This is a genomic window from Methylocystis iwaonis, from assembly GCF_027925385.1.
Taxonomy (GTDB): Bacteria; Pseudomonadota; Alphaproteobacteria; order Rhizobiales; family Beijerinckiaceae; genus Methylocystis; species Methylocystis iwaonis.
This window is the reverse complement of sequence record NZ_AP027142.1, coordinates 283805-340590: the sequence shown is the minus strand read 5'-3', so window position 1 is coordinate 340590 and position 56786 is coordinate 283805. Positions and strand designations below refer to the sequence as shown.

Annotated in this window: 52 protein-coding genes (2 of these 52 running past the window's edge); 20 read left to right on the top strand and 32 right to left on the bottom strand. The window is 64.2% G+C overall.

Going from position 1 to position 56786, the window contains the following annotated elements; genetic code table 11:
• The 4 genes from QMG84_RS01620 to QMG84_RS01605 all read left to right on the top strand — a co-directional run.
• A protein-coding gene (locus QMG84_RS01620; RefSeq protein ID WP_281930003.1) for a GFA family protein crosses the window boundary here: on the top strand, nucleotides 1–253 show its 3' portion. It extends 251 nt beyond the left edge of the window; the window shows 253 of its 504 coding nt (coding positions 252–504); its start codon lies off the left edge, out of view; the stop codon is at nucleotides 251–253.
• 124 nt (nucleotides 254–377) lie between these two features.
• A complete protein-coding gene (locus QMG84_RS01615; protein ID WP_281930001.1) occupies nucleotides 378–2051 on the top strand; it encodes an acyl-CoA dehydrogenase family protein in 1674 nt (557 codons plus the stop codon).
• A 430-nt stretch (nucleotides 2052–2481) separates the two neighbouring features.
• Nucleotides 2482–2766 carry a hypothetical protein gene (locus tag QMG84_RS01610; protein WP_281929999.1) on the top strand — a complete coding sequence of 95 codons (285 nt, stop codon included), beginning with the start codon at nucleotides 2482–2484 and terminating at the stop codon, nucleotides 2764–2766.
• A gap of 111 nt (nucleotides 2767–2877) precedes the next feature.
• Entirely contained in the window at nucleotides 2878–3339 is a 462-nt protein-coding gene (locus tag QMG84_RS01605; RefSeq protein WP_202070806.1) for a baeRF12 domain-containing protein, read from the top strand.
• Between the two features lie 231 nt (nucleotides 3340–3570).
• Here QMG84_RS01605 and ccrA read toward each other — a convergent pair whose 3' ends face one another.
• The gene (gene ccrA / locus QMG84_RS01600) at nucleotides 3571–4827 is read right to left on the bottom strand and encodes a crotonyl-CoA carboxylase/reductase (RefSeq protein ID WP_281929997.1); all 1257 of its coding nucleotides are present in this window, start codon (nucleotides 4825–4827) and stop codon (nucleotides 3571–3573) included.
• Nucleotides 4828–5204: 377 nt separating this feature from the next.
• On the opposite strand from ccrA, the gene QMG84_RS01595 reads away from it, so the two are divergent.
• Both QMG84_RS01595 and QMG84_RS01590 read left to right on the top strand, forming a co-directional pair.
• Nucleotides 5205–5669, top strand: coding sequence for a DUF2267 domain-containing protein (locus tag QMG84_RS01595; protein ID WP_281929995.1), 465 nt, complete (start codon nucleotides 5205–5207; stop codon nucleotides 5667–5669).
• A gap of 80 nt (nucleotides 5670–5749) precedes the next feature.
• Nucleotides 5750–7738, top strand: a complete 1989-nt coding sequence (locus tag QMG84_RS01590) for a protein meaA (protein WP_281929993.1) — start codon at nucleotides 5750–5752, stop codon at nucleotides 7736–7738.
• 65 nt (nucleotides 7739–7803) lie between these two features.
• On the opposite strand, the gene QMG84_RS01585 is transcribed toward QMG84_RS01590, so the two are convergent.
• Nucleotides 7804–8646: a uracil-DNA glycosylase gene (locus QMG84_RS01585; RefSeq protein WP_281929992.1), complete on the bottom strand. Its 843-nt coding sequence runs from the start codon at nucleotides 8644–8646 to the stop codon at nucleotides 7804–7806.
• Between the two features lie 118 nt (nucleotides 8647–8764).
• Here QMG84_RS01585 and QMG84_RS01580 point away from each other — a divergent pair, with 118 nt between their 5' ends.
• Together QMG84_RS01580 and QMG84_RS01575 are read left to right on the top strand one after the other, a co-directional pair.
• Nucleotides 8765–9706, top strand: coding sequence for a response regulator (locus QMG84_RS01580; protein ID WP_281929991.1), 942 nt, complete (start codon nucleotides 8765–8767; stop codon nucleotides 9704–9706).
• Nucleotides 9703–11676: a hybrid sensor histidine kinase/response regulator gene (locus QMG84_RS01575; protein WP_281929989.1), complete on the top strand. Its 1974-nt coding sequence runs from the start codon at nucleotides 9703–9705 to the stop codon at nucleotides 11674–11676. The genes QMG84_RS01580 and QMG84_RS01575 overlap by 4 nt, the downstream gene beginning before the upstream one ends.
• 221 nt (nucleotides 11677–11897) lie before the next feature.
• Here the strand turns inward: QMG84_RS01575 and QMG84_RS01570 are convergent, their stop codons facing one another.
• The 9 genes from QMG84_RS01570 to QMG84_RS01530 form a co-directional block, all read right to left on the bottom strand.
• Nucleotides 11898–12116, bottom strand: coding sequence for a YbdD/YjiX family protein (locus tag QMG84_RS01570; RefSeq protein WP_281929988.1), 219 nt, complete (start codon nucleotides 12114–12116; stop codon nucleotides 11898–11900).
• On the bottom strand, nucleotides 12091–14172 hold the full coding sequence (locus QMG84_RS01565) for a carbon starvation CstA family protein (RefSeq protein ID WP_281929986.1): 2082 nt from the start codon (nucleotides 14170–14172) through the stop codon (nucleotides 12091–12093). The genes QMG84_RS01570 and QMG84_RS01565 overlap by 26 nt, the downstream gene beginning before the upstream one ends.
• A gap of 156 nt (nucleotides 14173–14328) precedes the next feature.
• Nucleotides 14329–15624, bottom strand: coding sequence for a TadE/TadG family type IV pilus assembly protein (locus tag QMG84_RS01560; RefSeq protein WP_202070814.1), 1296 nt, complete (start codon nucleotides 15622–15624; stop codon nucleotides 14329–14331).
• Nucleotides 15625–15869: 245 nt separating this feature from the next.
• A complete protein-coding gene (gene metH, locus QMG84_RS01555; protein WP_281929983.1) occupies nucleotides 15870–19592 on the bottom strand; it encodes a methionine synthase in 3723 nt (1240 codons plus the stop codon).
• The gene (gene metF, locus QMG84_RS01550) at nucleotides 19589–20488 is read right to left on the bottom strand and encodes a methylenetetrahydrofolate reductase [NAD(P)H] (protein ID WP_281929981.1); all 900 of its coding nucleotides are present in this window, start codon (nucleotides 20486–20488) and stop codon (nucleotides 19589–19591) included. Before metF ends, metH begins: the two co-directional genes overlap by 4 nt.
• Entirely contained in the window at nucleotides 20488–21498 is a 1011-nt protein-coding gene (locus QMG84_RS01545) for an ArsR/SmtB family transcription factor (RefSeq protein WP_281929980.1), read from the bottom strand. The genes metF and QMG84_RS01545 overlap by 1 nt, the downstream gene beginning before the upstream one ends.
• A gap of 494 nt (nucleotides 21499–21992) precedes the next feature.
• Entirely contained in the window at nucleotides 21993–22880 is an 888-nt protein-coding gene (locus tag QMG84_RS01540; RefSeq protein ID WP_281929978.1) for a hypothetical protein, read from the bottom strand.
• Nucleotides 22881–22911: 31 nt separating this feature from the next.
• Entirely contained in the window at nucleotides 22912–24873 is a 1962-nt protein-coding gene (locus QMG84_RS01535; RefSeq protein ID WP_281929976.1) for an acyl CoA:acetate/3-ketoacid CoA transferase, read from the bottom strand.
• A gap of 228 nt (nucleotides 24874–25101) precedes the next feature.
• Nucleotides 25102–26130 carry a zinc-dependent alcohol dehydrogenase family protein gene (locus QMG84_RS01530; protein WP_281929975.1) on the bottom strand — a complete coding sequence of 343 codons (1029 nt, stop codon included), beginning with the start codon at nucleotides 26128–26130 and terminating at the stop codon, nucleotides 25102–25104.
• A gap of 277 nt (nucleotides 26131–26407) precedes the next feature.
• Here QMG84_RS01530 and QMG84_RS01525 point away from each other — a divergent pair, with 277 nt between their 5' ends.
• Nucleotides 26408–27307 carry a LysR family transcriptional regulator gene (locus QMG84_RS01525; protein ID WP_281929974.1) on the top strand — a complete coding sequence of 300 codons (900 nt, stop codon included), beginning with the start codon at nucleotides 26408–26410 and terminating at the stop codon, nucleotides 27305–27307.
• A gap of 2 nt (nucleotides 27308–27309) precedes the next feature.
• Here QMG84_RS01525 and QMG84_RS01520 read toward each other — a convergent pair whose 3' ends face one another.
• Genes QMG84_RS01520 through QMG84_RS01510 form a run of 3 tightly spaced genes read right to left on the bottom strand, consistent with a single transcriptional unit; the run spans nucleotide 27310 to nucleotide 28713 of the window.
• Nucleotides 27310–27690 carry a 6-pyruvoyl trahydropterin synthase family protein gene (locus QMG84_RS01520; protein ID WP_281929973.1) on the bottom strand — a complete coding sequence of 127 codons (381 nt, stop codon included), beginning with the start codon at nucleotides 27688–27690 and terminating at the stop codon, nucleotides 27310–27312.
• Complete coding sequence (queE, locus tag QMG84_RS01515; RefSeq protein ID WP_281929972.1) at nucleotides 27687–28319, bottom strand: 7-carboxy-7-deazaguanine synthase; 633 nt, start codon at nucleotides 28317–28319, stop codon at nucleotides 27687–27689. Before queE ends, QMG84_RS01520 begins: the two co-directional genes overlap by 4 nt.
• 16 nt (nucleotides 28320–28335) lie before the next feature.
• Nucleotides 28336–28713 (bottom strand): c-type cytochrome, encoded by a 378-nt coding sequence (locus tag QMG84_RS01510; RefSeq protein WP_281929970.1) that lies wholly within the window; start codon nucleotides 28711–28713, stop codon nucleotides 28336–28338.
• Nucleotides 28714–29142: 429 nt separating this feature from the next.
• Between QMG84_RS01510 and QMG84_RS01505 the strand changes: the two genes are divergently transcribed.
• Nucleotides 29143–30033: a tetratricopeptide repeat protein gene (locus QMG84_RS01505; protein ID WP_202070822.1), complete on the top strand. Its 891-nt coding sequence runs from the start codon at nucleotides 29143–29145 to the stop codon at nucleotides 30031–30033.
• 113 nt (nucleotides 30034–30146) lie between these two features.
• Here QMG84_RS01505 and QMG84_RS01500 read toward each other — a convergent pair whose 3' ends face one another.
• Nucleotides 30147–31028 carry an MBL fold metallo-hydrolase gene (locus QMG84_RS01500; RefSeq protein ID WP_281929968.1) on the bottom strand — a complete coding sequence of 294 codons (882 nt, stop codon included), beginning with the start codon at nucleotides 31026–31028 and terminating at the stop codon, nucleotides 30147–30149.
• A gap of 92 nt (nucleotides 31029–31120) precedes the next feature.
• On the opposite strand from QMG84_RS01500, the gene QMG84_RS01495 reads away from it, so the two are divergent.
• Entirely contained in the window at nucleotides 31121–31909 is a 789-nt protein-coding gene (locus tag QMG84_RS01495; RefSeq protein ID WP_281929966.1) for a sulfite exporter TauE/SafE family protein, read from the top strand.
• Here QMG84_RS01495 and xth read toward each other — a convergent pair whose 3' ends face one another.
• From xth to QMG84_RS01435, 12 genes are all read right to left on the bottom strand, one after another.
• Nucleotides 31910–32689 carry an exodeoxyribonuclease III gene (gene xth, locus QMG84_RS01490; protein ID WP_281929965.1) on the bottom strand — a complete coding sequence of 260 codons (780 nt, stop codon included), beginning with the start codon at nucleotides 32687–32689 and terminating at the stop codon, nucleotides 31910–31912.
• Nucleotides 32690–32729: 40 nt separating this feature from the next.
• The gene (locus QMG84_RS01485; protein ID WP_281929963.1) at nucleotides 32730–33248 is read right to left on the bottom strand and encodes a hypothetical protein; all 519 of its coding nucleotides are present in this window, start codon (nucleotides 33246–33248) and stop codon (nucleotides 32730–32732) included.
• 64 nt (nucleotides 33249–33312) lie between these two features.
• On the bottom strand, nucleotides 33313–34893 hold the full coding sequence (locus QMG84_RS01480; RefSeq protein ID WP_281929962.1) for an urease accessory protein UreH domain-containing protein: 1581 nt from the start codon (nucleotides 34891–34893) through the stop codon (nucleotides 33313–33315).
• A gap of 42 nt (nucleotides 34894–34935) precedes the next feature.
• Nucleotides 34936–35121, bottom strand: a complete 186-nt coding sequence (locus QMG84_RS01475; RefSeq protein ID WP_281929960.1) for a YgaP family membrane protein — start codon at nucleotides 35119–35121, stop codon at nucleotides 34936–34938.
• A gap of 100 nt (nucleotides 35122–35221) precedes the next feature.
• Nucleotides 35222–35326 (bottom strand): cytochrome bd-I oxidase subunit CydX, encoded by a 105-nt coding sequence (gene cydX / locus QMG84_RS01470; protein WP_165049298.1) that lies wholly within the window; start codon nucleotides 35324–35326, stop codon nucleotides 35222–35224.
• A gap of 13 nt (nucleotides 35327–35339) precedes the next feature.
• Nucleotides 35340–36476: a cytochrome d ubiquinol oxidase subunit II gene (gene cydB / locus QMG84_RS01465; RefSeq protein WP_202070828.1), complete on the bottom strand. Its 1137-nt coding sequence runs from the start codon at nucleotides 36474–36476 to the stop codon at nucleotides 35340–35342.
• Between the two features lie 12 nt (nucleotides 36477–36488).
• Nucleotides 36489–38063 carry a cytochrome ubiquinol oxidase subunit I gene (locus tag QMG84_RS01460; protein ID WP_281929956.1) on the bottom strand — a complete coding sequence of 525 codons (1575 nt, stop codon included), beginning with the start codon at nucleotides 38061–38063 and terminating at the stop codon, nucleotides 36489–36491.
• A 126-nt stretch (nucleotides 38064–38189) separates the two neighbouring features.
• Nucleotides 38190–38351, bottom strand: a complete 162-nt coding sequence (gene cydP, locus QMG84_RS01455; protein WP_281929955.1) for a cytochrome oxidase putative small subunit CydP — start codon at nucleotides 38349–38351, stop codon at nucleotides 38190–38192.
• Nucleotides 38352–38416: 65 nt separating this feature from the next.
• On the bottom strand, nucleotides 38417–39697 hold the full coding sequence (locus tag QMG84_RS01450) for an NAD(P)/FAD-dependent oxidoreductase (protein ID WP_281929953.1): 1281 nt from the start codon (nucleotides 39695–39697) through the stop codon (nucleotides 38417–38419).
• 82 nt (nucleotides 39698–39779) lie between these two features.
• Nucleotides 39780–40448 carry a Crp/Fnr family transcriptional regulator gene (locus QMG84_RS01445; protein WP_202070832.1) on the bottom strand — a complete coding sequence of 223 codons (669 nt, stop codon included), beginning with the start codon at nucleotides 40446–40448 and terminating at the stop codon, nucleotides 39780–39782.
• A 64-nt stretch (nucleotides 40449–40512) separates the two neighbouring features.
• Entirely contained in the window at nucleotides 40513–40713 is a 201-nt protein-coding gene (locus QMG84_RS01440; protein ID WP_202070833.1) for a YgaP family membrane protein, read from the bottom strand.
• Between the two features lie 11 nt (nucleotides 40714–40724).
• Nucleotides 40725–41021 carry an ArsR/SmtB family transcription factor gene (locus tag QMG84_RS01435; protein ID WP_281929950.1) on the bottom strand — a complete coding sequence of 99 codons (297 nt, stop codon included), beginning with the start codon at nucleotides 41019–41021 and terminating at the stop codon, nucleotides 40725–40727.
• A 457-nt stretch (nucleotides 41022–41478) separates the two neighbouring features.
• On the opposite strand from QMG84_RS01435, the gene QMG84_RS01430 reads away from it, so the two are divergent.
• The 4 genes from QMG84_RS01430 to QMG84_RS01415 are packed head-to-tail and all read left to right on the top strand — an operon-like array spanning nucleotide 41479 to nucleotide 46466.
• On the top strand, nucleotides 41479–42447 hold the full coding sequence (locus QMG84_RS01430) for an efflux RND transporter periplasmic adaptor subunit (RefSeq protein WP_281929948.1): 969 nt from the start codon (nucleotides 41479–41481) through the stop codon (nucleotides 42445–42447).
• Nucleotides 42444–45719, top strand: coding sequence for an efflux RND transporter permease subunit (locus tag QMG84_RS01425; protein WP_281929947.1), 3276 nt, complete (start codon nucleotides 42444–42446; stop codon nucleotides 45717–45719). Before QMG84_RS01430 ends, QMG84_RS01425 begins: the two co-directional genes overlap by 4 nt.
• A complete protein-coding gene (locus QMG84_RS01420) occupies nucleotides 45716–46099 on the top strand; it encodes a carboxymuconolactone decarboxylase family protein (RefSeq protein WP_281929945.1) in 384 nt (127 codons plus the stop codon). Before QMG84_RS01425 ends, QMG84_RS01420 begins: the two co-directional genes overlap by 4 nt.
• Nucleotides 46100–46121: 22 nt before the next feature.
• On the top strand, nucleotides 46122–46466 hold the full coding sequence (locus tag QMG84_RS01415) for a rhodanese-like domain-containing protein (RefSeq protein ID WP_281929944.1): 345 nt from the start codon (nucleotides 46122–46124) through the stop codon (nucleotides 46464–46466).
• Nucleotides 46467–46513: 47 nt separating this feature from the next.
• Here the strand turns inward: QMG84_RS01415 and QMG84_RS01410 are convergent, their stop codons facing one another.
• From QMG84_RS01410 to QMG84_RS01400, 3 genes are all read right to left on the bottom strand, one after another.
• Nucleotides 46514–47824 (bottom strand): IS4 family transposase, encoded by a 1311-nt coding sequence (locus QMG84_RS01410; RefSeq protein ID WP_281928760.1) that lies wholly within the window; start codon nucleotides 47822–47824, stop codon nucleotides 46514–46516.
• Nucleotides 47825–48053: 229 nt separating this feature from the next.
• Nucleotides 48054–49364 (bottom strand): IS4 family transposase, encoded by a 1311-nt coding sequence (locus QMG84_RS01405; RefSeq protein WP_281928760.1) that lies wholly within the window; start codon nucleotides 49362–49364, stop codon nucleotides 48054–48056.
• 221 nt (nucleotides 49365–49585) lie between these two features.
• Nucleotides 49586–50176 (bottom strand): beta-class carbonic anhydrase, encoded by a 591-nt coding sequence (locus tag QMG84_RS01400; RefSeq protein ID WP_281929942.1) that lies wholly within the window; start codon nucleotides 50174–50176, stop codon nucleotides 49586–49588.
• A gap of 221 nt (nucleotides 50177–50397) precedes the next feature.
• Between QMG84_RS01400 and QMG84_RS01395 the strand changes: the two genes are divergently transcribed.
• On the top strand, nucleotides 50398–51282 hold the full coding sequence (locus tag QMG84_RS01395) for an alpha/beta fold hydrolase (protein WP_281929940.1): 885 nt from the start codon (nucleotides 50398–50400) through the stop codon (nucleotides 51280–51282).
• A complete protein-coding gene (locus tag QMG84_RS01390) occupies nucleotides 51279–52151 on the top strand; it encodes a patatin-like phospholipase family protein (RefSeq protein WP_281929938.1) in 873 nt (290 codons plus the stop codon). The genes QMG84_RS01395 and QMG84_RS01390 overlap by 4 nt, the downstream gene beginning before the upstream one ends.
• On the opposite strand, the gene QMG84_RS01385 is transcribed toward QMG84_RS01390, so the two are convergent.
• Nucleotides 52136–52579, bottom strand: a complete 444-nt coding sequence (locus QMG84_RS01385; protein WP_281929936.1) for a nucleoside deaminase — start codon at nucleotides 52577–52579, stop codon at nucleotides 52136–52138. The genes QMG84_RS01390 and QMG84_RS01385 overlap by 16 nt on opposite strands.
• Nucleotides 52580–52858: 279 nt before the next feature.
• Between QMG84_RS01385 and QMG84_RS01380 the strand changes: the two genes are divergently transcribed.
• The 3 genes from QMG84_RS01380 (at nucleotide 52859) to QMG84_RS01370 (ending at nucleotide 56058) form a co-directional block, all read left to right on the top strand.
• Complete coding sequence (locus tag QMG84_RS01380; protein WP_281929934.1) at nucleotides 52859–54886, top strand: pseudouridine synthase; 2028 nt, start codon at nucleotides 52859–52861, stop codon at nucleotides 54884–54886.
• Between the two features lie 3 nt (nucleotides 54887–54889).
• Nucleotides 54890–55447: a 16S rRNA (guanine(966)-N(2))-methyltransferase RsmD gene (gene rsmD / locus QMG84_RS01375; protein ID WP_281929933.1), complete on the top strand. Its 558-nt coding sequence runs from the start codon at nucleotides 54890–54892 to the stop codon at nucleotides 55445–55447.
• A 302-nt stretch (nucleotides 55448–55749) separates the two neighbouring features.
• Nucleotides 55750–56058 (top strand): hypothetical protein, encoded by a 309-nt coding sequence (locus QMG84_RS01370; RefSeq protein WP_281929931.1) that lies wholly within the window; start codon nucleotides 55750–55752, stop codon nucleotides 56056–56058.
• A gap of 260 nt (nucleotides 56059–56318) precedes the next feature.
• Here QMG84_RS01370 and mutS read toward each other — a convergent pair whose 3' ends face one another.
• Nucleotides 56319–56786: the 3' portion of a DNA mismatch repair protein MutS gene (gene mutS, locus QMG84_RS01365; RefSeq protein WP_281929929.1), read on the bottom strand. It continues 2193 nt past the right edge of the window; 468 of the gene's 2661 nt are visible here — the last part of the coding sequence; the start codon falls outside the window, past its right edge — the gene reads right to left on this strand; it ends in the stop codon at nucleotides 56319–56321.

Genomic DNA, 56786 nt, shown 5'->3' with positions numbered 1-56786 from the left:
TTCGCCGACGCGAAGGATGGTCGCTTCCTGCTGCAACTCCGGCATGTTCGTGAAATTCGACCCGGGGTTCTGGGTCTCGACCTATCGGCTCCGTTATGACGGCAACCCGCCGCCGATCGAAATGAGAACCCAAACGCGCCGCCGAAAGTCGGAAATGGAATTGCCATCCGACGCGCCGAGCTATCGGGGATTTCCCTTGAGGCTCTTTTTGAAATTGGGCGCGGCGAGAATCGCGATGCTGACCGGACATTAGGGCGGCGAAGCCGAGATTTGCGGATACCCCTTCCAGTTGCGTCCCGGGCGAAATGGCGGCATGTAGGGCGCAAATTTTTCCACAGGCCGCGCCCTCAACGGGCCCTATTCCAGACAGGAAAGAAATGACCGCAGCCGTCGCGACGAAACTCGATCCCCAAAGCTGGCTCGCCAACGCCAAGGAGGCGCTCGTCGCCGTCGAGACGCTCTATAATGACGCGCTCGCCAGCGTGCGCGCCCGCGTGACGAAGGACGGCAAGCTTTCCAACGAGCTGATCGAAGCCGACCAGCACGCCGCCCACGGCCTCTCCTGGTTCGCGACCTATGTGCAGGGCCTCAAGGAACTCATCGACTACGCCGAGCGCCTCTCGGCCGAGGGCGCCTATGGCGAGACGGAAGAGCTACTGAACCAGATCGGCTACGCCGAGCTGCTCGCCCAGGTCTATGGCGGCATTCCGATGAGCCAGGGCGAATTCGTCCGCCTCTCGGATTTCGGCCTTTCCTCGGCCAAGGTCGCCGCCGCGCGCCCGGCCTGCGTCGACGCGCTCATCCTCTCCGGCAACACGCCGGCGAACCGCGCCCGCCTCGCCGAGCTGATCGACCATCATTCGGCGGCCGAAACTGTCGGCGCCTCCGGTCTCGACGAGACTCTGGAAGCCATCCGCAGCGAGATGCGCAAATTCGCCGCCGACAATGTCGTGCCCTTCGCCCATGAGTGGCATTCCAAGAACGCCTATATTCCGCTGGAGGTGATCGGCGGCCTTGCGGAGCTGGGCGTCTTCGGCCTCACCATCCCTGAGGAATATGGCGGCTCGGGCATGGGCAAGATCGCCATGTGCGTCGTCTCCGAGGAGCTGTCACGCGCTTATATCGGCGTCGGCTCGCTCGGCACCCGCTCCGAGATCGCAGGCGAACTTATTCTCGTGGGCGGCACGGAAGCGCAGAAGCAGAAATATCTGCCGGGCATCGCGGCCGGCGAAATCCTGCCGACGGCGGTCTTCACCGAGCCGAACAACGGCTCCGACCTTGCGAACCTGCGCACCCGCGCCGTGCGCGAGGGCGACGTCTATAAGGTCACCGGCAACAAGACCTGGATCACCCATCCGGTCCGCGCCGACATCATGATGCTGCTGACGCGCACCAATCCGAACGAGAAGGGCTACAGGGGCCTCTCCATGTTCGTTGCCGAAAAGCCGCGCGGCACGGATGAAAATCCCTTCCCCGCGAACGGCATGACCGGCGGCGAGATCGAGGTGCTCGGCTATCGCGGCATGAAGGAGTTCGAGATCGGCTTCGATAATTTCGAGGTGCCGGCCGAAAACCTGCTCGGCGGCGAGGAGGGCAAGGGCTTCAAGCATCTCATGGAGACCTTCGAATCCGCCCGCATCCAGACCGCCGCCCGCGCCCTAGGCGTCGCTCAATGCGCCCTCGACCTCGGCCTGAAATACGCCAAGGAGCGCATCCAGTTCGGCAAGCCCTTGTTCGCCTTCCCGCGCGTCTTCAACAAGATCGTGTCGATGGCGGTGGAGGTTCACATCGCCCGCCAGATCACCTATTTCGCCGCGCGCGAGAAGGACGAGGGCAAGCGCTGCGACCTCGAAGCCGGCATGGCGAAGCTGCTCGGCGCCCGCGTGGCCTGGGCGGCGGCGGACAACGCCCTGCAGATTCACGGCGGCAACGGCTTCGCGCTGGAATATCCGGTCTCCCGCGTCCTCTGCGACGCGCGCATCCTCAACATCTTCGAGGGCGCGGCGGAGATTCAGGCGCAGGTCATCGCGCGGCGCCTGCTGGAGGGCTGACGCCCTCTCCTTTGGGTCTTTGTCATTCCCGGCGGGCTGAAAGCCCGACTGGGAATCCAGAGCCACAGAGCGCTGGTTTTGCCCTGGATTCCCGATCGCCCGCAGTGCGGGCGTCGGGAATGACAACGAATGGAACGCTATTTGCGGGGTCCCTTACGGGGCCCCGTTTTTTGTTGGCTTGCCGACAGCTTTGTCGGCTCGCTGTCGCACGCTCTGCTCAATGTTTTTGCAGTGCGACAACATGGCGCGGAGCCTTGTTATCCTTCGGGATAGCTTTTCGAGGCAGGTTGGAATTTACTCTGGCGAAAGCTTCTCGGCGCAATATATGTTGCAACGCACAAGCACGGCGACATACATGAGCTAGAGGTCGGCGCGTCCACGAGCGGGAAAGGTTTTTCCGGCACGATGATGACGGGCCAAGGAGGTTACGATGTTGGAAGCAGTCAAAACATATCTCCAGGATTGGTCGGACGCCTGCGAATACGCGAATGAATGCGCCCCGGACCTCTCCTTCCTGGGCAATGGCGAGCCCTTCACGGCGCTGCTGTTCGTCGCGGCCGTCTGCTATCTCGCCTGGGCGGTAAATGAGGCCGGCATCAAGCGCCGCGTGGCCGCGCTTGCGGGCGTCGCGCCCCAGGCCGCTGGCGATCTGAAGGCGGTTGTCGAAAAGCTGACGCCGGCCCCGGCGGCGGCCCCTGAGAAGCTCGCCGCCTGATATACTTGAGACGTGGGTGGGCGCGTCCTTTCGACGCGCCACGGCCACGCTTGCTCTCCCCTCCTCCAGCCGCCACATCCAAGGCGTGAGCTTTTGTGAGCGAGGGACGCTATGAGCGCAGTTGCTGTCCATAATGGCGCGTGGGTTCTGATCGGCGATGGCCGACGCGCGCTATTCTTCTCCAACCACGGCGACGCCGAGATTCTCGATCTGCGCGTGATCGAAACGCGCGTCGAAGAGAATCCGCCGACCCGCGAGCAGGGATCGGACGCCCCGGGTCGCGCCTTCGCCGCCGCCGGCTCTCATGCGCGCAGCGGCATGGGGAATGTGGACTGGCATGAGCTCGAAGAAGAGCGCTTCGCCCGCGCCATGGCCGACCGCATCAACGCCGCCGCCGAAAGCGGCGAGCTGAAAGAAATCGTCATCGTCGCCCCGCCCCGCACACTGGGCGAAATCCGCAAGGATCTGAGCGCCAAGGCGCAGAGCAAGGTTGCGGGCGAGCTGGACAAGGATTTGACCAAGCACCCGCTCCCGGAAATCGAGAAGGCCCTGGCGCTGAAGCCGCAGGCTTGAGCCGACGTCTTCACGCATTGCAGAACCGTCATGGCCAGGACAAGCCCGGCCATGACGAGGTAGGTTGCCCCTTACGGCAAGGGCGGCCCCGGAAACGGGGTCGTGGGCGGGTTGCAGCCCCACCACTACGTTGCGGCGCGAACCCACCCGGCGGCCTTCGACCACCGACCTCCCCGTAAAGGGGAGGTCTTTGGCGCCCACCGCCGAAGGCTTGCTATTCCCGAGAGCAGCTTACTTCTTCTTGTTGTAAGCCTCGACCACGTCCTCGACCGTATGCAGGCCGGGCTCGGGGGCGTTCACCAGCACCGCCATGTTGCCGGGGGCGTGCTCGTTCTTCCACATCTTCATATGCGCCAGCGGGATCTTGTCCCAGGCGAAGACCTCCGACATGCAGGGGTCGACGCGGCGGTCGATCACGAACTGGTTGGCGGCGGCCGCCTGTTTCAGATGCGCGAAATGCGAGCCCTGGATGCGCTTCTGGCGCATCCACACATAGCGGGCGTCGAAGGTGATGTTGAAGCCCGAGGTGCCGGCGCAGAACACCACCATGCCGCCGCGCTTGGCGACGAGGCAGGAGACCGGGAAGGTCGCTTCGCCGGGATGCTCGAAGACGATGTCGACGTCCTTCTTGCCGGTGATGTCCCAGATCGCCTTGCCGAACTTACGCGCTTCCTTGGTCCACTCGACATATTCGGGCGAGTTGACCTTGGGCATCTGGCCCCAGCACTTGAAATCCTTGCGGTTGATCACGCCCTTCGCGCCGAGCGACATAACGTAATCGCGCTTGGATTCGTCCGAGATCACGCCGATGGCGTTGGCGCCCGACGCCGCGCAGATCTGCACGGCGAAGACGCCGAGGCCGCCCGAGGCGCCCCACACCAGCACATTGTGGCCGGGCTTCAGCTCATGCGGCTCATGGCCGAAGAGCATGCGATAAGCGGTGGCGAGCGTCAGCGTGTAGCAGGCCGATTCTTCCCAGGTGAGATGCTTGGGGCGCTGCATGAGCTGGCGGTCCTGCACGCGGCAGAACTGGGCGAAGGAGCCGTCCGGCGTCTCATAGCCCCAGATGCGCTGCGAGGCGGAGAACATCGGATCGCCGCCGTTGCACTCCTCATCGTCGCCGTCGTCCTGATTGCAGTGGACGATGACCTCGTCGCCGACCTTCCAGCGCTTCACCTTGGAGCCGACGGCCCAGACGATGCCCGCCGCGTCGGAACCGGCGATGTGATAGGGGTGCTTGTGCGCGTCGAGGACCGAGATCGGCTCGCCGAGCGCCGCCCAGACGCCGTTGTAATTGACGCCGGCCGCCATCACGAGAACGAGCACGTCATGGCTGTCGAGCTCCCAGGTCGGCACGACCTCGAGCTGCATCGCCTGATCCGGCGGGCCGTGACGCTCCTTGCGCACCACCCAGGCGTACATGTTCTTGGGAACATGGCCGAGCGGCGGAATTTCACCCAACTCGTAGAGATCTTTTTTATCGGTCAACGTCGCGTCTCCTCGGGCGCTTCTTTCATCTCGGCGGCCCGTCGGTCGAATTTCCTCAGAGCGAATTCCGAAAAAGTTGCAGACTTTTTCGATCGGAATTCGCTCCAAAACGCCTATTGGCGCGAATTCTAATCGCTCGAACGGTCGTTCGAGCGGAAAGCGCGCCAAGGATGACGGCCTCTTCGCGGTCGCCGTCCCGCCGGGCGCATTCATATACGGGGAATTCTTTGGGGTGAAGCTCCCCTTAAAGCGCCGTTCAGAGACTTAACTAAGGCGATCCGACGCCCGCCCCAGCTTGCGGGCGCGCGGCCGACGCATAATTCTGGACATCGGGGCAGATTGGGCGCGGGGCGAAGGCTTTTCGAAAGGCGTGCGTCATGAGCGACACCCAGGTATCCGCGCTCGATCACACGGTCCAGCTCACCAATGTCTGGCTCAAGAGCCTCGCCGAGGACCACAAGCTGGGCGACCGGCCGCACGCCTATAGCGCGCTGCGCGCCGTGCTCCATGCGCTGCGCGATCGGCTGACGCCAGAGCAGGCGATGCATCTTGGCGCGCAGCTCCCCATGCTGGTGCGCGGGCTTTACTTCGAAGGCTATCGGCTCGCCGACAAGCCGGACGTCCAACGCCGGATCGAGCAATTCGAGGAGCGGATCGCCATCGAGCTGCCACCGGGCTTCCCCGTCGACGTGGCCACGGCGGCGCGGGGGGTCTTCGAGGTCTTGTGGCGGGAGCTGGATTTCAACGAAACCGCGAAGGTCGTGTCTGACCTGCCGATGCCGCTGCGGGAGCTATGGCCGGAGGAGGCCCAGAAGCAGGCGAAGGCGCGGTCGGAGGAGTGAAAGGCGTTCACGGCGCTGCGTCTAAGGCGTGACTTGTCAAAACGCCCCTCTGTGCTATCGCAGCGGCGAGGAGGAGCCAAATGAACGACAAGTCTGCCGAGAAGACCCGGAACGCTGGCCGCGATAAGCCCTGGATGTTCCGCACCTACGCCGGTCACTCGACCGCCGAGGCGTCGAACCGGCTCTATCGCTCCAATCTCGCCAAGGGCCAGACGGGCCTCTCCATCGCCTTCGACCTGCCGACCCAGACCGGCTACGATAGCGACCACATCCTCTCGCGCGGCGAGGTCGGCAAGGTCGGCGTGCCGGTCTCGCATCTGGGCGACATGCGCGCGCTCTTCGACGGCATTCCTCTGGCCGAGATGAACACGTCGATGACCATCAACGCCACAGCCGTGTGGCTGATGGCGCTTTACATTGCGGCCGCTGAAGAACAAGGCGCGCCGCGCGTAAAGCTGCAGGGCACGACGCAGAACGACATCATCAAGGAATATCTGTCGCGCGGTTCTTATGTCTTCCCGCCGAAGCAGTCGCTGCGCCTGACGCAGGACCTCATTCTCTTCACCACGAAGGAATGCCCCAAATTCAACCCGATGAACGTCTGCTCCTACCATCTGCAGGAAGCGGGCGCGACGCCGGCCCAGGAGCTCGCCTATGCGCTGGCCACCGCCGTGGCCATCCTCGACGGCGTGAAGGCCGCCGGCCTTTCCGAGGCGGACTTCGGCCAGGTCGTCGGCCGCATTTCCTTCTTCGTCAACGCCGGCATGCGCTTCGTCACGGAACTCTCCAAGATGCGCGCCTTCACCGAGCTGTGGGAGGAGATTACCCGCGACCGCTATGGCGTGAAGGATGAGAAGCTGCGCCGCTTCCGCTATGGCGTGCAGGTCAATTCGCTTGGCCTGACCGAGCAGCAGCCGGAAAACAACGTCTATCGCATTCTCATCGAAATGCTGGCGGTGGTTCTCTCCAAGAACGCCCGCGCCCGCGCCGTGCAGCTTCCGGCCTGGAACGAGGCGCTCGGCCTGCCGCGTCCCTTCGATCAGCAATGGTCGCTGCGCATGCAGCAGATCATGGCCTATGAGACTGACCTTCTGGAATATGGCGACATCTTCGACGGCAATCCCGAGATCGCCCGCAAGGTCGCCGAGCTGAAGGAAGAGGCCAAGGCCGAGCTGAAGAAGATCGACGCGCTGGGCGGCGCGGCGGCGGCGGTCGAGATTGGCTACATGAAATCGAAGCTCGTCGAATCCAACACCGCGCGTCTCGAGGCGATCGAGGCGGGCGAGCAGACTGTCGTCGGCGTCAACAAATTCACCTCGACCGAGCCGTCGCCGCTCGCCACGGGCGAAGATTCGATCATGGTCGTGCCGGAGGGTGTAGAGACCGAGCAGATCGCACGGCTGAACGCCTGGCGCGAGGCCCGCGACAACAAGGCGGCGCAGGCCGCCATCGACGAGCTTGTCCGCGCCGCCAAGGAAGGCCGCAACATGGTCGAGCCGTCGATCGCCGCCGCAAAGGCGGGCGTGACGACCGGCGAATGGGGCAATGTGCTGCGCGGCGTCTTCGGCGAATATCGCGCGCCGACGGGCGTCTCCTCCACTGCGCGCCAGGTCGGCGGCCAGCTCGACGCGGTGCGCGGCGAGGTCGAGCGCGTCTCGCAGAAGATCGGCAAGCGCGCCAAATTCCTCGTCGGCAAGCCGGGCCTCGACGGCCATTCCAACGGCGCCGAGCAGATCGCCGTCCGCGCGCGCGACGCCGGCTTCGACGTGATTTACGCCGGCATTCGCTCTACCCCGGCCGAGCTGGTCGAGACCGCGAAGAAGGAAGGCGCGCATTGCATCGGCCTTTCCATCCTCTCCGGCTCGCATGTGACGCTCGCCCATGAGGTGATGCGGCTGATGAAGGAGGAGGGCGTTTCGGCCCCGCTGGTGGTCGGCGGCATCATCCCGCCGGCGGATGAGAAGCTCCTGCTCGAGTCGGGCGTGGCTGCGGTCTATACGCCGAAGAACTATGACCTCAACGTCATCATGACGGACCTGGCGCATATCATCGAGAAGACGGTCGCGTAAGGCCCCCTCCCCAACCCTCCCCTGCTTGCGGGTCGCGAAGCGGGGGAGGACAGGGAGGGAGTAATTTAGGCGCGCAACGAGCCCGCCGCCGCCCGCAAATCCCGCCACGCCGCCGGCTTCAGAGCCGGGCTCTTCAGCATCGAATCGAGCCCCGAGAAAACGAAAGCGCGCGCCATATGCGCGCCGCTGGCGATGTCGAACGGCTTGCCGCGCAATTTCGCGAGCGGCTCAGTGGTCGCGAGCATGACGCGCGCCGGGGCGTCGCCGAATAGCAGCAGAACCTCGGGGCGCGCCAGCTCCAGGTGGCGGCGTGCGAATGGCGCGAAAGTGGCGGCCTCGGGCGGCGTCAGATTTCGATCGCCAGGCGGGCGCCAGGGCGAGACATAGGCGAGATAGGCGCTCTCGCGATTGTGGCCGATCGCGGCGAGCATATTGTCGAGGAGCTTCGCCTGCAGGCCGCTGAAAGCTTCGCCCGTCGACTCCTCCGTCGCTCCCGGCGCCGCATCCAGAACCATCAGCCGCGCGCCGGGCGCGCCCGCGCCGAACAGAAAATGCTGCGCCATGTCGCGGAACGGCGCGTGGGGGAATTCGGCCAGCGCGGCGGCGAGGTCTTGCAGATTATTGGCGCTCGCGGCGGCGGCCTCGGCGGCGCGGACAGCCTCGTCCGGCGCGGCGATGGCGGCGACCCGTGGCCGCGCCGCTTGCGTCTCGGGGGCGATGGCGGGCGGCGGCTCGCGCCGGGCCGGCGCCGCTGGCGCCCCAACGACCGGCGCAGACGCTACGCGCGCGCTATCGGCGTAGCGATCGTGCGGCGCGTCATCAAGCGCGAGATCGACGCCGACGGCCGCATACCAATCGAGCAGGGCCAAGAGGGCGCTCGCGGGATTCTCCGGAAACTCGGCGCGCATGGCGAAAACCCTAGCGGAATCCGCGGGAGGATCAACAGAGAGATGTGACCCCGCGCATTTTGCGTAGCAGATTAGAACTCTTATAGTGTCGCAACAACAATTTTGGAAAATTTGGCCGATGCAGGAAACCATTGCGATCGCCGAGGACGAACAGGACCTGCGCGAGCTGCTCGCGGAATTTCTCTCGGGCAATGGCTACCGCGTCCTCGCGGCGGCGAGCGTCGCTGAGTTTCGCGCGATGGTCGAATTCGAAGCTGTCGATCTCGCCATATTGGACATCAACATGCCGGGCGAAGACGGGCTGTCGCTCGCGCGGTGGCTCAACGCCCGCGGCTCCACGAGCATTATCTTCGCGACGGCGGTCGCTTCGGCCATCGACCGCATCGTCGGGCTCGAGTCCGGCGCCGACGATTATATCACTAAGCCCTATCATATGCGGGAAATGCTGGCGCGCATACGCGGCCTGTTGCGACGTCGCAAGATGGCGCGCGCCGCGCTCGCCGGCAAAAGACTGGCGGCCATCGCTTCGATCGACATCGTCGGCTACACGCTTTTGATCCAGACCGACGAGCAGAACGGACTTGCGCTCACCGATCGTTTTTTTCGGGACGTGGTCACGCAATCGCTTCCACGCCGCGCGGGAAATCTGTTCAAAATGCTGGGCGACGGCGCGCTCATCGACTTCCCGAGCGTGCAGAACGCCGTCGAATGGGCCCTGGAGTGCCAGACGGAAACGCGCGCCTACGCCGCCGCCCATGGGCAGGCGCAATCGCTGCGGCTGCGCATTGGCGTCGCCGTCGGCGATGTCGTTGTTCGTAACGGAGACCGGTTCGGCGAAGTCGTGGCGCTCGCCGCCCGCATTCAGGAAGCTGCGCCGGCCGGATCGGTGATGATTTCGGATGTCGCGCGCGCCATGACGCGCGGCAAAATTCGCGGAGATTTCGTCGCGAGGCGACATGCGCTCAAGAATATCGCCGAGCCGATGGAATTATGGCTGCACGAGGGGCCGAGCGCAGCAATCGCGGCAAGCGCGTCCAACGGAGAAAGCGCGGTCAGATGAGCATCCAGCAAAAAGCGACGACCAACGCCGTTTCGGATGGCGGCGCTTTGTTGCGCGCCCTTTTCGACGCGATCCCGGGCCGAGCGGCGTTTCTCGATGTCGAGCTGCGTTACCGTTACGTCAATCGTGAGTTTCTCGCGAGCCTCGGAGCCACGGAAGATTGCGTCCTCGGCAAATTCGTCGAGGAGGTTCTCGGCCCTGAGGCGGGCGCCTCCTATCGGGCGGCGATGCCAGGGCTTGTCGCCGGCAAACCGCAACATCTGCGCCGCACAATCGAGGAAGACGGCGCGCGCCGCTCTCTCGAAGAGGAGCTCAAACCTTTCGCGCCCGGCGGCGCGATGCAGGGCGTCGTCTGCGTCGCGCATCATGTCGCCGAACCGGAGGAATGCGAAACGACACATGCCGAATGGCTCGAGTCGCACAAGGCGCGCGAAGCCATCCATTCCGCCGTTGTCGATTCCGCGCTCGACTGCATCGTCGTCATCGATGCGCAAGGCCATGTCGTCGAGTTCAACCCGGCGGCGGCGGCCACCTTCGGCTATTCCCGCGAAGAGGCGATCGGCAAGACCGTGGCCGAGCTGATCGTGCCCCCCGAAATGCGCGCCAGTCACGATGCCGGCCTGGCGCGCTTCCGGTCGGGCGGGCCATCCTCGGTCATCGGCAAACGCGTCGAGCTCGAGGCCATGTGCGCCAATGGTTCGCGCATTCCGATCGAGCTGGCGATCACCGCAGTCGGCTCCGGGCCGAGCGCGCTTTTTACCGCGCATCTTCGCGATCTGCGTCCCACGCGGGAAGCGCAGGCGCAAATCGAACGGCAGCGAGAAGCCCTCTATCAGAGCGAAAAACTCGCAGCCCTCGGGTCTCTCCTCGCCGGCGTGGCGCACGAGCTCAACAATCCACTCTCTATCGTCATCGGACAGGCGCTGATGCTGCGCGAGGCGGCGCAAGCGCACGCCATTCTCGATAAGCAGTTCGAGGAATTTGCCGACCGTGGAACAAAAATAGAAACCGCAGCCAACCGCTGCGCCCGCATCGTGAAAATCTTTCTCGCCATGGCGCGCCAGCGGGAAGCCGAGCGTGGGCGCGTCGAGATCCCGGAACTCGTCGAGCGTGTGCTCGAACTTTTGTCCTATGGGCTACGCACGGCCGGCATCGAGGTGACGAAGGATATTCCAGCCGATCTGCCGCCGCTTCTCGCCGACAGCGACCAGCTCCATCAGGTGCTGCTCAATCTCGTGGTGAACGCCAAGCAGGCGCTGGAAGCGCAGCCGGCGCCGCGCCGGATCGCCATCGTCGCGCGCGCGGAGCCGTCGACGCAGAAGCTCGAAATCCTGATTTCAGACAATGGTCCGGGCGTTCCCGACGCCATTCGCAATCGCATTTTCGATCCTTTTTTCACGACGAAGCCACAGGGGGTCGGAACCGGCATCGGGCTCGCCGTTTCGCGCGGCCTCATCGAGGCTCATGGCGGCTCGCTCATTCTGGAGCCGCAACAGCCGGGGGTGGGCGCTGTTTTCGTGGTAACACTGCCGATCGAGGCGACCGAGACCGCCGTTGTCGCAACCGATTCGGCCCCGTCGCAACCGGCGACGCGACAGCGGCGCGCGCTGATCGTCGATGACGAGGTCGAAATCGCCGGCCTGCTCGCGGAGATTTTGCGCCGACTCGCCTTCGACTGCGAGATTGCGACGAGCGGCGAGCAGGCAAAGCAGGCGCTCGCCGAAAAGGCGGTCGACCTCATCCTATGCGACATCCGCATGCCCAACGGCGACGGCCCGGCGCTCTACGACTGGCTTGGCGTCGAACATCCGCCGATGACGAATCGCATCGCCTTCGTGACCGGCGACATTTTGGGCCCTGCGGCCGACCGCTTCATCGTGCGTTCGGGCTGCCCCGTTGTCGAGAAGCCCTTCGCGCCGGAAGAAATCCGCCAGGTCGTCGATTTGTTGTGCGATGAAACCGGAGCGTGAAGCCATTTCGGTTTGAACAGCTCGCATTGGGGCTTGGGAGCGCTGGTTTTGCTCAGCGCCCGTCATTGCGAGCGAAGCGAAGCAATCCAGGGCAGCGATGCGGCGCTGGATTGCTTCGTCGGCTCCGCCTCCTCGCAATGACGGCGGTAATTCCCGATTGCTCGCTGCGGAGCGTCGGGAGTGATACCGAACCCATCAAGCGGATCTCGTATGAGGCGCGCTCAACAGCAACGTAGCGCGCGCCGGCCCCCTTCGCCGAAACGGCTTGCTTGCCGCTCCAGGAAGAATTCCTCCCGCGTCATAATCCGCCGCTCGTCATGTTTTTCGCGCATATGCGCGACATAGGCGTCGTAATCGCCCTGCCCGACCATCAGCCGCGCGCCGTCGCGTAGCTTGTTCGCAAGCTTTGCGAGATCAAGCCCTGGCAGGCAGCAGTTCATCTTCGCTTTCCCGGGTGGTGGCGGCCTCGGCGGCGCGCGCCTGCCGTATCGATGACAGGGCGAAGCCCAGAATGGCGAGCACGAGCACGATGTACATCGCGCAGAGACCGGCATCCACGTAATCGTTGAAGATCACCCGGCGCATCTGTTCGAGCGTCTTCGCCGGCGCGAGAATCTCGCTCCTGTCGGCGGCGGCGGCGAATTTCCTCGCATGGGCGAGGAAGCCGATCTTCGGATCGTCGTGGAAGATTTTCTCGAGCCCGGCCGTCATGGTGCAGATATAGAGCCATGTCGTGGGGATGATCGCGACGAAGCCGTAACGCTCGCGCTTCATGCGGAACAGCACGACGGTGCAGAGCGTGAGCGCCATCGCCGCGAGCATTTGATTGGCGATGCCGAACAAGGGCCAAAGCGTGTTGATGCCGCCCAAGGGATCAATGACGCCCTGATAGAGGAAATAGCCCCAGCCGGTGACGGCGATCGCCGTCGCCGCGAGATTGGGGCCCCAGGCTTTTGTGTTGCGGAAGGCCGGAACGAATGTGCCGACGAGATCCTGAATCATGAAGCGGGCGACGCGCGTGCCGGCGTCGATCGTGGTGAGGATGAACAGCGCTTCGAACAGGATGGCGAAGTGATACCAGAAGGACATTGCGGCGGAGCCGCCGATGACCGAGGACAGGATCGTCGCCATGCCCACAGCGAGCGTCGGCGCGCCGCCGGTGCGCGAGAGCACGCTCTTCTCGCCGACATCATGCGCGACGCCCGCGAGCGTCTCCGGCGCGACCGGAAAGCCCCATGAGGAAATGGCGGCCGCCGCGGTTTCTGGTGTTACGCCAATCACAGCCGGAGCGCTGTTCATGGCGAAATAGACCCCGGGCTCCAGGCAGCTCGCGGCGATCAGCGCCATGATGGCGACGAAGCTCTCCATCAGCATGGCGCCATAGCCGATGAAACGCGTCTGCGTCTCGTCGGCGATCATCTTCGGCGTCGTGCCGGAAGAGACGAGCGCGTGGAAGCCCGAGACGGCGCCGCAGGCGATGGTGATGAAGAGGAAGGGGAACACGCTGCCGGCGAAGACCGGCCCCGTGCCGTCGATGAAGCGCGTCACCGCCGGCATTTTCAACTCCGGCCAGACGACGAAGATGCCGAGCGCCAGCGACAGGATCGTGCCGATCTTCAGAAAGGTCGAGAGATAGTCGCGCGGCGCGAGCAGCAGCCATACAGGCAGCACGGAGGCGACGAAGCCATAGGCGATCAGCATGAAGGCCAGCGTCTCGCCCTTATAGCTGAAGAGCGGCGCGAGCGTCGCGCTCTCGGCGACAGTGCGGCCGAAGGCGATGCTGGCCAGAAGCAGAACGAAGCCGATGATCGACATTTCGCCGATGCGGCCGGGCCGGATGTAGCGGCCATAGACGCCCATGAAGACCGCGATGGGGAGCGTGGCGAAAACAGTGAAGGAGCCCCACGGACTATCCGCCAGCGCCTTGACGACGACGAGCGCCAGCACCGCGAGCAGAATAATCATGATGGAGAGAATGCCCGCCATCGCGATGACGCCGGGGATGGGGCCCATCTCCGTCTTGATGAGATCGCCGAGCGAGCGGCCGTCGCGGCGCGTCGAGATGAAAAGGACGAGAAAATCCTGCACCGCGCCGGCGAGAATGACGCCGGTCAAAAGCCAGAGCGTTCCCGGCAAATAGCCCATTTGCGCGGCGAGCACGGGACCGACCAGCGGACCTGCGCCGGCGATGGCCGCGAAGTGATGGCCGAACAGCACCCATTTATCCGTCGGCACATAATCGAGCCCGTCGTTGCGACGGTGCGCGGGCGTGCTGCGGCTGGCGTCGAGGCCGAGCACAGTGTCCGCGATGAAACGCGAATAAAAACGATAGCCGATGGCGTAAACGCCGATCGCCGCCGTGACCAGCCACATGGCGTTGACCGGCTCGCCGCGCGCGCTCGCAAGCGTATAGAGCGAAAAAAGCGCAAGGGCGAAAACGGCGGCCCAACCGAAGGCGGCGGGGGCGCCGGGCCCCCGGGCAATTGAAACGGACATGTCACATACTCTCAGTCGCGGCCCAAGCGCCCCCCAAGCGAGATCGGTCCCTTCGGCGCGGCCAGAGAAGGCGGCACCTTAAGAGACGGCCGGACGCGCTTCAACCTCCATAGGGCGAAAACATGCGCCGTGGAAGCCGCCCGCACGGAACGGCTTTCAAAAGGCGAGCCGCACCGTGCGCTGAAGGCTATAGCCGAAGCTTGTCACGCCGAACGCGCCGCACCCTGAGATGTCGATGTTGGAATCTCCGGTGAATGTCACCGTATCGGCGATCAGTTGCATGCACCCGCTCGACGTCGCCGCGCCGCCGTTGAACGACACGCTGGCTTCGGGAAGATAAACCACGCCTTTGAAGGTCTGCGAGGAGCCGCCGTTCAACTTGAACGGCGTCCCCGTCGCCATCGAGCGGTCGCCATATATGACGACGCCGGGGACGCCGGCTGTCGCGCCCGGCAGGGGCGCCTCGAGATCGACTTGCGCGCCGCCGTTGATGGTCGCATTCGCCCAGCCAGTCCCCAAGTGTTGCGTAAAGACGATCGTCACGCCGACGCCGGTCACCTGCGCCTGGCTGTTGATGGAGAGCTGGCCGCCGTCGATGACATAAAGACCCGGGTTCAGCGTCACGGGCCCTTTGGAGCCGCTGTTGGTGTTGATCGACAGGCCGTTGCAATAGACGCCGGGGTTGAGTGGGCCGCCGTCATTGGTCGAAAATCCGTTGTGGTCGCAGCCGGAGAAGCTCGGCAGAGGGAGCGACTCATAGGGGTCCGGCAGGCGCGGCTGCCCGGTCAGTTGGATGGCGTTGAGCGTCCCGCCGCCCTGCACAGCGATATTGCCGTTCACGCTGACCATCCGCGCCGATAGTTGCGCCGAGCCACTCACCTGGAGCGCATCGCTCGCGCCGGAATTGCCGTAAATGTCGCAGCTCTGGAGCGTGACATTGGCGTTGCCGGTCCAGTCGAGCGCCTCCACGGCGGATTGGTTGAGCGAGAGGACGCAGCCTGCGCCGCCGCCGCTGACGCTCGCCTGGGTCTGCGCCGCCGTCGCGGAAGCGGAGATCGGGATGGCGTCCACCTGCGCGAGCTTCATGATGATCGTGGGGACGCGTGCGGCGGCGCTCACCACATAGCCGCCCGTGTGGTCATTCGCAGCAACGGTCACGCCAATCGCGGTCGCCGTCCAACCGAGCTGGGCGTAGACGATGTTTTGCGCAATCGCTTGCTGCGCCGTGAGCGAGGTCGTCGCATCGGCCTGCGCAATCGCAATCGAGGCGGAATCGACCGCTCTCTGGAGCCGCGATTTCATGACCGTGGCGTTGCGATAGTCGAGCGCGGCGCCCACCATCAGAAAGGCGGGGATGAAGGCCAAACCGAAGATAACGCCGGTCGAGCCGGAGTCCTCCCGAAAGAATGATCCTCGCGCCGAAAACGCTTTCCGCCCTGCTGACAGTTTCATTTTGCTCGCCCAAAAAAAGACGCGGCCCCGCCGAGAAAGACCGCGCCATCATGCCGCGAAGCAAGCATAGTCAATTTTTTGGAAATCAAATTCCCGAATGCTTGCAAGGGTTTGCAAGTTGTATTCAAGACTGCGAAGTTTTGTATACTAAATGAGGATGTTTTTGCGTAAAGTTTGAGTTGTTTTTGAAATACTGTGGAATTCTCGAAAAAGGCGGCCGACGCAAAGCGCCGGCCGCGCCTTTTTTACGCCGCCGCTTCAGCCGTCGCGGGCTCATAGTTGAGGATGGGCGCCAGCCAGCGCTCGACCTCCGTTACCGACATGCCCTTGCGGCGCGCGTAATCCTCGACCTGATCGCGCTCCACCTTGGCGACGCCGAAATAATGCGCCTGCGGATGGCCGATATAGAGGCCGCTGACCGACGCGGCCGGCGTCATCGCGAAGCTTTCCGTGAGCTTCACGCCCGTGCGCTTCTCGACGTCGAGAAGCGTGAACAGCGTCGCCTTCTCGGTGTGGTCGGGCTGCGCCGGATAACCGGGCGCCGGGCGGATGCCGGCGTAGGGTTCGCCGATCAGCTCTTGCGGCGCAAAGGTCTCGTCCTTGGCGTAAGCCCAGAACTCACGGCGCACGCGCTCGTGCATGCGCTCGGCGAAGGCTTCCGCGATGCGGTCGGCGAGCGCCTTCACCATGATCGAACCATAGTCGTCATTGGCGCGCGCATAGCGGGCGGAAATCTTCTCCTCCTCCGCGCCCGCGGTGACGACGAAGGCGCCGACATAATCCGCCTTGCCGCTCTCCTTCGCCGCGACGAAATCGGAAAGCGCGATATTGGCCTTGCCGTCGCGTTTTCCGAGCTGCTGGCGCAGCGTAAAGAAGGTCGCGAGCGCCTCGTTGCGCGACTCGCCCGTGTAAAGCGCGATGTCGTCGCCAACGCTGTTCGCCGGCCAAAAGCCGATGATCGCCTTGGGCGTGAACCAGCGCTCTTCCACAATGCGCTTCAGCATCGCCTGCGCATCCTCGAAGAGCTGGCGCGCCGCCGCGCCGCGCTCGGGATCGTCGAGCAAAGCGGGATAGCGGCCCTTGAACTCCCAGGTCTGGAAGAAGGGCGTCCAGTCGATATAGGGCACGAGCTCCGCGACGTCGTAGCTCGCAAAGGCGCGCGCGCCCGTGAAGCTCGGCTTGGTCGGCTCATAGGCCGCCCAATCGATCTTGTAGCGATTGGCCCGCGCCTGCGCGAGCGAGACGCGCTGCTTCTCCGCCTGCGCGCGCGCATGCGCATCCGCGACGCGCTCATATTCCGCGCGCGTTTCGGCGATGTAGTCGCCGCGCGTCTTCTGCGAGACGAGCGCCTGCGCGACGCCCACCGCGCGGCTCGCGTCGGTGACATAGACCGCCTGCCCGCGGCGATAGTTGGGGTTGATCTTCACCGCCGTATGCACACGGCTCGTCGTGGCGCCGCCGATCAGGAGCGGCGTATCGAGCCCTTCACGCTCCAGCTCGGAAGCGACAAAGCACATCTCATCCAGCGAGGGCGTGATGAGGCCCGAGAGGCCGATGAGATCGACTTTCTCCTGCTTCGCGATTTCGAGAATCTTTGCCGCCGGCGTCATGACGCCGAGGTCGATCACCTCGAAATTATTGCAGCCGAGCACCACGCCGACAATGTTCTTGCCGATGTCGTGCACGTCGCCCTTCACCGTGGCGAGCAGGATCTTGCCGGCGGAAGAGCGGGCGTCCTTCGCGTCTTCCATGAAAGGCATGAGATAGGCGACCGCCTGCTTCATCACGCGCGCGGATTTCACGACTTGCGGCAGGAACATTTTGCCGGCGCCGAAGAGATCGCCCACGACATTCATGCCGGCCATCAGCGGGCCTTCGATGACGTCGAGCGGGCGCGTCGCTTTCTGACGCGCCTCCTCGACGTCGGCGTCGATATATTCGGTGACGCCGTTCACGAGCGCATATTCGAGACGCTTCTCGACGCTGTTCTCGCGCCAGGCCGCGTCCTTCTCGGCCGATTTGGCGCCAGCGCCCTTGAATCTCTCCGCCGCTTCCACCAGCCGTTCGGTCGCGTCCTTGCGGCGGTTCAACACCACATCTTCGCAAAGCTCGCGCAGCTCCGGATCGATCTCGGCGTAGACCGCGAGCTGTCCGGCGTTGACGATGCCCATATCCATGCCCGCCTGAATGGCGTGGTAGAGGAAGACGGAATGCATCGCCTCGCGCACGGGCTCATTGCCGCGGAAGGAGAAGGAGAGGTTGGAGACGCCGCCCGAGACATGGGCGTAAGGGAGATCGCGCTTGATGGTGCGGGTGGCCTCGATGAAGTCGACGCCGTAATTCTCATGCTCCTCGATGCCCGTCGCGACGGCGAAGATGTTCGGGTCGAAGATGATGTCCTGCGGCGGGAAACCGACTTCTTCGGTGAGAATCTTATAGGCGCGCGCGCAGATTTCGATCTTGCGTCGAAGCGTATCGGCCTGGCCCGTTTCGTCGAAGGCCATGACCACCACGGCGGCTCCGTAGCGGCGCACTTTCTGAGCGTCGGAGATGAATTTCTCTTCGCCTTCCTTCAGCGAAATGGAGTTCACCACGCCCTTGCCCTGCAGGCATTTCAGGCCAGCTTCAATCACGCTGAACTTCGACGAATCGACCATCACCGGCACGCGGGCGATATCCGGCTCGGCGGCGAGCAGATTGAGGAAGTCGACCATGGCCTGCTGCGAATCGAGCAGGCCCTCGTCCATATTGATGTCGATCACCTGCGCGCCATTGGCCACCTGGTCGCGCGCGACGTCGAGCGCCGCCGTGTAGTCGCCATTGGTGATGAGCTTGCGGAACTTGGCGGAGCCCGTGACATTGGTGCGCTCGCCGACGTTCACGAAGGGAATATCCTTGGTGAGCGCGAAGGGCTCGAGCCCCGAAAGACGCAGCAGCGGCTCGATCTTCGGCACGACGCGCGGCGCCATGCCCTTCACCTTTTGCGCAATGGCGCCGATGTGATCGGGCGTCGTGCCGCAGCAGCCGCCGAGAACATTCACCAGCCCAGCCGCGGCGAATTCGCCGACAAGCTCCGCCATATATTCCGGGCTCTCGTCATAGAGACCGAACTCATTTGGCAGGCCGGCGTTAGGGAAGGCGCAGATGCGCGTGTCGGCCACGCGGCCGATCTCGGCGATATGCTGGCGCATCTCGCGCGCGCCGAGCGCGCAATTGAAGCCGATGGAAAATGGCTTGGCGTGCGCAAGCGAATTCCAGAAGGCGACCGAGGTCTGGCCGGAGAGCGTCCGCCCGGAGAGATCGGTGATCGTGCCCGAGATCATGATCGGGAAGCGCGTGCCGACTTCCTCGAAAGCGTCTTCAAGCGCATAGATCGCCGCCTTGGCGTTCAGCGTGTCGAAGACAGTCTCGACCAGCATGATGTCGGCGCCGCCGGCGATAAGGCCAAGCGCCTGCTCCTTATAAGCGGCGCGCAGCTCGTCGAAGGTGACGGCGCGAAAGCCTGGATTCGACACGTCCGGCGAAATCGACGCCGTGCGATTGGTCGGTCCCATCGAGCCGGCGACGAAACGGCGCACGCCGGTCTTTGCCGCCACTTCGTCGGCCGCCGCGCGCGCGAGCTTGGCGCCTTCACGGTTGAGCTCGAACACGATGGATTCGAGCCCGTAATCCGCCTGCGCGATCGTCGTGCCGCTGAAAGTGTTGGTCTCGATGATATCGGCGCCGGCTTCGAGATAGGCGACGTGGATCGCCTTGATCGCCTCGGGTTGGGTGAGGATCAAGAGATCATTGTTGCCGCGCAGATCCTTAGGGTGATCCTTGAAACGCTCGCCGCGGAAATGGCTTTCCTCGAACTTATGGCGCTGGACCATCGTGCCCATGGCGCCGTCGAGAATGAGGATGCGATTGCTCGCCGCCTCTTCCAGCGCCTTCAGAATGTTCGGGCCGTGAGCTTTGTCGAAAGTCATGCGTCTGCTTTCTCACGAAGGGGACGAACGCCGAGCAGGTGGCAGATGGCGAAGACCATATCGGCGCGGTTGTTGGTGTAGAAATGAAACTCCTCGACGCCGGCGCGGGCGAGGCCCATCACCTGCTCGACGGCGGTCGTCGCGGCGACGAGCGCACGGGTCTCTTGATCTTCGTCGAGGCCGTCGAAACGCTCGGCGACCCAGCGCGGCACGCTTGCGCCCGCCTTCGCCGCGAAGTTGGCAACCTGCTTGAAGTTGCGGATCGGCATGATGCCCGGCACGATCGGGATCGTTATGCCGCGCGCGCGCGCCTTGTCGAGAAAGCGGAAGTAGACGTCGTTGTCGAAGAAGAATTGCGTGATAGCGCGCGTCGCGCCGGCGTCGATCTTCGCTTGCAACGCGTCGAGATCCTGTTCGATGGAACGGCTCTCCGGATGGCCCTCGGGATAGGTCGACACCGAAATCTCGAAATCATGCAGGCGGCGAATGCCGTTCACGAGATCGGAGGAGCTGGCGTAGCCCTTGGGATTGGGTTCAAACACCGTGCCCACGCCTGTCGGCGGATCGCCGCGCAACGCCACGATGTGGCGCACGCCAGCCTCCCAATAGGCGCGAAGAATCTCGTCGATCTCTTCTTTTGAGGACGACACGCAGGTGAGATGCGCCGCCGGCTTCATGATGGTCTCGCGGGCGATGCGCGCGACGATCGCATGGGTGCGCTCGCGCGTCGAGCCGCCCGCGCCATAGGTGACGGAAACGAAATGCGGCCGCAACGCTTCGAGGCGCTTCACCGACGCCCAGAGCTGCGTCTCCATCTCCGCCGTCTTGGGCGGAAAGAATTCGTAAGAGATATTGAACCGCGTGCCGGAGGCGGTCGGATGCAGCGCGTTGAACATCAGGCGGTCTCATAGGAAGAAGCAGGAATCGGATCGGCGAACATGCGCGGATCGCGCGCGAGCCACAGTGAAACAGTGAGCTTTGCGCCTTCGCCGGGCGCAGGCGAAAGCGCGCGGTGCTTCACTGTCTCCAAGCCCGCCTGGGCGAGAAGGTCGGCGATCTCGGTTTCGGAAAAGCCGAGGCGGCGATGGGCGTGCTTGTCGCGCAGCGCCTCTTCCTGATGGGGCGCGAAGTCGACGACGAGCAGCCGCCCGCCGGGCGCCAATACGCGCGCCGCCTCGCGCAGCGCGCGCGGCGGATCATCGAGATAGTGCAGCACCTGATGCATGATCGCGAGATCGACGGAGTTGCGCTCGATCGGCAAAGCGTAAATGTCGCCCTGGCGCAATTGGACGTTGCGCAGCCCCGTCTCCTCCATGCGTCCGCGCGCGACGGCAAGCATAGCCGTCGAAAGATCGACGCCGATGGCGCGTTCCGCGAGCGGGGCGAAGAGCTCCAGCATGCGCCCGGCGCCGGCGCCGAGATCGAGCAGGGTGCGCACCGGCGCATCGCCCACGGCCTCGCGCATGGCGTCCTCGACCCGCGTCTCGGGCACATGCAGCGAGCGGATATCGTCCCATTCGGCGGCGTGGGCGGCGAAATAGCGGGCGGCGTTTTCGGCGCGGGCCTGGCGCACGTCTTCGAGGCGCGCCTGATCCTCGGCGAGAACCGCATCATTGGGGTCGAGCCAGGCGGCGATGTCGCGCGCCATAGCCCCCGCCTGTCCCGAGGGCGACAGTCGGAAGAATGCCCAGGCGCCTTCACGCCGGCGCTCGACCAGGCCTGCCTCTACCAGAAGCTTCAGATGGCGGGAAACGCGCGGCTGCGACTGGCCAAGAATGGTGACGACCTCGCTGACGGTAAGCTCGGACTGCGAAAGCAGCGCGAGCAGCCGCAGCCGAGTCTCCTCGGCGGCGGCGTTGAGCGCCGCGAGCGCGGGGTCCAGCCTGAGGGAATTGGGGGCGGTCATGCGGCCTCTAACGCGAGATATAAAGATATCTATATGCGTTGATCGTGCATCGTGCAAGGCGCAAAAGTGGTAGGATCGCTGATCGCCTGCTTCAACTTGTCGCTTGACGGAAACAGGAAACGGGAGCAACATTTCCCTTACATCGCAACCGCTTCGGCAAATAGAGGCGGGATCGCTCGGGCGGGACCTCGATGCGGCAGCGATACAGGAGACGCCGGCGGACTCCCTGTCACCGGCGGAGCGGTCGAGCAACTTTAGTTGCGGAGGAGCATGACGCCACCGGGTCAGATCATTTGACCGGCGTTTGGTTCCGGTCAAAGCGGGAAGCCAGGCTCAGCGCTGCCTGACATGTCCCGTTCCGAAAAATTCCTTAGCATTTGAGGACAGCTCGCCGCGAAGGCCAAGCAGCGGGCGTCCTTCCCGAAACTGGACCATACCAGCAGCTTCCGAGAGAAGCATTGGGCCCCGTTCGCACAAGGCGACGGGGCCTTTGCTTATTTGAACGAAGCTTCCATCAGATTGCCTAGACCGAGGATAAATATTGAGGAAATCGCAAAAAACACAGCGTAGAACGCGCCGCTGATCACCGATAAGGCCCGTATCGGTCTCCCTTCAAAAGGAAGCCAGAGAAATATTGCTCTGACGAGCCGGGAGAAGGACGCATTCGAACGCATGTAATAGCTGAACGCAGTCAAGAACAACGGCAAGGAGCCGACCGCGACGCAAACTAGATAAGCTGAAGTTAGATTCTTAAGAAGGAGCGCATTCCATATCGTCGGCCCGATCGCGCGCAGGGCAAGCAAATAGTCTCCTTTAAACGAACCTAGAAAATGCGCGTGAAGTAGATAGCTGATCGCTGTGAGGCCAAAGAATAAAAATATCTTAGTCGAAATATCGACAATGAGGTTAGCCCAAGGAGATGTTGGAAAATCCCTGATTCTGGAAAAATATAACTTAACACCAATGAAATTTATGAGATAAGCTTTTAAAAAGCCATCACTAGCAACTTGTTCAGAGAATCGGTATAAAGAGTCACTGTCGGTTAATAGTTGTAAGGCAAACCCTGGTATCGAAAATACATAAATAGACAATCCGATCAGCAGCGATATAAAGGTAAACCTTAATATATTCAATGCAAAATACGCAATTGATTGTTCGTCATTGAAATATAATCTCATAAAATCTAAGGTCTCACGGTCCGCATTCGACAGATTTTCCGCTCTAAAATATGAATATAGGTCTTTTTTTCCCTGATCTGACAGTATATCATCGCCCTTCCAGAAGGAAGCAATAAAAAGAACGGCGCTCAAAAAGTCTTTGGTGAGATGGCTGGTTGCGGTTTGCCAATACATCTGCAAAATCCCCGGCAGATAGGTAGCCACGCGACAATATGAAAGTCGCGTGGCCTATCTCTTATACAGGCGCCTTTTCCTCTTCGGCCGCGACCACTTCGAGGAAGGTCTCGGCCGCCTCGCGGCGCTCGAAGACGTGGGGCTGCAGGCCACGCTTGGCCATGGCTTCCTTCATCTTCATGCGGGCGAAGGCGCTCGTCGCATAGCGCGTCGTCGTCAGATAATAATGCTGGCTCAGATATTCGATCATCTCGGCGTAATCGTCGTAGAGCGCCTCGGCGATCCGCGCGCCATCGTGGTTGACCACGGAATTCACGCGCTTGCCGACCTTCTGGCAGGCCGCGACGAGCGCCTGGCGCATTTCGTCGACGTCCTTCTTGGTGCGCGCATTCCAGCCCTCGAGATTGAGGAAGAGAATATTGCGCGCGGCGTCGTAGCTGATGCGCTGATCGAGATTGAGGTTGAGCAGATCGTTGATCAGCCCCATGGGCTCGTCGATGAAGATGCGACGGTCCATGAGCTGCGGATCATTGATGATCGGCTTGAAGTCCATGAAGGGCAGAATGTGCTTGTCGATGTCGATGCCGGGCGCGACCTCGACCAGCTCCAGACCATTCTCCTTGAGCTGGAAGACGCAGCGCTCCGTGACGTAATAGACCGGCTGCTTGCGCTTTTGCGCGAATTTGCCCGAGAAGGTCGTCTGCTCGACGGAATTCAGGAACTTCTTGTTGCGGCCTTCCTGAAGGATATTGACCTTGCCGTCGGCGATCTCGACGCGCAGCCCGCCATTGGTGAAGGTGCCGGCGAAGACGACGAGACGCGCGTTCTGGCTGATGTTGATGAAGCCGCCGCAGCCGTTGAGGCGCCCACCGAACTTCGAGGTGTTGACGTTGCCCTGCAGGTCGCATTCGGCCATGCCGAGGCAGGTCATGTCGAGACCGCCGCCATCATAGAAGTCGAACTGCTGGTTCTGCTGGATGATGCTGTCGGCGTTGGTCGCCGCGCCGAAGCTCGAACCCGAGGCGAGCACGCCGCCGATCGCGCCGGCTTCCGTCGTCAGCGTGATATAGGGCGTGAGCTTTTCTTCATTGGCGACGGCGGCGATGCCTTCCGGCGCGCCGACGCCGAGGTTGACGACGCCATTCGGCGGCAGCTCGAAGGAGGCGCGGCGGGCAATCACCTTGCGCTCGTCGAGCGGCATTTTCGAAAGCTTCTCGACCGGCACGCGGACTTCGCCGGCGAGCGCCGCATTGTACATGACACCGTAATTCATCCGGTGCATTTCCGGCTGATCGGCGACGACGACGGCCGAGACCAGAATGCCTGGCACATGCACGTCCTTGGGCTTGATCGAGCCCTGCTCGACGATGCGCTCGACCTGCGCGATGACAAGGCCGCCATTGTTATGCGCGGCCATGGCCTGGGCGAGATTGTCGAGGACGAGCGCTTCCTTCTCCATGCTGATATTGCCGGAAGGATCCGCCGAGGTGCCGCGGATGAAGGCGACGTCGATCTTGGTCGAGATGTAGAAGAGCCACTCCTCGCCCTGGATGTTGTGATATTTGACGATGTCTTCGGTGGTGACGTCGTTCACCTTGCCGCCGCCAAAGCGCGGATCGACATAAGTATAAAGGCCGACTTTCGAGAACAGGCCGGGCTGGCCGGCGGCGCAGGCGCGGTAGAGCTGCGAGATGACGCCCTGGGGCAGGTTGTAGCCCAGAATCTTATTTTCCTGGGCGGCCTGGGCGACCTTGGGCATGCGGCCGAAATTGGCGGCGATGACGCGCTTGAGCAGGCCCTCGTGATGGAAGCGGCCGGTGCCGAGGCCCTTGGAGTCGCCGGCTCCGGCGGTCATGATCAAGGTCAGGTCGCGCGGATGCTGGGACTCGACGAAACGCTTCTCCAGCGCGGCGTGAAGCGCCTCCGGGATGCAGCTTTGAACGAAGCCCGTGGTGGTCACGACATCATTGTCGCGGATGAGCGCAATCGCCTCGTCGGCGCTGATGACCTTGTTATTCGCCATTTCCTGTGGGTTCCCCTCGACTCCGCTCTTGTAGGCGGCGCCGGCTGCGGCCGCCTCGGCGGACTTTTTGCTGAAATGATGGGCGCAAGCGTAGAGACCGCGCCTTAGAAGCGCAATAGCGACGATGCCGCATGATTTCTAGGGCTCTTTTCGGATAGGCGGAGAGAACAAATCTATGAATGGCGCGCGGGGATCGACCCACGCGCCCATCACGCGAGCACGCGCCGGTCAGCCATTTTGTGCTTGCGCGACGTCGACGACGATCTTTCCGAAGGGCCCGCGCGCCAGATGGGCGAGAGCCTCGGGCAGCGCCTCGAAGGGGTAGCGCCGGTCGATTACGGGCTGCAGGCCGATCGTCTCGACCGCCGCGACGAAATCCTCGGTGGCGCGGCGATGGCCGACGAAAACGCCCCTGATAACAAGTTGCTTGAGCATGAGGGGAAGCGCTGGCGCCGTGAGGTCGAGGCCCTCAATGATGCCGATGATCGAAATCTGGCCGCCGACGGCGGCCGCCTCCACGGATTTCGCCAGATTTGCGCCGCCGGCGATTTCGAGAATGTGATCGGCACCGCGCCCGTCCGTGGCCTCGATCACCGCCTTCGCCCAATCGCCGGCGGTGCGATTGACGCCAATATGGGCGCCGAGCGCCTTGGCCAGTTCGAGCTTGCCGTCGTCGCTGGAGGTGACGATCACCCTTGCGCCATGCGCACGCGCGATCTGCACGCCGAACAGCGCGACGCCGCCCGTGCCCTGCACGAGGACGGTCTGACCGGCGCGAAGCCGCCCTGCTTCGACCAGGGCAATCCAGGCCGTGACGCCGGCGACCGGCAGCGTGCTCGCCTGCGCATCGGACAGGCTCCCCGGCGCCCGGACCAGCCAATCGGCGGGCAGAGCGACGAACTCCGCCAGCACGCCCGGCAGCGGCCCGCCCATCGTCGTCGTATAGGGCCGCGCCGCCGATCCCGGAGGAAGCCCGTCGATCCAGCCGGGCACATAGCTCGATATGACGCGGTCGCCGACGCTGAAACGCGTCACGCCCGCGCCGCAGGCCGCCACCCTCCCCGCGAGATCGGAGCCGGGCGTGAAGGGAAAATCGAAGCCGCCGCCGAGCTTCCCCTCGACGACGAGTTGATCGCGATAATTCAGGGAAACATTCGCGACCTGAACCAGCACGTCGCCGGGGCCCGGCTCGGGGCGCGCCAATTCGACGAGCTTCAGATTATCGCGGCCGAAAGAATCGATCGTCCAAGCCTTCATCCCAATGCTCCTGTGTTCATGCGGAGCTGGAACGATAAATGCGCCAAAGGCGCTACAGTTGCGCTGATTGCTCTGCATATTGTATCGTTTTGAGAGCCAATGAAACGAGATCCGTTTGATCGGTTCGGCGTCATTCCCGACGCTCGCGAGCGAGCGATCGGGAATCCAGAGCAAAATCAGCGCTTCTGTGGCTCTGGATTCCCGGTCGGGCTTTCAGCCCGCCGGGAATGACACGCCCCAACGCGAGCTGTTCAACCGGAAATGGAATGAGGCGCTGATGGACCGTCTCAGCCTCACGTCGATTTTTCTGGCTTGCGCGGAGGCGGGCGGCTTCTCGGCCGCCGGCCGGGCGCTCAACCTGTCGCGGTCCTCGGTGGGCAAAGCCATCGCGCGGCTCGAGGCGCAGCTCGGGGTTCGTCTCTTCCATCGCACCACGCGCAGCCAGAGCCTGACGGAAGATGGCCAGCTCTATTATGAGCACGCGCGGCGCGCGATGGCCGAACTCGACGCGGCGCGTGGCGCGATGGCCTCGGGCCAGCGGGAGCCAGCCGGCGTCTTGCGGGTCACGGCGCCGGTCTGCCTCGGTCGCCACTGCGTTGCGCCATTGCTCTTGAGATTTGCGGCGGCGCATCCGCGCCTCGAGCTCGCAATGTCCTTCTCCGACCGGCCCGTCGATCTGATCGAGGAAGGTTATGATCTGGCGGTCCGGATCGCCGCAACGCTGGATTCCACCGGCGTCGCCGGCCGGCGCCTCGGCGCGCAAAGAATGACGATATGCGCCGCGCCCGACTATCTGGCGCAACGCGGCGCGCTGGCGACGCCGGCCGATCTCGAAAACCACGATCTGCTGATCTACACGCGCGCCAACGCCATGCGCCATTGGCGCTTGCCCGACGCCTGCGGTCGCGTCCCCGCCTTCGCGACAACGGCCCGCGCGCGTTTCGACGATCTCGACGCGCTTGCCAGCGCCGCCGTCATGGGGTTCGGCCTCGCCTGGCTCCCATCCTATCTGGCGAAGAAGTGGCTGGAGACCGGCGCGCTGGTCGAGGTGATGCCAAACGAGCCGACCGTCGTGTTTGACGTCATGCTGCTCTGGCCGCAAGGGCCGCAAATGCCGATGCGCGTCAGGCGGGCGATCGACTATCTCGTGGCGGAGGCGCCCGCCTTCCTGGGTTGAGCCTAGTCGCCCCTGTAAACGCAGCCTTCGAAACAGCTATCGCGAAAAATGCCAACCTCGCAGAGGCCGGGGAGCGCGGGCGCGAGGTCGCGCCAGATATAAAGGCACAGGTTTTCGAGCGTCGGCTTGCCGAGACCTTCCAGATCATTGAGGAAGGAATGATCGAGCTTCTCGCGCAGCTCTGCGAGCCGGCGGCCGAGCTTGCCGAGGTCCATGACCCATTGCTCCTCGCCATGGCGCTCGCCGCGCAAGGTCACGCGCACGCGAAAGGAGTGCCCGTGAAGGTTGCGGTATTTGCCGCCGTCCTTCGCCTCGGGGTCGTAGAGGGCGTGCGCCGCCTCGAAATAGAATTCGCGGAAGACCTCGAAACTCGCCACCGTCACTTCACCCCGATCATCTTGTGCGTTTGCAGCGACAGCCGCCAGCGCGGATGGGCGAGGCAGTAGTCGACCGCGGCCCTCGTATTGCGCAGAATCTCGGGGCCGTCCATGGGCTGCAACAGAAAATGGCGGAAGTCCAGGTTTTCATAGACGGCCGGATCGGCTCCTTCCTGCGGATAGACGAGCTTCAATTCGTCGCCGCGCGTCTGCGCGAGCGTCGTTCCGGCCTTGGGAGAGACGCAAATCCAATCCAGGCCGGGCGTTGCGGGGAGCGTCCCATTGGTCTCAACGGCGATCTCGAACCCCTCCGCGTGGAGCGCGTCCACAAGGGCCGCGTCGATTTGAAGCATAGGCTCGCCGCCGGTCAGCACGATGAACCGGCCCTCGCGGCCCGGTCCCCAAAGCGCGGCGAGATGCGCGGCGAGCGCCTGGGCGTCGGCGAATTTGGCCCCTCCCTCGCCGCTCGTTCCGATGAAATCCGTATCGCAAAAGCGGCATTCGGCCGCCGCGCGATCTTGCTCCCGCCCGCTCCATAAATTGCATCCGGCGAAGCGGCAGAAGACGGCGGCGCGGCCCGCGTGCCGTCCTTCGCCCTGCAGCGTTTTGAAAGCTTCCTTGACCGCGTAAGCCACGCGCTTCTCGTCCTACTCAGCCCTTCTGCGGCAGCGCATCGTCCTTGTCCTTCTGCTCCGGGGGCCGGGGGCTCGGATCGAGGCTGCGGATGTAGCTCGTGATGTCGTCGATCTCCCTGCGCGAAAGATGCATGTCCGGCATCGGCGGGTGCGGGTCGATGAGGAAATTGCCGATTTGCTTTTTGTCGGCGCGCCGCTTGGCGATGTCGAAAAAGGAGGGCGCGTCGGCGACCGCCGTCGTCTGATCGCCGGAGACGACATGGCAGCTCGCGCACCAGCGCTTGGCGATGACCGCGCCCTTTTGCGCATCCCCGGCGGCGAGAGCGGGCGCAGCGAAAAGCGCGGCGCTCGCAGCAAGGCTGATGAAGACGGGGGCGCGTGAATATGATGCCATGCGTCGGTCCTTATGCGCGGGGCCGGGGCCCTGATTCGCCCCATCGGCCTCTGGGGATGTAAGCACAACTCCCAAGGGGCGAGAAACGCACAGCGTTAATCTCTCGGTAGGATTCGAGCCGAATGGCAGGGCCCAAGCCTGCCGCCTGCTGCAATTTTGCAACAGTAGTTGTGTTGTTGTTGCAACAGGCACCGAAGATTAGATTTAACAGCCGCGAACATGGCTCAGAAGCCCCTTTTCAGCCATAAAAGCTGAGATAAGCTCCCCCCTGTCACTTGCTCCTCCAAGACGCGGGAAGACACCTTCGGCGGCGACCTCGCCCCGTGGGCGCGCTCTCCTATTTTTCGTTGCGCGTCGAGGATGCCGGCCGGTGCGTGTGTCGCGTTCAGGCGCCAGCTTGGCGTCTCGGGTCGAGGAAGTCGGATAATTATGGTCGGATCCGCGCAAAAATATTTTACTCTCGCCGCACCGCAAACGACAAAGCGTGTGGCGCTTCCGCTCGGCCTCTTCGCGGCGAGCTTCGCCATGCTCGTGACCGCCTTCGTCGCCCCCGCCCCGGCGCTCGACGCCCCCTCCGCGCGCGCGCCGGAGACAACGCCGCTTCCCATCTTCAAGAATCCCCGCGCCGCTCTGCGCGCCGGGCTGGAGAGCTATCACGCCGGCGATGCGGCCACCTCCGTCGCCGCGCTGCGCTACGCCGCCGAAGGGGGCGAGCCGCTGGCGCAGTGGAAGCTCGGCCGGATGTACGCCGACGGCGACGGCGTCAACCGCGACGACGCCAAGGCTTACGATTACTTCTCGAAGATCGTCGACCATTTCGCCGAGGAGGAGCCGGACCCGCGCGAGCGCTCCATGGCGGCGAACGCCTTTGTGGCGGTCGGCCTTTATCTGCGCGACGGCCTGACCTCGGCCAAGATCGAGCCCGATCTCGACCGCGCCTTTGATCTCTTCCGCTACGCGGCGACCTATTTCCGCAACGCCGACGCGCAGTTTTATCTCGCCCGCATGTATCTCGACGGCGCAGGCGTGAAGAAAGACATGCGGCAGGGCGTCAATTGGCTCGAGCTTGCCGCGCGCAAAGGCCATGCGCAGGCGCAAGCCATGCTTGGCCGATTGATGTTCAACGGCGAGGCGGGCGGCGGCGCGCAGAAAGCGCGCGGACTGATGTATTTGACGCTCGCCCGCGACGCTGCGGCGGGCGGCGGGGTCAACGAGCAATGGATCGTCGACTCGCACGCAAAGGCGCTGGCGACCGCCAATGAGGCGGAACGCAAGGCCGCTGTCGCTTTGCTGGAAGACTATCTGCGCGAGCGAAACTAACTGAGCGCCCGCCGTCATTGCGAGGAGCGAAGCGACGAAGCAATCCAGAGCCGTGTGGCGGCCCTGGATAGCTTCGCTTCGCTCGCAATGACGGCGGGCCGATTGGTGTGACGCTACTCCGCGGGCGCTGCGGCGCCTTTGAATTTTACCGGGACAAGGAGCCGGCGGACGCCGTCCGGTCCCGGCGGCGGGAAGCGGCCGGCGCGGATATTCACTTGGATGGATGGCAGCAGAAGACGGGGCGCCGTTAGCGCCTTGTCCCGCTTCTGGCGATCCGCGACGAACTCATCTTCACTCACCCCGTCCCTTATCTGCACGTTTTTGGCGCGCTCCTCGGCGACCGTCGTTTCCCAAAGATAGAAATCACGGCCCGGCGCCTTGTAGTCGTGGCACATGAAGAGCCGCGTCTGCGGCGGCAGGGCCAGCAGGCGGCGGATGGACCGGTAAAGGTCCCGCGCGTCTCCGCCCGGGAAATCGGCGCGGGCGGTTCCATAATCCGGCATGAAGAGCGTGTCGCCGACGAAGACGGCGTCGCCGATCTTGTAGGAGACGCAGGCGGGGGTATGCCCCGGCGTATACAAGACCTCTATGTCGATCTCGCCGAGCGGCAGGCGCTCGCCGTCCTTGAACAGGCGGTCAAAGTCGCGGCCCGCGGGCGCGATGTCGTCAGCCAAAAATACTGGGCGGAATATGTCCTGGACCTCGACGATATGCTCGCCGATGCCGACTTTCGCGTCGGTGGCGGATTTCACGATTGGCGCGGCCGAGAGATGGTCGGCATGTGCATGGGTTTCGAGAACCCACGCGATCGTCAGCCCTTCTTCGCGAGCGACGGATAAAACGGTTTCGATCCCGCGTGTGTCGGCAATGCCCCCGCCCGGCTCGAAATCGAGCACGGGGTCGATAATCGCAGCGATTTTGGTCGCTGAATCGGACACGAGATAGGTGATGGTGAAGGTGGCTTCGTCGAAGAACCCCCTGATCGTCGCCGACATGTTTTCTCTCCGTCGCGCGCTTGCTTGCCGCAAAGATATATGCGAACTATCTAAATAAGCAATATCTAATGTTGTGATCCAGGGGATCGCCGATGCTGACGCCCTTTGTGATGAAACTTGCCGCCGGCGCGCTCTCCGGCGTCTTCGTCGGCTTTACGCTCGGACTCATCGGCGGCGGCGGCTCGGTCCTCGCCGTGCCCCTTCTCGTCTATTTCGTCGGCGTGCCGGAGCCTCACATCGCCATCGGCACGAGCTCCGTCGCAGTCTCGGTCAACGCCGTCTTCAACCTCGTCAACCACGCCCGATCGGGCGCGATCAAATGGCGCTGCGCCTCGGTCTTCGCCCTTTTCGGCGTGCTTGGCGCCTTCGGCGGCTCGACCCTCGGCAAGCTCATCAATGGCGAGAAGCTCCTCGCCCTCTTCGGGCTTTTGATGCTTGTCGTCGGCGCGCTGATGTTCCTGAATCGACGCGGGCAGGGCCATCCCCAGGTGCGGCTGAGCCGCGAGAATTTCCCGCGCCTCGCCGCAACGGGCGCCGCGACCGGCGCGCTTTCCGGGTTCTTCGGCGTCGGCGGCGGCTTTCTGATCGTTCCGGCCCTGATGTTCGCGGCCAATCTGCCGATCCTCAACGCGATCGGCTCCTCGCTTGTTTCGGTCACGGCCTTCGGCGTGACGACGGCGGCTAACTATGCGGTCTCCGGTCTGGTCGACTGGGCGCTCGCGGGCGCGATCCTCGGCGGCGGCGTCATTGGCGGCATGATCGGCGCGGCGACCGCGCGCCGCCTTTCCGCCCAGCGCGGCACGCTGGCGACAGCCTTCGCCGGGATCGTCGTCACTGTCGCGCTTTATGTTATCTGGCGGTCGGTCGGGTCGCTGGCCTGATCAGCCGAGCTGCGCAAAAATCGCCACATGGTCGGAGGGCTTCTCCCCCGCCCGCATCGCCTTGACGATCTCCACCCCCTCGAGCCGGTCGGCGGCCTGCGGCGAGAGCAGCAGATGGTCGATGCGGATGCCCTTGTTCTTCTGCCAGGCGCCCGCCTGATAATCCCAGAACGTATAAAGCCCCGCGTCGTCGGTGACGGCGCGGAGCGCATCCGCATAGCCGAGGTTGAGGAGCCGCCGATAGGCCTTTCGGCTCTGCGGCAGAAACAGCGCGTCGCTTGCCCAGGCGGCCGGGTCGTGGACGTCGCAAGGCTCGGGAATAATGTTGTAATCGCCCGCGAGCACCGTCGCCTCCTCGAGCTGCAGGAGCGTAGCGGCGTGGCGCGTCAGCGCCTCCATGAAGGCGAGCTTGTAGTCGTATTTGGGCGTGTCCGCCGGATTGCCGTTGGGCGCATAAATGCTCGCGACGCGCAGGGCCCCGCCATCGTGCGAGATCACCGCCTCGATGTAGCGCGATTGCCCCTCATGGTCGAAATCGGGCAGGCCGATGCGCGATTCCTCGATCGGATGTTTGGAGAGGATCGCCACCCCGTTGAAGGTCTTCTGCCCGTGCAGGATGACATTATAGCCCGCGTCCTCGACCTCCATGCGCGGGAAGGCGCTCTCCTCGCATTTGAGCTCCTGCAGGCAGAGGACGTCCGGCGCGGTCTCCTTCAAAAAGGCCAAGAGCGGCGTGAGCCGCTGCCGGACGGAATTCACGTTCCAGGTCGCGATGCGCAAGAAAAACTCCTGATAGAGCGCGGCGGGCCCGCTCGTTCGGTCACTGCAGCCGATAGGCGGCGTGACAGGCGTTGCAGGCTTGCACGACCTGGCTAAGCTCGGCAAGCGCCGGACGCGGATCGCCGCCCTGCTTCAACTTTGCCGCCTCTTCGGCGAATTTCGTCGCCTGCGCATGCATGGCCATGCCGAGCCCCTGCATGGCTTCCGGCATATGGCTCGCCATCATCATCGGCATCTCGCCGAGGCCGCCGGACTTTGCATTCGGCTTGCAGGCGGCCGAGCCCGGCGAGCCCATGCCGAGATGCGTCTCGGCGATTTTCGCGGCGCCCGCGCCGTCGCTTTTGGCGAGCGCCGCCAGAATGTCCGCGACCGCCTGCTGATGGCCGCGCATATTCGTGAGCATATGCGCCTTCATCGGCGGCGGCATGTCGACCCCGATGCGCGAGTCCGTCGCCATCTTGGACATCATCTGCATGTGATCGTGATGATCCTGCGCCGTGGCGCCGGCGGCGAGAAGCGACAGGCCACAAATCATCGCAACAGGGAATAGAACCCGCATTTCTTTCTCCCTCTCGAATGGCTGAGCCTAGCGCGCTTTCTCCAAGACGCGCCAGAGCGAATTGTCACGGCCGCGCTTTTGGCGGCAGCGTCAGAACCTGACCCTTTTTCAGTCTCCCGTCCTGCACGCCGGGATTAGCCGCGGCGATGTCGCGCCAGCGCGCGACGCTGCCGTATTTTTTCTTCGCGATGCGCGCCAGCGTGTCGCCGCGCTGGACGACATATTTTTCGACAGGCGCCGGTTCCGCCTCCAGCGGGCAAGGCGCGCCGGACGGCGCGGCTTCTTTCGGCGCCGGCGGCGGCGCGCCGGGCTCGACCACGTCGAATTCGCCGCGCATCATGCCCATCCAGCAGCTCCACGGAATCACGCCCGCTTTCTGCGGCGTGAAGTCGATGGTCTGGAGCCCCGGCTTCAACTCGAATTCGAGGCCAAGGGCGGGAACGACAATGCGGTGATTGCACTGGGTGATTTGCGTGGCGTTGATCACCCATTTGACCGGCGCGCCGCGAATGAGCGTGAAGCGGGAAGGCGCAAAACCGAGCGCATTCGCCTCCATCTCGATGGTCTGCGCGGCAGGCGCGGGCGCCGGGGCGCTCGCCGCGATCGGCGCGTCGCTTTGCTGCATCCGCGCCAAGACAGAACCGAGATCGACGCCCCAGCCAGTGAGGATGAGCCCGCGATTGATCATCACCGCGCCGAGCGCGACGACGATCACGCCCGAGGATTTCAGCAGGCGATGCGTCAGCGCATTCGAGAGCATCGAGGCGATGACGCCGAAGGCGAGCATGACCGGCAGCGTGCCGAGCCCGAAGGCCAGCAGCATTTTCGCGCCCTCGATGGCGCTGCCGGTTCCCGCCGCCATCACATACATCGCCTGCAAGGGGCCGCAGGCGATCATCAAGCCGTTGAGGATGCCAATGACGAAGGGTCGGTGACGTCCGCTCGCCTCGCGATGCACCCAGCGTTCGAGTGGCGCAGGCAGGGCGAGGCGAAAGCGCCGCAGCGGCGCGAACAGGCCCAGCATATTGAGCCCGAAGATGATGAGAAAAGCGCCCGCCGCCACGCCCGCCGCACCCCGCAACAGCGGCGTGAAGGCGATGATGGCGCCCAGCGCGCCGAAGCCAGCGCCGATCGCTGTATAGGACAGCGTTTTGCCGGCGCCGAAAGCAAGATGCGACAGGAGCGACGAGCGGCCCGCGCGCGCATCCCCGGCCGTGTAGCTCACGACGAAGGCGCCGCACATGCCGATGCAGTGGAAGCCCGTGACGAGCCCGAGCAGGAAGATGAGCCACAGGCTCATATGCTGCGCAATGTCGGGGGAGCCGTGCGCGCTGATCCATTGGGTGTCGACGTAGATCAGCCCTGCGAGACCGGCAGCGGCGGCGCCGAATAATGCAAGCCGTTGCAGCAGCGGCTTTTCGCGCCGCTCACCAATTTCGACGCGATAACCATTTTCCTCGACGCTGTCACGTATCGCGTCGAAGCTTAATGCCTGAGGATCGAAGTCGACCGTGACCGTTTCGGTCGGATAGCTGGCGACGGCGCGGCGCACGCCAGGAAGTCTTCGCAGACTCCTTTCGATAATGTGCTCGCACCCATGACAATGCATGCCATGGGCGCGAAAAATGACCGTCTCGTCGCCCAAAGATCCACGCCTCGCCGCCGGCGTCGACTGAAAACGATTCTGCTATTTGCCCAGCGTATTCATGCCCAGAAGCTTGTAGGCCGGACAGAAATTGATGAAGGCCGTAGCGAGGGGCACGAGTCCGATAAAGCCCCAGGCCGTCTTCGGACCGACAAAGGCGAGACTGAGCAGCACGAGACCCGCAACAATACGGATGATTTTATCCGCCTGGCCGATATTCGCTTCCATCACGACCCTCCCTTGGTTTTTATTCCCAAAAGATATGCGTCGCCGCGGCCATTGCCATCAGCGACTTTGTCGCCAAAAGGCCGCGGCGCATCGTCGCGCTTTACTTGCGGCGCTCGTCGTCGTCGTCGAGCTCCAGCCACATGGCGTTGAGGATGCCAAAGGCGCAGGCGAGCCCTAAGCCGAGGATCCAGGAAAAATACCACATGCCGTTTCTCCCTTCAGTAATAGTGATCGTCGCCTTTTTCGATCGCCGCCTCGCGCACCGCGCCGCGCAACACCCAATAGACCCATGAGGTATAGGTAAGCACGATCGGGAGGAAGAAGAGGGCCGCGACGAGCATGAGGCCGAGAGTGGCCTGGCTCGACGACGCATCCCACACGGTCAGGCTCTCGTCCGGATGGGAGGACGAGGGGAGCAGGAAGGGAAACAGGCTGAAGCCCGCCGTCGTCACAACGCCCGCGACAGAGACGCTCGAGGCCAATATAGCGAGCGGCGAACCGATCGCCAGCAGGATCGCGGCGCCGAGCGCGCCGAGAAGGGCGGCGAGCGGCGCAAATGCGGCAAGCGGAAAGCGTGCGTAATTGAGGAGCCACTCGCCGGCGCCGGCCACGACTGTCTTGCCGAAGGGGTTGGACGGGCCGGCGTAATTAACGTCCGACTCGATTCGATAGCCCTCGATTCCGGTGGCGATCCAGAGCCCTCCCGCCAGAAGCAGCAAGACAAGCGCCAGCGCGGCGGCGGCGCCGATGCCCCGCGCCCGCGCGTTGATCTCGCCTTCCGTCTTGCCCGCGAGCCAGGCGGCCCCTTGCATGAACAACATCACCGCGCTCACGATCCCGCAAAGCAGCGCGAAGGGATGCAGCAAGCTGAGAAGGTCGCCCTCATATTGGAAGCGCAGCGACTGATCGAAATGGAAGGGGACGCCCAGCAGCAGATTGCCGAAAGCGACGCCGAACAACACCGACGGCAAGGCGCCCGAGACAAAAAACAGCCAGTCCCAGGTCGCGCGCCAGAGCGGCTCGTCCCGCTTGCTGCGAAAGGTGATGGAGACAGGTCGCAGGATAAAGCCGATCAGCACCAGCAGCATCGCCAGATAGAAGCCCGAGAAGGAGGCGGCGTAGAGCGGCGGCCAGGCGGCGAAGACCGCGCCGCCGCCGAGAATGAACCAGACCTGATTGCCTTCCCACACCGGGCCGATCGTATTGATCAACACGCGGCGCTCGACATCCTTCTTGGCCACGAATGGGTGCAGCAGGGCGACGCCGAGGTCGAAGCCGTCGAAGATGGCGAAGCCGACGAGCAGCACGCCGAGGAGCGCCCACCAGATGAAGCGCAGGGTCGCATAATCGAACATATGGCGTTCCTTTTAGCGCGAGGCGTCGAAGGCGGGTTGCGCTTCGGGCAAAGCGCCGGCCAGCGGTGGGGCTGCAGGCGCGGGATGCGGTCCCTTGCGAATATATTTCAGGAGCAGCGCCACATCGACGGCGGCGAGCGCCGTGTAGAAGATGACAAAGGCCGCGAGGCTCGCCGCGACATTAGAGGCGGGCACGCTCGAAACGCCGACGAAGGTCGGCATCACGCCGTCGATGATCCAGGGCTGGCGACCATATTCGGCGACGATCCAACCAAGCTCGGCCGCGATCCAGGGCAGGGGAAGGCTGAACATGGTCAGCCGCAGGAACCACGGTTGGCCGCAGCGCCGCTGGCTGGAGAGATAAAAGGCGACGCCGAAAAGCGCGATGAAATAGAAGCCGAGGGCCACCATGATGCGGAAGCTCCAGAAGAGAACCGGCACGTCGGGGACGGTCGAGAGCGCCGCCTGCTTGATCTCGTCCTCGGTGGCGTTCTCGATGTCGGGGCGGATGCGCTTGAGCAGCAGCGAATGGCCGACGTCGCGCATCGAGCCTTCGAGCTGCGGCGGCACGGAAACGCCGACGCGGCCGCCCTCCTGGGTCATCCATTTATAGCCGGGAAGTCCGTTGCGGATGCGCTCCGCATTGTGCTCGACAAGCGGCTTGATGCCTTCGACGGGCTTGTCGAATGAGCGCGTCGCGATGAGGCCCAGGACATAGGGGATTTCAATCGCATATTTGGTCGTCTGGGTCTCGAGGTCGGGCAGGCCGAAGAGCGTGAAGGACGCTGGCGCCGGCTTCGTCTCCCACATCGCCTCGATGGCGGCGATCTTCATCTTCTGGTTCTCACCCGCCGTATAGCCGCTCTCGTCGCCGAGCACGACGACCGACAAGGCGGACGCAAGGCCGAAGCTCGCGGCGACGGTCAGCGAACGGCGAGCAATCTCGATGTGCTTCTTGCGCAGGATGTAATAGGCGCCGATCGACATCACGAACATGGAGCCGGTCACATAGCCGGCGCTGACCGTGTGGACGAATTTCGACTGCGCCACCGGATTGAACAGCACCTCCAGGAAGGAGCTGAGCTCCATGCGCATCGTCTGCGGATTGAAGGCGGCCCCGACGGGATTGGACATCCAGGCGTTGGCGACGAGAATCCAGAGCGCCGAGAAATTGGAGCCGAGCGCGACGAGCCAGGTGACGACAAGATGCTGCACCTTGGTGAGCCGCTTCCAGCCGAAGAAAAAGAGGCCGACGAAAGTCGCCTCCATGAAAAAGGCCATGAGCCCTTCGATGGCCAGCGGCGCGCCGAAAATATCGCCGACATAATGGGAGTAATAGGCCCAGTTCGTTCCGAACTGGAATTCCATGGTGATGCCGGTGGCGACGCCCATCACGAAATTGATGCCGAACAGCGTGCCCCAGAATTTGACCGCGTCGCGCCAGACTTCGCGCCCCGTCATCACATAGACGCTCTCCATGATGGCGAGCAGCAAGGCGAGACCCAAAGTGAGCGGCACAAAGAGGAAGTGGTATAGGGCCGTCAGCGCGAATTGCAGACGGGAAAGTGTGACGACGTCGAAGTCCATTGCGACTGTCCTGCGTTGGCGCAAGCTGCCGGAAAGGGAGACGCGCCCCTCCGGTCAGAGCCTGCTCGGCGGCCTTGCGAGATGTCTCCTGGCTCGCGGGAAGCGAGAGACACCGCAATATTCGAATCAGCGCGGTTGCGGCTTCTCCAGGAGCGCCGCAGCCATGTCGGCCGGCGTCACATGGATGCGATGCGCCGGGCTGAAGAACAGAAAATAAAGCAAGAAGATTGCCGCAACTTTGACAATGATCGCGAGTGTCAGTTCGCGGCGGAGGGTGCTGCGCGGCATTTGGCGTTGATTCCTCGGTCGTCTGGCGGCCCGGCGCGGCCGATGGTCGCGCCGGGCCGGCTGTATCAGAGAACGCGACGCAAGCGCTCGATTCCGATCAGCTTCATGATGTAGCGTTCGTAAACCGGCTCGCTCTGTCCGTTGCGCACCTTACGCAAGAAGTATTTCTCATATGCGACTTTCGCCCAGTGCACCCAGCGGCCCTGGCTCGACCAGTTGACGTTGCGCGGCGGAATTTGCGGCCGGGCGACGAAGGCGACGCCGCGATCGCCGAAATCGGCGAGGCAAACGGCGTTCCAGGTGCCTTCTTCCTTCGGCTCCTTACCGTTGATGACCGCCGCGATGTTGTGGGCGGTCGCCGTCACCATCGATTCGATCATATAGCCCGTTTTGGGCATGCCCGTCGCGACAGGAGTCGGCTCGGCCGGCGGGATGGCGACGCAGACGCCGACGCCGAAGACGTTTTTGAATGTCGGATTGCGCTGGTTCTTGTCGATGATGACGAAGCCGCGCGGGTTAACCAATCCTTCAATTCCCATCAAGGCGTCGATGCCCGTGAAGGCCGGCATCATCATCGCGAATTTGAAGGGGAGTTCGTGCTCCTTCTTCACCGAGCCGTCGTCGTTCAGCTCTTGGCATTTCAGGACGCCCGGCTCCACCGAGGTGGTTTTGGCGTTGGTGATCCATTTGACGTCGCGATCACGAAAAGCCGATTCGAGCAGGCCCTTGGTGTCGCCGACGCCGCCGAGACCCAGATGGCCGATGTAGGGTTCGGAAGTGACAAAGGTCATCGGCACCTTGTGGCGGATGCCGCGCTTGCGCAAATCCGATACGATGATCATCGCATATTCATAGGCGGGGCCGAAGCACGAGACAGCCGGCGACGCGCCGATAACGATCGGGCCGGGATTTTCGCAGAATTCTTCCCAGGCCTTCGAGGCGATTTCGGCGTGCTGCAGCGTGCAGATCGAATGCGTATGGCCGCCATGCGGGCCCAGCCCCGGGATTTCGCCGAAGGCGAGCTTGGGCCCCGTCGCAATGACGAGATAGTCATAGGAAATGCTTTCGCCGTCATTGAGCTCGATGCGGTTTTCCGCCGGATGCACGCGCTTGGCGCCGACATCCGTGAAGTCGATGTTCTTCTTCTTGAAGACCGGCGCGAGCGGCACCTTCAATTCATCGGGCTTGCGCCAATTGACCGCAAGCCAGGGATTTGACGGCGTGAACTGAAAGTTCGGCAAATCGGAAATAGCGGTGACCTTGTGCTCCTTCTTCAAGGCTTCGCGCACTTCGATCGCCGCCGCGACGCCGCCGATGCCGGCGCCGAGAACCACCACGTGAGCCATCTGACATCCTCCCACAGTCGCGGCAGACTGCCGCGCGCTCGTTATATTCGAACTAGCTAAATTAGGAGATGCTCACAGCGACTTAGTCACGCTCAGCATCGCAAAGCGCGCGCAAAGCCCCTGCGTCGGTGATTTCTGTTCCTCCGCGCGATAATTTGACCCAGCCCGAACGCTCGAACGTCTTGAGCGTGCGCCCGACAACTTCCCGCGCCGTTCCAAGATCGGCCGCAAGCGCCTGCTGCGTGACGCAAATGCGATTGTCGGCGCCGCGCAAGGCGAGCAACCGCTCGGCGAGCCGCACATTGATGCGCGTGCAGACGATCTCTTCGATGCGGCACATCAGCGTGGCGATGCGCCGGCTGTAGCCGTCGAAAACGAGCGCGCGAAAGCCTTCCGAAGCGTTCATCAATGCGGCGAAGCGCTCGGCAGGCACGATATAAGCGACGACATCCGTCTCGGCGACGCCCTCCGCCGCATAGGCGTCGTCGGAGAGCAGCGAAGCGGTCGTGAGAATGCAGGTCTCATTGGTCGAGACGCGGTAGAGCACGATCTCGCGCCCCGATTCGGTGACGCGCTGGACGCGGACGGTTCCCGAGACGATCAAGGGAAACTGTACACACTGATCGCCCGGACGGAAAAGCACAGCGCCGCGCGGGATTTGCTTGCGGATGGCCGCGTCGCGCAGCATCGCCTTGGTCGGCCCGTCGAGCGCGCGCAGGAGGGGGACATCCTCGATCCAGTCAGACGCCATTTTTGGTCCTCACGTCGAACCCGCCCAAAGGCGACGGCGCCGCGACGCCGTGAGCCCTGGCAAGTCAGAAGGCCGATCCCGGTCTTACGCCGATGCGCTTGAGTATCAAGGCCAAAGGGCAAAAGCCGGTAAAGGAGGCCTGCAACATATTCGCCCCGACAAAAGCAGCGAGAGCCATCCACCAGGGGGAAAACAGATAAGCCAGCGTTACGCTCGCGAGCACCATCGCGCCGGCGACAGCCATGACCATGCGATCGACGTTCATGGAACGCTCCATCAGTTGCGCGCCCGCGGGCGCTTCTTGGACCGGCTGCGCGCATTGCATTCGTCCGCGCAGAACAATTCGTAAAGCAAGCCGATAAAACGCGAGACGTTGTCATCGGCGAGCGAATAGAAGATCGACTGCGACTCGCGCCGCGTTTTGACGAGCTTGTCTTCACGCAGCCGGGCGAGATGCTGCGAGAGAGAGGACTGGCTGAGGCCAATCGTCTCCTGGAGCTTGTTCACCGACAGTTCGCCCTTGTGCAATTCGCACAGGACCATGAGCCGGTGGCGATTGGCGAGAGCTTTCAAGAAGCTTTCCGCCTCTTCGGCTTTTGGCGCAAGACCGGCTGGATCTATATTCATACTCACTAAATTAAGTTTCACGCATATACGTGTCAAGCATCAAATCGACCGCGCAGGGCTCTGAATTCGGATTAACGACGTGTTCCAGCGTCATGGCCGCGCTTGTCGCGGCCATCCACGCCGCGCCGACGCAGAAAGCTGCGAACATGAGCGGGAGCAACGCCGCTTCTTCTCCCCCCGTGTCGTAATGTCCCGGCGTGGATGCCCGCGACAAGCGCGGGCATGACGCGGCTGCATAGGGTTTGTTTGTTCGGCCCCGATCGACGGCGCCCACTCATGATACGTTCGGCGGACCGGATCAGATCGCTACGAATGCAAGCGCCAACAGCAGCAGCTTTTAAATTCACTCTTGCTAATTTACGTGTATCGAATATATCTGATCAGCGACAGCGTGGGAGACTTCATGAATCGCTTCCGACTCGCTTTTCTTTTTACCGCCCTGGCGGCGCCGTCCGCAGCCTGGGCGGGCGAAACCGCCGTCCATCTCGCGCCGATCGACGATATGAAAGCGGTCGTCGCTTCCGTCGAACCCGCGCATCAGCTCGTGGCCCGCGCCCGCATCGGCGGCACGGTGACCACGCTCAAGATCAAGGAAGGCGACACAGTGGCCGCCGGCGCCGAGATCGCGCTTGTTGCGGACCAGAAGCTTTTTCTGCAAATGCAATCGCTCGATCAACGTATTCGCGCCCAGCAGGCGCAGCGCGACAAGGCCCAAAGCGACTTCGACCGCGCGCAGGAGCTTCTGCGCCGCGGCACCTCCACAAAAGTGATGGCCGACCAGGCCAAGACCGCGCTCGACGTCGCCGAGCGCACTCTCGCCGCGCTGCAATCCGACCGCGGCGTCATCGAGCAGCAGACGGCGGAAGGCTCGGTGAAGGCGCCTGGCGCCGGCCGCATCCTGACGATCCCCGTCTCCATCGGCCGCGTGGTGATGCCCGGCGAAACCATCGCGACCCTCGCCGAGGACAGATACATCCTGCGCCTGCAACTGCCGGAGCGCCACGCCCGCTTCATGCGCGCGGGCGATCGCGTCGAGATCGGCGAACGCGGCGTCAACACGGGCGCCGGCGCCCGCAAGGAAGGGCGCGTGCGCATCGTCTATCCCGAAATCCAGGGCGGCCGCGTGATCGCCGACGTCGATGTGAAAGGGCTGGATAATTATTTCGTCGGCGAGCGCGCCCGCGTTTATGTGACGACGGGAAAGCGCGACACGATCCTTGCGCCGAAATCCGCGATCTACCGGCGCGCCGGCGTCGATTTCGTGCGCCTCGCAGACGGCGCCGAAGTGGTGGTGCAGACCGGCGACGCGCATGGCGACGCGATCGAGATTCTCTCGGGCCTGCATGACGGCGACGTGGTGCACACGCCATGAGCCAGGAAAAAGACGCCAAGGAGTTCCACCCGGGCATCAGCGGCACGCTGACGCGGACCTTTATCAATTCGCCGCTGACGCCGCTTCTGCTGCTGGCCTCGATTCTCGTCGGCCTCATTGCGCTGCAGGCGCTGCCGCGCGAGGAAGAGCCGCAAATCTCCGTGCCCATGGTCGACATCATGGTGCAGGCGAACGGCTACAAGGCGGAAGACGCGATCGAGCTCATCACCCGCCCGCTCGAAGACATCATCAAGGGCGTCAATGGCGTCGAGCATGTCTATTCGCAGACGCGCGACGATCAAGTGATGGTGACGGCGCGGTTCTTCGTCGGCACGCCGCAGGACAACGCCGTGCTGCGCGTGCACGACAAGATTCGCGCCAACATACTCGACTTGCCCAAAGGGATTCCCGAGCCGGTCATCATCGGCCGCGGCATCGACGACGTCGCCATTGTGGTTCTCACACTCTCCGCCAAGCCCGAGCGCGCCACTCAATGGACGGATAACGGCCTCTATCAGGTTGCAGCGGAACTGCAGCACGACCTGACCAAGGTCGAGAATGTGGGCCTGAGCTATATTGTCGGCGGCAGTCCCAATCAGATCCGCGTCGAGGCCGATCCCGAGCGCCTGTCGCAATATGGCGTGACGCTCAACCAGCTCATCGACAAGCTTACCAACGCCAACCGTTCCTTCATGGTCGGCGCCTTCCGCGAGGACAACCACTCCATCCCCGTCGTCGCCGGTCAGACGCTGCAGGGCGTGCCCGACATCGGCCTGCTGCTGCTGACGACGCGCGACGGGCGGCCGGTCTATGTGAAGGATGTGGCGAATGTCATCGTCGGCGCCGCCGAGCCCGACAAGCGCAGTTGGACGATGACCAAGGAGAAGGACGGCACGCTCTTGAAGCGCCCGGCCGTCAGCATCGCCATCGCGAAGCGCAAGGGCGCCAATGCGGTGATCGTCGCCGAGGACGTGCTGCATCGGCTGGAGTCCGTCAAAGGCCGCATCGTTCCTGAAGACCTCGAGATCGCCGTCACCCGCAACTATGGCGAGACGGCCACTGAAAAAGCCAACGAGCTTCTCTTCCATCTAGCGCTCGCGACCGTCTCCATCGTTCTGCTCATCGTCGTGATGGTGGGCTGGCGCGAGGGCGTCGTCGTCTTCGTCATCATCCCGACGACGATCCTGCTCACCCTCTTCGCCTCCTGGCTGATGGGCTACACCATCAACCGCGTCAGCCTGTTCGCGCTGATTTTCTCCATCGGCATTCTCGTCGACGACGCCATTGTCGTCGTGGAGAACATCGTCCGCCATTGGCAGATGCGCGGCGATCGCAGCCTGATCGACACAGCCGTCGAGGCTGTGGCCGAGGTCGGCAATCCGACCATCGTCGCGACCATGACCATCATCGCCGCGCTTCTGCCGATGATGTTCGTCTCGGGCCTGATGGGGCCCTATATGAGCCCCATTCCGGCCAACGCCTCGCTGGCCATGGTCTTCTCCTTTTTCGTGGCCATGACGATCACGCCCTGGCTTCTGTTGAAGATCGCCGGCAAGCGTTTCGAACAGGAGGGCGGCGCGGGCCATGACCACTCCCACGAACGCGGGGCCATGGGCAATTTCTACGCCCGCATCGCGACGCCCCTGCTGCAGGGCCGCAAGCGCTCGCAACGCTTTCTCACGGCGGTCGGCGTGGCGACGCTGCTCTCGCTTGGCCTCTTCGCCACGAAGAGCGTACGCGTGAAGTTGCTGCCTTTCGACAATAAGTCGGAGGTTGCGGTCGTCGTCGATCTGCCGCGCGGGGCCTCGCTCGAGGAGACGGATCGCGTGCTGACAGCCGCGGCCGAGCGCCTCAAAGATATTCCCGAGCTCACCTCCATCCAGTCCTACGCCGGCGCGGCGGCGCCCTTCAACTTCAACGGCCTGGTGCGTCACTATTACGTGCGCTCGGCGCCGGAGATGGGCGATCTCGCGATCAACCTGCTGCCCAAGGACGAACGCAAGCGCGCGAGCCACCCGATTGCTCTGGAGATTCGCGAGAAGCTCAAGGGCCTGCCCATGCCCGAGCATACGGCGATCAAGGTCGTCGAAGTGCCGCCGGGCCCGCCCGTGCTCTCGACGCTTCTCGCCGAAGTCTATGGGCCGGACGCGCAGACGCGGCGCGACCTCGCGACCAAGCTGCGCAAGGCTTTCGACGCGGTCGATTTCGTGGTGGACACGGATGACAGCTTCGGCCAGCGCGCGGAACGGCTGCGCTTTGCAATCGACCAGGAAGCGCTCGAATATCACGGCGTCGAGGAACGCGCGGTCTATGACACGATCGGCGCTCTCGTGGGCGGCGTGAAAATCGGCTTCTCGCAACGCGGCGGCGGGGCCAAGCCCATCGACATCACCGTTGCACTACCACGCGCGCAGATGACGCCCGGCGAGCGCATTCTCTCGACGCCGCTTCCCGCCGGCGGCACGGTGCGACAGGGCGCCAATGTCGAACTCGGCGACGTGGTGAAGGCGACGCGCGAGCTCGGCTCCTATCCCATCTTCCGCCACAACGGCCGCTTTGCCGAAATGGTGAGCGCCGAGGTCGCCGGCCGTTTCGAGGCGCCGATCTATGGCATGTTCGCGGTCGAGGACGAGATTAATAAGATCGACTGGGGCCACTCGGGCGCGCCGACGATCAAATACCATGGCCAGCCGCTCGACGACGCAAAGCCCACCTTCCTTTGGGACGGCGAGTGGGAAGTCACCTATGTGACCTTCCGCGACATGGGCGCGGCTTTCATGGTCGCTCTGCTCGGCATCTATCTGCTCGTCGTCGCGCAATTCGGCTCGTTCAAGCTGCCGCTCGTCATTCTGGCGCCCGTGCCGCTCACGCTCGTCGGCATTGTGCTCGGCCATTGGCTCTTCAACGCCGCCTTCACGGCGACGTCGATGATCGGCTTCATCGCGCTCGCCGGCATTGTGGTGCGCAACTCGATCCTGCTGGTCGACTTCATCCGCCATCTGCGCGAGCGCGGCATGTCGCTACGCGAAGCATTGGTCGAGGCGGGCGCGGTGCGCTTCAAGCCGATCTTCCTCACCGCCGCGGCGGCGATCATCGGCGCGGCTTTCATTCTCACCGACCCGATCTTCCAGGGTCTGGCCATCTCGCTCGTCTTCGGCCTGGCGTCATCGACGGCGCTGACGCTGCTCGTGATCCCGGCCATCTATGTCGTCCTGCGCGACGACCAACGCCCGCCGGCGCCGGACGCGCCGCAAGGAGGGAAGCTCGCATGACCAATGATTGGCCCGAACTCGCCAAGGCGCTCTCCGCCGATCTTCGCAATCTGCGCGTCGGCGCGCCCGATGTGATGAAGACCTTCTCCGCCATGGCGACGACCGCCGGCGCGCCCGGCGCGCTCGACGCCAAGACGAAGGAGCTGATCGCGGTGGCTGTGAGCGTCGCGGTGCGCTGCGACGATTGCATCGCCTTCCATACGAAGGCCGCCGCCCAGCGCGGGGCGACGCGCGAGGAGATTTTGGAGACGCTGGGCATGGCGATCTACATGGGGGCCGGCCCCTCGGTGATGTACGCGAGCCATGCGCTTTCGGCTTTCAATCAATTTGCCGGCGGCGAAGCCGGCGTCGCGCAAACCCCTCAAGCCAAATCCGCTTGAGCAAGAAGAAAGGGAGAAGAAAATGCTGTCAGGCGTGATGTCCAAGCTCACCGGGGGCGGCGGCGAATTGCCGACGATCGAGCATGAAGATTTCGCCCGCCTCGTGAAGGAAGGCTCCTGCGCCATCGTCGACGTGCGCGAGCCGCATGAATATGCCGCCGGCCATGTGCCGGGCGCGCGCAATCTGCCGCTCTCGCAGTTCGATCCGTCGAAGCTGCCGGCGGGCGATTGCGTGATCATCTGCCAGGCGGGCGGCCGCTCGGCCAAGGCTTTGGGCCAGGCGATCCAGGCCGGCCGCAAGAATGTGCGCCATTATGCGCCGGGCACCGGCGGCTGGCGCGCGCGCGGCGGCGCGGTGCAGGCGTAACGCGGTTCCCCCTCCCCAACCCTCCCCCGCTGCGCGGGCTATCGGATTCACACATCGTAGAAGGTCAGCGCGGCTCCGAACTTTATTCGTCGAAAGTCGTCGAGGCCCTGGCGCATTACTTTGGGGCCGGGCTTTCCGTAATAGGCGGTCCAGCCGCCGAGCCTGGCGACGACCCAGGCGGCGAAGGCGAGGCTGCCTTTGCGGTGGGGGTTCTTCTGGCGGGCCGTCGCGCCCTCGAGCTTCGCCGAGACGGCCTCGAGCAGCGCTTCGTCCTCGGGCTCGAAAGCGTCCGTCAGCAACTGGTCGGTCGCGCCGTCGCGCGCCTTGACCAGTTGCATGACCGTCACAGCGGCGACCGCCGTCGCCGCCACCAGCTTGATCATCACTTTCGGATCGCAGATGTCGGCCTGCTCGATCTCGAAGCCCGCCGTCTTCAGCGTGCGGAAGAATTCCTCGATGGTCCAGCGCATTCGATAGAGGTCGATCACCCGGCGCGCCTCGGCCAGGCTCGTCGCCGCATGGGTCGTGAGAAGCCGCCAATGAATGGGCGCGACGCCCTCGGCGGCCCCGACCTCGCGCACGTCGACCAAAGTCACGCCGACCGCGTCCGGCAAGTCGCGCGCGCCGTGGCGCGGCTTGCGCAAAGTGACCGGCGAGACGCGGACCGCGAGCGCCGCCTTGCGCGCCTTGCGTCCCGGAGCCGCCGGGATCTCGGCGACGAAGCGGCCCGCCTCGGCCAATCCGTCGGCGAAGGGGAACAAAAGCTCGATCGCATCCTCGCCGTCTGCGGCGATCGTCCGGTTCTGGCAGGCGCGCACAATCAGCTCCACGCCGCCCGGACGCTGCGCGAGATGCGCGTAGATGTCGCTCTCCCGATCCGAGACGACAGTGATCCGCTTCGCCGCCGCGAAATCCTCGCGCGCATGCGTCGCCACATCGAGCCAGCGCTGCGATTCCTTGTCCGCGAGCGCGCGCGAGCGCCGCGCCGCGACCTTGGCCCCCGTGTCGCGGTTCCAGACCTCGGCATGAGCGAGGCCGAGCAGCGCGCCCGTGCCGGCGTCGAGCGCCAGGGCCGCGTGCAGCAAAAGGCCGCGCGTCCCGCCGCCCTTGCCGACCGGCCCATAGCCGTTCGCCTGCGCGCGCTTGCCGCCGAGCGCCAGCTCGCTGGTGTCCTGCGCCACCACTATGTCGCGACCCGCCGCCCGCGCCGCTGTGAGCCCGGCGGCGTGCCGCGCCATCTCCTCGGCGGTCACCGCAGGATTGCGCAGGAAGCGCGCGAGCCGCACCTCCTGCGCCCGCCGCCCGCCGGCGATCCGACGGATGCGCGCGCACGGCCGCGCGACGAGGCCCCGATGCAACGAGACCCCCCTTTTTCCAGGCGGCGGTCGCCGAACCGCCCCAGTCCATACGAAATCGCCATGCCCCACCCCGCGAATCAAAACGCGACCCACGGAATCAAACAGACCCGACCGAGGCAATCACGATGTGTGCATTCGATAGCGCTGCGCGGGAGAGGGAGCAGACCGTCGCCTTCATCAGCGATGCTGATCGCGAGTGTCCCCTCTCCCGTGAAACGGGCTATCGGATTCACACATCGTAGAAGGTCAGCGCGGCTCCGAACTTTATTCGTCGAAAGTCGTCGAGGCCCTGGCGCATTACTTTGGGGCCGGGCTTTCCGTAATAGGCGGTCCAGCCGCCGAGCCTGGCGACGACCCAGGCGGCGAAGGCGAGGCTGCCTTTGCGGTGGGGGTTCTTCTGGCGGGCCGTCGCGCCCTCGAGCTTCGCCGAGACGGCCTCGAGCAGCGCTTCGTCCTCGGGCTCGAAAGCGTCCGTCAGCAACTGGTCGGTCGCGCCGTCGCGCGCCTTGACCAGTTGCATGACCGTCACAGCGGCGACCGCCGTCGCCGCCACCAGCTTGATCATCACTTTCGGATCGCAGATGTCGGCCTGCTCGATCTCGAAGCCCGCCGTCTTCAGCGTGCGGAAGAATTCCTCGATGGTCCAGCGCATTCGATAGAGGTCGATCACCCGGCGCGCCTCGGCCAGGCTCGTCGCCGCATGGGTCGTGAGAAGCCGCCAATGAATGGGCGCGACGCCCTCGGCGGCCCCGACCTCGCGCACGTCGACCAAAGTCACGCCGACCGCGTCCGGCAAGTCGCGCGCGCCGTGGCGCGGCTTGCGCAAAGTGACCGGCGAGACGCGGACCGCGAGCGCCGCCTTGCGCGCCTTGCGTCCCGGAGCCGCCGGGATCTCGGCGACGAAGCGGCCCGCCTCGGCCAATCCGTCGGCGAAGGGGAACAAAAGCTCGATCGCATCCTCGCCGTCTGCGGCGATCGTCCGGTTCTGGCAGGCGCGCACAATCAGCTCCACGCCGCCCGGACGCTGCGCGAGATGCGCGTAGATGTCGCTCTCCCGATCCGAGACGACAGTGATCCGCTTCGCCGCCGCGAAATCCTCGCGCGCATGCGTCGCCACATCGAGCCAGCGCTGCGATTCCTTGTCCGCGAGCGCGCGCGAGCGCCGCGCCGCGACCTTGGCCCCCGTGTCGCGGTTCCAGACCTCGGCATGAGCGAGGCCGAGCAGCGCGCCCGTGCCGGCGTCGAGCGCCAGGGCCGCGTGCAGCAAAAGGCCGCGCGTCCCGCCGCCCTTGCCGACCGGCCCATAGCCGTTCGCCTGCGCGCGCTTGCCGCCGAGCGCCAGCTCGCTGGTGTCCTGCGCCACCACTATGTCGCGACCCGCCGCCCGCGCCGCTGTGAGCCCGGCGGCGTGCCGCGCCATCTCCTCGGCGGTCACCGCAGGATTGCGCAGGAAGCGCGCGAGCCGCACCTCCTGCGCCCGCCGCCCGCCGGCGATCCGACGGATGCGCGCGCACGGCCGCGCGACGAGGCCCCGATGCAACGAGACCCCCCTTTTTCCAGGCGGCGGTCGCCGAACCGCCCCAGTCCATACGAAATCGCCATGCCCCACCCCGCGAATCAAAACGCGACCAACGGAATCAAACAGACCCGACCGAGGCAATCACGATGTGTGCATTCGATAGCGTGAAACGGGGGAGGGACAGGGAGGGGGCCCGATGCCGATCAACCTAGACGGCCCGCAGGCCGCTTCGGAGAAGAATATCAGGCGGCCCGCCCGATCTCCGACGCCCCCGGCACTTCATTCAGCTTGCCGGTCTTCACGTCATAGATATAGCCGTAGATCGGAATGTTCTTCGGAACCAGCGGATGCGAGCGGATGCGCGCGACGTCCTGCGCGACGCTCTCTTCCTGGTTCTTGATCGTGTGCCATTTGATGAAATGGCCCGCCGAGCAGCCGCCGCCATGCTGCGGGTTCGACCATTTCAACGTCCCCATGTCGAGCGAAGCGGTCGCGAGGTTGTCGTCGAGCAGCTCGCTCATCACCTCGTCGCAGAACAGCTCCATGCCGCAATTGGTGTGATGGATCACGAACCACTCATTCGTGCCGAGCAGCTTGTGGGAAATGACCAGCGAACGGATCGCGTCGTCGGACGCGCGGCCGCCGGCGTTGCGGATGACATGCGCGTCGCCTTCGGAAAGGCCGGCGTATTTCGCCGGGTCGAGACGCGCATCCATGCAGGTCAGAATCGCGAAACCGCGCGCCGGCGGCAAAGCGAGATCGCCCTTCGAGCCGAAGCCCGACACGTAAGCGGCGTTGGCGGACAAAACTTCGTCGACGATCTTGCTCATCATTTTCTCCCACAAGGCCAAACAAGCTTGTTCTGATTTTTCACGTCGCCCGAGCCTGTAAGCACGGCGCTCCGGCGTTTCATTCAAGCAAATAAGGAATATTGTTTCCGTGACAAAGTCCCCGGTCGGCGCATAGAGAAGAAAAAACGTGGCAGTTCGAGGGTTGTTACAATATAACATCCACCCCAAGGGCTGCTGCGGCCCCGCTGAACATGGTTGACCAAATGTCTGAACTTGCCGATCTCTTCCCCGGTTTCGCCTCGCATTGGATCGATACGCAGGCCGGCAAAATCTTCGCGCGGTCTCACGGCGCCGGACCGGCGCTCGTCCTGCTGCACGGCTTCGGCGAAACGCATGTGGCCTGGCGCAGCATTGCGCCGAAGCTCGCCGAGCGCTTTACCGTCGTCGCCATGGATCTGCGCGGCTATGGCTGGTCGGCGGCGCCCGAGAGCGAGAAGGGCGAGGCCTATACGAAGCGCGAGATGGCGGGCGACGTGGTCAAGGTCATGGAGGCGCTGGGCCATGTGCAATTTTCGCTTATCGGCCACGACCGCGGCGCGCGCGTCGGCCTGCGCCTCGCGCTCGACCATCCCGGACGGCTGACGAAGCTCGCGCTGATCAATATCGCGCCGATCGACGACAATTTTGGCGCCGGCGACCTCTGGCGCCTCGGCCGCGCCCGCTTCCTCGCCACGGAAGCCCCGCGCCCAGAGGAGCTGATCGCGCTCGACCCCAACGATTTCCTCGACGACGCGCTGAAAAGCTCGACCAAGGAGAAGTCGCTCGACGTCTTCGGCGCGGCGGCGCTGGCGCATTATCGCGCCGCCTTCAACGAACCCGCGCGCATCCACGCCTTTTGTGAGGACTTCCGCGCCGGCGCGACCATCGACAAGGAAGTCCTGCTCGCCGACAAGGCCGCGGGCAAGAAGCTGCTGACGCCGACGCTCATCCTCTACGGCGAAACGACCTTCCCGGCTGTGGGCCCCTCGCTTGTCGACGCCTGGAAGGAATGGGGCGACGACGTCACGGGCGCCGCCGTCGACGCCGGTCTCTACGCCATGGAAGAGGCGCCCGAGGCGACGCTGCAAGCCCTGGAACGCTTCCTTTGACGAAGCGCCGCGGCGTTCTCGGCGGCAAGACAGTCGCCGTAGCGCTCGGCGGCGGGGGCGCGCGCGGCCTCGCCCATATCAGCGTGCTGCAGGCCCTCGACGACATGGGCGTGCGGCCCGTCGCCATGGCGGGAACCTCGATCGGCGCCATTATCGGCGCCGCTTATGCCGCGGGCTTCTCGGGCGCGGAGCTGCGCGCACACACCGAGGCGATCCTGAGCAACCGGCTCGGCCTCGCGCGCAAGCTGCTTTACGCGCGGGCGCGCCGCCGCCAGCCGCTTCTGACGCGTCTTGCGCATCCGCTGCTTTTCGACGGCGTACGTTTTCTGGACGCCTTCTGGCCCGAGGGCATGCCGGACCGCTTCGAAGATCTGGACATACCCATGACCGTGGTGGCGACCGACTTCCGTCGGCGCTGCGAGGCGGTGTTTTCCAAAGGGTCGCTGCGCACGGCCATCGCCGGCTCCATGGCGATCCCCGGCGTGGTGCGTCCGCCCAAAAGCGAGCTCGGCTATCTGGTCGACGGCGGTCTCGTCAATCCATTGCCCTATGACCATCTGCAGGGGAAGGCCGACATCATCGTCGCGGTGAATGTCTCCGGCAATTCGGGCATGGAAAGCGAGACCCGTGCGCCCTCGCCCTTCCAGACGATGATCGTCGCAAGCCAGATCCTCATGAACTCCATCAGCTCGCGCATGATCGAGGAGAACCCGCCGGACGTGCTTCTCGCGCCGGGTGTGCATCAATATCTCGCGCTCGACCTCTTCAAGGCCTCGCGCATTTTTACGGCGGGTGACGCCTGCCGCGACAAATTGCGGGAGGGGCTGTTGAAGGCCGCCGAGCGGCTGGAGCCTCAGCGCCGCGACTGAAAGAAATCGCGCAGCAATTTTGCCGCCTCGCTCTCGCGAAACCCGCCATAGACGTCCGGCGCATGATGGCAGGTGGGCTGCGAGAAAAAGCGCGGCCCGTGCTCCACAGCCCCGCCTTTCGGATCGTCCGCGGAAAAATAAAGCCGCCGGATGCGCGCGAAGGAGATCGCGGCGGCGCACATGGCGCAGGGCTCCAGCGTGACATAGAGGTCGCAGTCGATCAGCCGCTCGCTGTCGATCGCCTCGCAGGCGGCGCGAATCGCCAGCATTTCAGCATGCGCCGTGGGGTCTTTGTCGCGTAGCGTGCGATTGCCGGCGGTCGCGATGATCTGACCGGCGCGCAAGATGGCCGCGCCGACAGGCACCTCCTCGGCTTGCGCCGCCGCGCGGGCGGCGGCGAAAGCGGCGGCGAAGGGGTCAGAAGCCATTATTCATTGGCCGACGCGGCGGCGCCAAATACCTCCCCTTTACGGGGAGGTCGGCGGTCGCAGACCGCCGGGTGGGGTTCGCGCAGCAATGACGACGGTTGGAGCAAACCCCACGCGACCCCGCTTCGCGGGGCCACCCTCCCCATAAAGGGGAGGGATTGGCGGACGTAGAGAGTCGCGCCAATCTCGCCACTAGGTTGGCGTCTCATCGCTCCATACATTTCACTTATCTCCGTTGATCGCGCTTCAAAGCCATCCCGGCGCCTGCTATCAAAGATCATGGCCGACAAAAAACCAACCAAGCGCTCCGGCGCGCCCGGCGGCGACCGCCCCATGCGCCGCCGCGACTCCAAGACCGCTGCGCGCGACGGCGCGCCCAAGAAATTCGATTCGGACAAACCGAAATTCAATAAGCCCAGCGGCGAAAAAGCCGCCAAGCCCAAATTCGATAAGCCGCGGCCCGCGGCCAAGCGGGCAAAGCCCGTCCCCGCGCCGGTCGAAAAGACGAGCGCTTTCGAAGGCGAACGCATCGCCAAGGCGATGGCGCGCGCCGGCGTCTGCTCGCGCCGCGACGCCGAACAATGGATTGAGGAAGGCCGCGTCGCCGTCAATGGCGAGACGCTCACGAGCCCGGCCGTCAATGTCACCGAGGCCGACAAGATCACCATCGACGGCGAGCCGATGCAGGCGCGCGAGCGCACGCGGCTCTTTTTGTTTCACAAGCCGCAGGGTCTCGTCACCACAGCGAGCGATCCGGAAGGACGCCCGACCGTCTTCGCTTATCTGGAAGAAAGACACCCCGATCTTCCGCGCCTCGTCAGCGTCGGTCGGCTCGACATCAACACCGAAGGCCTGCTGCTTCTTACCAATGACGGCGGTCTCGCGCGCACGCTGGAATTGCCGGCGACCGGCTGGACGCGGCGCTATCGCGTGCGCGTCCATGGCGAGATCGATCAGGCGCAGCTCGACGAGCTGAAGAAAGGCGTCACCGTCGAGGACGTCACCTATGCTCCGATCGAGGCGCGGCTCGAGCGCGTGCAGGGCGGCAACGCCTGGATCGCCTTGAGCCTCACCGAGGGCAAGAACCGCGAAGTCAAGCGCGTGATGGAACATCTTGGCCTCGACGTCACGCGCCTGATCCGCGTCTCTTACGGGCCCTTCCAGCTCGGCGAGCTGGGCGAGGGCGTTGTCGAGGAAGTGAAGCTCAAAACGCTGCGCGAGCAATTGGGCAAGAGTCTCGCGGAGCTTGCGGGCGCTGATTTTGCCTCGCCCTTGCGCGAGGCGACCCCGACCGAGCAGCAGGAACAGCGCGAACGCACTGAAAAGCGGTCGCGCAAACATGTTTCCGTGCTGCGCAAGCAACGCGACGAGAATGCCGAAAAAGGTCCGCGCGCGCGCATTGAACGCACCGCCACGGCCGACCGCAAGGGCCGCGCCGTCGCCGTTGAGCGCGTGACGCTGACGCGCCGCAAGCCGGCGGCCGAAGACGAAGCGCCGTCGCGCAACGCCAAGCGTTTCGACGCGATGCGCACGGGCCGCCGCCCGAGACGTGACGAGGCGGAGGCCGAGCGGCCCGCGCGCGGCGCCGCAAGGGGCGTGCGCGGCGAGGGATTTGCGCGGGACGATCGGCGCGGCGCCGAAAACCGCCGCCCGCGTTTCGAAGGCGAGCGCGAGTCCGGGCGCGGCCCCGCGAGAGGCGCACGCGGCGAAGGTTTCGTGCGGGACGATCGACGCGGCGCTGAAAATCGCCGCCCACGTTTCGAGAGTGAGCGCGAGCCTTCACGTGGCCCCGCGAGAGGTGCGCGTGGCGAAGGTTTCGCGCGGGACGACCGGCGCGGCGGCGAAAATCGCCGCCCGCGTCTCGAGGGTGAGCGCGGTGAACGCGCCGCCCGGCCGCCGCGCGAGCGTGACACGCAAGCGCGGCGCGACCATGGCGATGCAACGGCTGCGCGCGGTCATGCGCGCACGCGCCCGCATGAGGGAGAGCAGCCGCGCGCCGAACGCCGTCCGCCGCGTCGTGACGGCGAAGCCCCCCGTCGCGCCCGTGGCGCTGACGAGCGGGAGGCGCGGCCGCGCAAGTTCGAGGGCCCGCGCGCCGAGCGCGGCTTTGCGCGCGGCGGGGACGAGCGCAAATCGCAGCGTCCGCGCAGCGGCGAAGGCCGGACCTCAGGCGAAGGCGCGCCTCGCGGCGCCCGCAGCGGCGGGCCGCGCAAGGGCCCGCCGAAAGGCCCGCCAAAGGGCCGCGGCCCCGGCAAAGGCCCGAGCAAAGGTCCGTCGAGAGGACCGCGCAAGCCGCGCGGAGAATAAGCCATGCGCATCGTCGGCGGCGCGCTTCGCGGGCGGGCGCTCGCGAGCCCGCGCTCGCAAGCCATTCGCCCGACAACGGACCGCTTGCGCGAATCTGTCTTCGACATTCTCGCCCATGGTTTCGACGATCCGATCACCGGCGCCGCGGTGATCGACCTTTTCGCCGGCACCGGCGCGCTGGGCTTGGAAGCGCTCTCGCGCGGCGCCGCGCGCGCGCTTTTCGTCGATGACGGAACGGAAGCGCGCGCGCTTCTGCGCGCCAATATCGAGACGCTGGGTCTGGGCGGCGTCACTCGAATCTTCCGCCGCGACGCGACCAAGCTCGGCCTCGCGCCGCCGGGCGAAATCGTCTCGCTCGCCTTTCTCGACCCGCCCTATGGCAAGGGTCTCACGGAGCCAGCGTTGCGCGCGTTGATTGAGGGCGGTTGGCTTACCGATGATGCGCTTGTCGTCATCGAAGAGGCCGCCAACGCGACGATCGAATTGCCGTCGTCTCTCAAGCAGGAAGATGCGCGCCGATATGGCGACACGCAATTCGTGTTTGCGCGCGTTGCGCGTTGAGTGGCGTGTTGGCGAAGTTGATCAAGCGAATCGCGCTGCATCTTTTTCAAGCCTGATGGGACTCGTGCGAGCGCAAGGCGACAGTTGCTGGATACATCGAAACGAGCGTTCATCATCCGCACGAAGAGGCCAGATGGAGTCGTGCGTGTGCATGCAAAAAGACATACGTGTGGATGATCCATGTTCGCGTGCACGCACGCATTTCAGAGTGTGAAACGGCCAAGTTCCGACACATTCGAATCTTGTCCTAAGCATGCGCGATACAACGATTTTGTTGACGCGTGATACGAGAGGATAAACGGATGTCGAGTGCATTGGTCGCGAGCTTTGACGCCATGCAAGCTCTCAGAATTCTCCTCAAACTCGAAGAAGCGCCGGACTCGGACACATCTTATCTGCGTCGTCTTGTGTTAGCTGACGCCAAACGCAACATCGCTGTTCCTGCCGCGGGGCCTGTGTTGGAAGAAGCGTCTGTCGATGCCGAGACGGCAGAAGCAGTAGCAGAGGAAGCGGCGGCCGACGAGGCGACAGAGGCCGTCTCAGAGGACGCGCCAGACGATGCCGCGACGGCGGATGCAGCATCGGAGGACGCGCCGGATATGCCGAAGTGACCGAGGCTGAATCGGACGACGCCGAGGTCGACGCTGTTGAGTCCAAGAAAGGGCCGAAAAAAGCATCGGCCAAAGCCTGACGCGCAAAGGGCGGCGTATGACGCCGCCCACAACTCTACTCGCTGTCGTTACCGGCCTACGGAAGGGTCGTGGTACGAAAAGCATCGTTCCGTCATTGCGAGCGAAGCGAAGCAATCCAGGGCCGCTGTGGCTGCCCTGGATTGCTTCGTCGCTTAAGCTCCTCGCAATGACGAGAGGCGCTATGATTTTCTCTTCAATTCATATAACGCCGCCAGCGCATCGCGCGGACTCATCTCGTCAGGATCGATCTTCGCAAGCGCCTCTCTGAGGGCGTCCTTGGGCTGCATCGTCTCCGCCACATGTTTGAACAGCGGCAGATCGTCGATCAGCGCCTCGACCGGCGCGCGTCGGTCGGCCGCCTCCAACTCGGCAAGAATGGCGTGCGCGCGCGTCACAACACTTGCAGGCAGCCCGGCAAGCTGCGCGACATGCACGCCATAGGAACGATCGGCCGCGCCTTTCACGACCTCGTGCAGAAACACCACTTCGCCTGCGTGATCCGTCACCTTCATGGTGAGATTGACCAGCCGCGCCATGCGTTTTGTCAGTTGTGTCAGCTCGTGGAAATGCGTGGCGAAGATTGCGCGTGAGCAATTGACCTCGTGCAAATGCTCCATCGTCGCCCAGGCGATAGAGAGGCCGTCGAA

Coding starts and splice junctions, on each gene's coding strand:
- QMG84_RS01615 (WP_281930001.1), top strand. CDS start 378: ATGACCGCAGCCGTCGCGACGAAACTCGATCCCCAAAGCTGGCTCGCC.
- QMG84_RS01610 (WP_281929999.1), top strand. CDS start 2,482: ATGTTGGAAGCAGTCAAAACATATCTCCAGGATTGGTCGGACGCCTGC.
- QMG84_RS01605 (WP_202070806.1), top strand. CDS start 2,878: ATGAGCGCAGTTGCTGTCCATAATGGCGCGTGGGTTCTGATCGGCGAT.
- QMG84_RS01595 (WP_281929995.1), top strand. CDS start 5,205: ATGAGCGACACCCAGGTATCCGCGCTCGATCACACGGTCCAGCTCACC.
- QMG84_RS01590 (WP_281929993.1), top strand. CDS start 5,750: ATGAACGACAAGTCTGCCGAGAAGACCCGGAACGCTGGCCGCGATAAG.
- QMG84_RS01585 (WP_281929992.1), bottom strand. CDS start 8,646: ATGCGCGCCGAGTTTCCGGAGAATCCCGCGAGCGCCCTCTTGGCCCTG.
- QMG84_RS01580 (WP_281929991.1), top strand. CDS start 8,765: ATGCAGGAAACCATTGCGATCGCCGAGGACGAACAGGACCTGCGCGAG.
- QMG84_RS01575 (WP_281929989.1), top strand. CDS start 9,703: ATGAGCATCCAGCAAAAAGCGACGACCAACGCCGTTTCGGATGGCGGC.
- QMG84_RS01570 (WP_281929988.1), bottom strand. CDS start 12,116: ATGAACTGCTGCCTGCCAGGGCTTGATCTCGCAAAGCTTGCGAACAAG.
- QMG84_RS01565 (WP_281929986.1), bottom strand. CDS start 14,172: ATGTCCGTTTCAATTGCCCGGGGGCCCGGCGCCCCCGCCGCCTTCGGT.
- QMG84_RS01560 (WP_202070814.1), bottom strand. CDS start 15,624: ATGAAACTGTCAGCAGGGCGGAAAGCGTTTTCGGCGCGAGGATCATTC.
- metH (WP_281929983.1), bottom strand. CDS start 19,592: ATGACTTTCGACAAAGCTCACGGCCCGAACATTCTGAAGGCGCTGGAA.
- metF (WP_281929981.1), bottom strand. CDS start 20,488: ATGTTCAACGCGCTGCATCCGACCGCCTCCGGCACGCGGTTCAATATC.
- QMG84_RS01545 (WP_281929980.1), bottom strand. CDS start 21,498: ATGACCGCCCCCAATTCCCTCAGGCTGGACCCCGCGCTCGCGGCGCTC.
- QMG84_RS01535 (WP_281929976.1), bottom strand. CDS start 24,873: ATGGCGAATAACAAGGTCATCAGCGCCGACGAGGCGATTGCGCTCATC.
- QMG84_RS01530 (WP_281929975.1), bottom strand. CDS start 26,130: ATGAAGGCTTGGACGATCGATTCTTTCGGCCGCGATAATCTGAAGCTC.
- QMG84_RS01525 (WP_281929974.1), top strand. CDS start 26,408: ATGGACCGTCTCAGCCTCACGTCGATTTTTCTGGCTTGCGCGGAGGCG.
- QMG84_RS01510 (WP_281929970.1), bottom strand. CDS start 28,713: ATGGCATCATATTCACGCGCCCCCGTCTTCATCAGCCTTGCTGCGAGC.
- QMG84_RS01505 (WP_202070822.1), top strand. CDS start 29,143: ATGGTCGGATCCGCGCAAAAATATTTTACTCTCGCCGCACCGCAAACG.
- QMG84_RS01500 (WP_281929968.1), bottom strand. CDS start 31,028: ATGTCGGCGACGATCAGGGGGTTCTTCGACGAAGCCACCTTCACCATC.
- QMG84_RS01495 (WP_281929966.1), top strand. CDS start 31,121: ATGCTGACGCCCTTTGTGATGAAACTTGCCGCCGGCGCGCTCTCCGGC.
- QMG84_RS01485 (WP_281929963.1), bottom strand. CDS start 33,248: ATGCGGGTTCTATTCCCTGTTGCGATGATTTGTGGCCTGTCGCTTCTC.
- QMG84_RS01475 (WP_281929960.1), bottom strand. CDS start 35,121: ATGGAAGCGAATATCGGCCAGGCGGATAAAATCATCCGTATTGTTGCG.
- cydX (WP_165049298.1), bottom strand. CDS start 35,326: ATGTGGTATTTTTCCTGGATCCTCGGCTTAGGGCTCGCCTGCGCCTTT.
- cydB (WP_202070828.1), bottom strand. CDS start 36,476: ATGTTCGATTATGCGACCCTGCGCTTCATCTGGTGGGCGCTCCTCGGC.
- QMG84_RS01460 (WP_281929956.1), bottom strand. CDS start 38,063: ATGGACTTCGACGTCGTCACACTTTCCCGTCTGCAATTCGCGCTGACG.
- cydP (WP_281929955.1), bottom strand. CDS start 38,351: ATGCCGCGCAGCACCCTCCGCCGCGAACTGACACTCGCGATCATTGTC.
- QMG84_RS01450 (WP_281929953.1), bottom strand. CDS start 39,697: ATGGCTCACGTGGTGGTTCTCGGCGCCGGCATCGGCGGCGTCGCGGCG.
- QMG84_RS01445 (WP_202070832.1), bottom strand. CDS start 40,448: ATGGCGTCTGACTGGATCGAGGATGTCCCCCTCCTGCGCGCGCTCGAC.
- QMG84_RS01440 (WP_202070833.1), bottom strand. CDS start 40,713: ATGAACGTCGATCGCATGGTCATGGCTGTCGCCGGCGCGATGGTGCTC.
- QMG84_RS01430 (WP_281929948.1), top strand. CDS start 41,479: ATGAATCGCTTCCGACTCGCTTTTCTTTTTACCGCCCTGGCGGCGCCG.
- QMG84_RS01425 (WP_281929947.1), top strand. CDS start 42,444: ATGAGCCAGGAAAAAGACGCCAAGGAGTTCCACCCGGGCATCAGCGGC.
- QMG84_RS01420 (WP_281929945.1), top strand. CDS start 45,716: ATGACCAATGATTGGCCCGAACTCGCCAAGGCGCTCTCCGCCGATCTT.
- QMG84_RS01415 (WP_281929944.1), top strand. CDS start 46,122: ATGCTGTCAGGCGTGATGTCCAAGCTCACCGGGGGCGGCGGCGAATTG.
- QMG84_RS01400 (WP_281929942.1), bottom strand. CDS start 50,176: ATGATGAGCAAGATCGTCGACGAAGTTTTGTCCGCCAACGCCGCTTAC.
- QMG84_RS01395 (WP_281929940.1), top strand. CDS start 50,398: ATGTCTGAACTTGCCGATCTCTTCCCCGGTTTCGCCTCGCATTGGATC.
- QMG84_RS01385 (WP_281929936.1), bottom strand. CDS start 52,579: ATGGCTTCTGACCCCTTCGCCGCCGCTTTCGCCGCCGCCCGCGCGGCG.
- QMG84_RS01380 (WP_281929934.1), top strand. CDS start 52,859: ATGGCCGACAAAAAACCAACCAAGCGCTCCGGCGCGCCCGGCGGCGAC.
- rsmD (WP_281929933.1), top strand. CDS start 54,890: ATGCGCATCGTCGGCGGCGCGCTTCGCGGGCGGGCGCTCGCGAGCCCG.
- QMG84_RS01370 (WP_281929931.1), top strand. CDS start 55,750: ATGTCGAGTGCATTGGTCGCGAGCTTTGACGCCATGCAAGCTCTCAGA.